This window comes from Kitasatospora sp. NPDC059827 (assembly GCF_042731675.1).
Classification (GTDB): Bacteria; Actinomycetota; Actinomycetes; order Streptomycetales; family Streptomycetaceae; genus Kitasatospora.
The window spans coordinates 1-57,094 of sequence record NZ_JBHWIV010000013.1; the positions used below are offsets into that span (position 1 = coordinate 1).

The 57,094-nt window shown below is 70.0% G+C and carries 51 protein-coding genes; 16 read left to right on the top strand and 35 right to left on the bottom strand.

Going from position 1 to position 57,094, the window contains the following annotated elements; translation table 11 throughout:
• Positions 1-125: 125 nt before the first annotated feature.
• Positions 126-908, bottom strand: coding sequence for a S1 family peptidase (locus ACFV8H_RS10970; protein WP_380398433.1), 783 nt, complete (start codon positions 906-908; stop codon positions 126-128).
• 306 nt (positions 909-1,214) lie between these two features.
• On the opposite strand from ACFV8H_RS10970, the gene ACFV8H_RS10975 reads away from it, so the two are divergent.
• The 3 genes from ACFV8H_RS10975 to ACFV8H_RS10985 all read left to right on the top strand — a co-directional run bounded on the left by ACFV8H_RS10975 (position 1,215) and on the right by ACFV8H_RS10985 (position 5,205).
• Complete coding sequence (locus tag ACFV8H_RS10975) at positions 1,215-2,957, top strand: SpoIIE family protein phosphatase (protein WP_380398435.1); 1,743 nt, start codon at positions 1,215-1,217, stop codon at positions 2,955-2,957.
• 183 nt (positions 2,958-3,140) lie between these two features.
• Entirely contained in the window at positions 3,141-4,412 is a 1,272-nt protein-coding gene (locus ACFV8H_RS10980; RefSeq protein WP_380398437.1) for an ATP-binding protein, read from the top strand.
• A gap of 157 nt (positions 4,413-4,569) precedes the next feature.
• Entirely contained in the window at positions 4,570-5,205 is a 636-nt protein-coding gene (locus ACFV8H_RS10985) for a GyrI-like domain-containing protein (RefSeq protein ID WP_380398439.1), read from the top strand.
• A gap of 4 nt (positions 5,206-5,209) precedes the next feature.
• Here ACFV8H_RS10985 and ACFV8H_RS10990 read toward each other — a convergent pair whose 3' ends face one another.
• The 25 genes from ACFV8H_RS10990 to ACFV8H_RS11110 all read right to left on the bottom strand — a co-directional run bounded on the left by ACFV8H_RS10990 (position 5,210) and on the right by ACFV8H_RS11110 (position 32,069).
• Positions 5,210-6,112 carry an arylamine N-acetyltransferase gene (locus ACFV8H_RS10990; RefSeq protein WP_380398441.1) on the bottom strand — a complete coding sequence of 301 codons (903 nt, stop codon included), beginning with the start codon at positions 6,110-6,112 and terminating at the stop codon, positions 5,210-5,212.
• A gap of 88 nt (positions 6,113-6,200) precedes the next feature.
• On the bottom strand, positions 6,201-6,605 hold the full coding sequence (locus tag ACFV8H_RS10995; protein ID WP_380398443.1) for a pentapeptide repeat-containing protein: 405 nt from the start codon (positions 6,603-6,605) through the stop codon (positions 6,201-6,203).
• Positions 6,606-6,619: 14 nt separating this feature from the next.
• The gene (locus tag ACFV8H_RS11000; RefSeq protein WP_380398445.1) at positions 6,620-7,651 is read right to left on the bottom strand and encodes a DUF4872 domain-containing protein; all 1,032 of its coding nucleotides are present in this window, start codon (positions 7,649-7,651) and stop codon (positions 6,620-6,622) included.
• Positions 7,648-8,406 (bottom strand): DNA alkylation repair protein, encoded by a 759-nt coding sequence (locus ACFV8H_RS11005; RefSeq protein ID WP_380398447.1) that lies wholly within the window; start codon positions 8,404-8,406, stop codon positions 7,648-7,650. The genes ACFV8H_RS11000 and ACFV8H_RS11005 overlap by 4 nt, the downstream gene beginning before the upstream one ends.
• Positions 8,407-9,909 carry a B12-binding domain-containing radical SAM protein gene (locus tag ACFV8H_RS11010; RefSeq protein ID WP_380398449.1) on the bottom strand — a complete coding sequence of 501 codons (1,503 nt, stop codon included), beginning with the start codon at positions 9,907-9,909 and terminating at the stop codon, positions 8,407-8,409.
• A gap of 6 nt (positions 9,910-9,915) precedes the next feature.
• Positions 9,916-10,788 carry a carbon-nitrogen hydrolase family protein gene (locus tag ACFV8H_RS11015; protein ID WP_380398453.1) on the bottom strand — a complete coding sequence of 291 codons (873 nt, stop codon included), beginning with the start codon at positions 10,786-10,788 and terminating at the stop codon, positions 9,916-9,918.
• The gene (locus ACFV8H_RS11020; RefSeq protein WP_380398455.1) at positions 10,788-11,495 is read right to left on the bottom strand and encodes a class I SAM-dependent methyltransferase; all 708 of its coding nucleotides are present in this window, start codon (positions 11,493-11,495) and stop codon (positions 10,788-10,790) included. Before ACFV8H_RS11020 ends, ACFV8H_RS11015 begins: the two co-directional genes overlap by 1 nt.
• A complete protein-coding gene (locus ACFV8H_RS11025) occupies positions 11,482-12,870 on the bottom strand; it encodes a coproporphyrinogen-III oxidase family protein (RefSeq protein ID WP_380398457.1) in 1,389 nt (462 codons plus the stop codon). Before ACFV8H_RS11025 ends, ACFV8H_RS11020 begins: the two co-directional genes overlap by 14 nt.
• A complete protein-coding gene (locus tag ACFV8H_RS11030; protein WP_380398459.1) occupies positions 12,867-13,847 on the bottom strand; it encodes an ABC transporter ATP-binding protein in 981 nt (326 codons plus the stop codon). The genes ACFV8H_RS11025 and ACFV8H_RS11030 overlap by 4 nt, the downstream gene beginning before the upstream one ends.
• Positions 13,840-14,625 carry an ABC transporter permease gene (locus tag ACFV8H_RS11035; RefSeq protein ID WP_380398461.1) on the bottom strand — a complete coding sequence of 262 codons (786 nt, stop codon included), beginning with the start codon at positions 14,623-14,625 and terminating at the stop codon, positions 13,840-13,842. Before ACFV8H_RS11035 ends, ACFV8H_RS11030 begins: the two co-directional genes overlap by 8 nt.
• Positions 14,625-15,476: a carbon-nitrogen hydrolase family protein gene (locus ACFV8H_RS11040; protein WP_380398463.1), complete on the bottom strand. Its 852-nt coding sequence runs from the start codon at positions 15,474-15,476 to the stop codon at positions 14,625-14,627. Before ACFV8H_RS11040 ends, ACFV8H_RS11035 begins: the two co-directional genes overlap by 1 nt.
• A complete protein-coding gene (gene mfnA / locus ACFV8H_RS11045; RefSeq protein ID WP_380398465.1) occupies positions 15,473-16,654 on the bottom strand; it encodes a tyrosine decarboxylase MfnA in 1,182 nt (393 codons plus the stop codon). The genes ACFV8H_RS11040 and mfnA overlap by 4 nt, the downstream gene beginning before the upstream one ends.
• A gap of 1 nt (position 16,655) precedes the next feature.
• On the bottom strand, positions 16,656-17,480 hold the full coding sequence (locus ACFV8H_RS11050; RefSeq protein ID WP_380398467.1) for a carbon-nitrogen hydrolase family protein: 825 nt from the start codon (positions 17,478-17,480) through the stop codon (positions 16,656-16,658).
• Entirely contained in the window at positions 17,477-18,445 is a 969-nt protein-coding gene (locus ACFV8H_RS11055) for a carbon-nitrogen hydrolase family protein (RefSeq protein WP_380398469.1), read from the bottom strand. The genes ACFV8H_RS11050 and ACFV8H_RS11055 overlap by 4 nt, the downstream gene beginning before the upstream one ends.
• Before the next feature lie 67 nt (positions 18,446-18,512).
• On the bottom strand, positions 18,513-19,631 hold the full coding sequence (locus tag ACFV8H_RS11060) for a hypothetical protein (RefSeq protein ID WP_380398471.1): 1,119 nt from the start codon (positions 19,629-19,631) through the stop codon (positions 18,513-18,515).
• Positions 19,632-19,633: 2 nt separating this feature from the next.
• On the bottom strand, positions 19,634-22,630 hold the full coding sequence (locus tag ACFV8H_RS11065; protein ID WP_380398473.1) for a flavin reductase: 2,997 nt from the start codon (positions 22,628-22,630) through the stop codon (positions 19,634-19,636).
• Positions 22,627-24,123, bottom strand: coding sequence for a 4-hydroxyphenylacetate 3-hydroxylase N-terminal domain-containing protein (locus tag ACFV8H_RS11070; protein WP_380398475.1), 1,497 nt, complete (start codon positions 24,121-24,123; stop codon positions 22,627-22,629). The genes ACFV8H_RS11065 and ACFV8H_RS11070 overlap by 4 nt, the downstream gene beginning before the upstream one ends.
• 11 nt (positions 24,124-24,134) lie before the next feature.
• On the bottom strand, positions 24,135-25,592 hold the full coding sequence (locus tag ACFV8H_RS11075; RefSeq protein WP_380398477.1) for a hypothetical protein: 1,458 nt from the start codon (positions 25,590-25,592) through the stop codon (positions 24,135-24,137).
• A gap of 35 nt (positions 25,593-25,627) precedes the next feature.
• Positions 25,628-25,873 (bottom strand): ferredoxin, encoded by a 246-nt coding sequence (locus ACFV8H_RS11080; protein WP_380398479.1) that lies wholly within the window; start codon positions 25,871-25,873, stop codon positions 25,628-25,630.
• Entirely contained in the window at positions 25,870-27,258 is a 1,389-nt protein-coding gene (locus tag ACFV8H_RS11085) for a phenylacetate--CoA ligase family protein (protein WP_380398481.1), read from the bottom strand. The genes ACFV8H_RS11080 and ACFV8H_RS11085 overlap by 4 nt, the downstream gene beginning before the upstream one ends.
• The gene (locus ACFV8H_RS11090; protein ID WP_380398483.1) at positions 27,255-28,241 is read right to left on the bottom strand and encodes a BtrH N-terminal domain-containing protein; all 987 of its coding nucleotides are present in this window, start codon (positions 28,239-28,241) and stop codon (positions 27,255-27,257) included. The genes ACFV8H_RS11085 and ACFV8H_RS11090 overlap by 4 nt, the downstream gene beginning before the upstream one ends.
• Entirely contained in the window at positions 28,241-28,915 is a 675-nt protein-coding gene (locus ACFV8H_RS11095) for a hypothetical protein (protein WP_380398485.1), read from the bottom strand. The genes ACFV8H_RS11090 and ACFV8H_RS11095 overlap by 1 nt, the downstream gene beginning before the upstream one ends.
• Entirely contained in the window at positions 28,912-29,598 is a 687-nt protein-coding gene (locus tag ACFV8H_RS11100; protein ID WP_380398487.1) for a class I SAM-dependent methyltransferase, read from the bottom strand. The genes ACFV8H_RS11095 and ACFV8H_RS11100 overlap by 4 nt, the downstream gene beginning before the upstream one ends.
• 34 nt (positions 29,599-29,632) lie before the next feature.
• On the bottom strand, positions 29,633-30,691 hold the full coding sequence (locus ACFV8H_RS11105) for a BtrH N-terminal domain-containing protein (RefSeq protein ID WP_380398489.1): 1,059 nt from the start codon (positions 30,689-30,691) through the stop codon (positions 29,633-29,635).
• 64 nt (positions 30,692-30,755) lie between these two features.
• The gene (locus tag ACFV8H_RS11110) at positions 30,756-32,069 is read right to left on the bottom strand and encodes a TrpB-like pyridoxal phosphate-dependent enzyme (RefSeq protein ID WP_380398677.1); all 1,314 of its coding nucleotides are present in this window, start codon (positions 32,067-32,069) and stop codon (positions 30,756-30,758) included.
• 421 nt (positions 32,070-32,490) lie between these two features.
• Between ACFV8H_RS11110 and ACFV8H_RS11115 the strand changes: the two genes are divergently transcribed.
• Positions 32,491-34,581: a molybdopterin-dependent oxidoreductase gene (locus ACFV8H_RS11115; RefSeq protein WP_380398491.1), complete on the top strand. Its 2,091-nt coding sequence runs from the start codon at positions 32,491-32,493 to the stop codon at positions 34,579-34,581.
• A 37-nt stretch (positions 34,582-34,618) separates the two neighbouring features.
• On the opposite strand, the gene ACFV8H_RS11120 is transcribed toward ACFV8H_RS11115, so the two are convergent.
• Positions 34,619-34,957, bottom strand: a complete 339-nt coding sequence (locus ACFV8H_RS11120) for a hypothetical protein (RefSeq protein WP_380398493.1) — start codon at positions 34,955-34,957, stop codon at positions 34,619-34,621.
• A gap of 219 nt (positions 34,958-35,176) precedes the next feature.
• Between ACFV8H_RS11120 and ACFV8H_RS11125 the strand changes: the two genes are divergently transcribed.
• Positions 35,177-35,686 (top strand): hypothetical protein, encoded by a 510-nt coding sequence (locus ACFV8H_RS11125; RefSeq protein WP_380398494.1) that lies wholly within the window; start codon positions 35,177-35,179, stop codon positions 35,684-35,686.
• 97 nt (positions 35,687-35,783) lie between these two features.
• Here the strand turns inward: ACFV8H_RS11125 and ACFV8H_RS11130 are convergent, their stop codons facing one another.
• The 3 genes from ACFV8H_RS11130 to ACFV8H_RS11140 form a co-directional block, all read right to left on the bottom strand.
• A complete protein-coding gene (locus ACFV8H_RS11130; protein WP_380398496.1) occupies positions 35,784-37,397 on the bottom strand; it encodes a class I tRNA ligase family protein in 1,614 nt (537 codons plus the stop codon).
• A 49-nt stretch (positions 37,398-37,446) separates the two neighbouring features.
• Entirely contained in the window at positions 37,447-38,715 is a 1,269-nt protein-coding gene (locus ACFV8H_RS11135) for a phophatidylserine decarboxylase associated domain-containing protein (protein WP_380398498.1), read from the bottom strand.
• Between the two features lie 212 nt (positions 38,716-38,927).
• On the bottom strand, positions 38,928-40,361 hold the full coding sequence (locus ACFV8H_RS11140; RefSeq protein ID WP_380398500.1) for an SIS domain-containing protein: 1,434 nt from the start codon (positions 40,359-40,361) through the stop codon (positions 38,928-38,930).
• A 489-nt stretch (positions 40,362-40,850) separates the two neighbouring features.
• On the opposite strand from ACFV8H_RS11140, the gene ACFV8H_RS11145 reads away from it, so the two are divergent.
• Entirely contained in the window at positions 40,851-41,336 is a 486-nt protein-coding gene (locus ACFV8H_RS11145) for a hypothetical protein (RefSeq protein ID WP_380398502.1), read from the top strand.
• Here the strand turns inward: ACFV8H_RS11145 and ACFV8H_RS11150 are convergent.
• The gene (locus ACFV8H_RS11150) at positions 41,329-42,291 is read right to left on the bottom strand and encodes a Scr1 family TA system antitoxin-like transcriptional regulator (protein WP_380398503.1); all 963 of its coding nucleotides are present in this window, start codon (positions 42,289-42,291) and stop codon (positions 41,329-41,331) included. The two genes, ACFV8H_RS11145 and ACFV8H_RS11150, sit on opposite strands and share 8 nt — an antisense overlap.
• Positions 42,292-42,388: 97 nt before the next feature.
• The gene (locus ACFV8H_RS11155; RefSeq protein ID WP_380398505.1) at positions 42,389-42,628 is read right to left on the bottom strand and encodes a DUF397 domain-containing protein; all 240 of its coding nucleotides are present in this window, start codon (positions 42,626-42,628) and stop codon (positions 42,389-42,391) included.
• A 276-nt stretch (positions 42,629-42,904) separates the two neighbouring features.
• Here ACFV8H_RS11155 and ACFV8H_RS11160 point away from each other — a divergent pair, with 276 nt between their 5' ends.
• Entirely contained in the window at positions 42,905-43,477 is a 573-nt protein-coding gene (locus tag ACFV8H_RS11160) for a hypothetical protein (RefSeq protein WP_380398507.1), read from the top strand.
• 83 nt (positions 43,478-43,560) lie between these two features.
• Here the strand turns inward: ACFV8H_RS11160 and ACFV8H_RS11165 are convergent, their stop codons facing one another.
• The gene (locus ACFV8H_RS11165) at positions 43,561-44,175 is read right to left on the bottom strand and encodes a hypothetical protein (protein WP_380398509.1); all 615 of its coding nucleotides are present in this window, start codon (positions 44,173-44,175) and stop codon (positions 43,561-43,563) included.
• A gap of 166 nt (positions 44,176-44,341) precedes the next feature.
• On the bottom strand, positions 44,342-45,577 hold the full coding sequence (locus ACFV8H_RS11170; RefSeq protein ID WP_380398511.1) for a hypothetical protein: 1,236 nt from the start codon (positions 45,575-45,577) through the stop codon (positions 44,342-44,344).
• A gap of 462 nt (positions 45,578-46,039) precedes the next feature.
• On the opposite strand from ACFV8H_RS11170, the gene ACFV8H_RS11175 reads away from it, so the two are divergent.
• The 9 genes from ACFV8H_RS11175 (at position 46,040) to ACFV8H_RS11215 (ending at position 56,276) form a co-directional block, all read left to right on the top strand.
• Positions 46,040-46,384 (top strand): WhiB family transcriptional regulator, encoded by a 345-nt coding sequence (locus tag ACFV8H_RS11175; protein WP_380398513.1) that lies wholly within the window; start codon positions 46,040-46,042, stop codon positions 46,382-46,384.
• Positions 46,385-46,721: 337 nt separating this feature from the next.
• Positions 46,722-47,486, top strand: a complete 765-nt coding sequence (locus ACFV8H_RS11180) for a trypsin-like serine peptidase (protein WP_380398515.1) — start codon at positions 46,722-46,724, stop codon at positions 47,484-47,486.
• A gap of 886 nt (positions 47,487-48,372) precedes the next feature.
• Complete coding sequence (locus tag ACFV8H_RS11185; RefSeq protein WP_380398517.1) at positions 48,373-49,089, top strand: DUF4142 domain-containing protein; 717 nt, start codon at positions 48,373-48,375, stop codon at positions 49,087-49,089.
• Between the two features lie 20 nt (positions 49,090-49,109).
• Entirely contained in the window at positions 49,110-50,132 is a 1,023-nt protein-coding gene (locus ACFV8H_RS11190) for a hypothetical protein (RefSeq protein ID WP_380398519.1), read from the top strand.
• A 186-nt stretch (positions 50,133-50,318) separates the two neighbouring features.
• Positions 50,319-51,041, top strand: coding sequence for a hypothetical protein (locus ACFV8H_RS11195; RefSeq protein ID WP_380398521.1), 723 nt, complete (start codon positions 50,319-50,321; stop codon positions 51,039-51,041).
• Positions 51,038-52,489: an NADH-ubiquinone oxidoreductase-F iron-sulfur binding region domain-containing protein gene (locus ACFV8H_RS11200; RefSeq protein WP_380398523.1), complete on the top strand. Its 1,452-nt coding sequence runs from the start codon at positions 51,038-51,040 to the stop codon at positions 52,487-52,489. Before ACFV8H_RS11195 ends, ACFV8H_RS11200 begins: the two co-directional genes overlap by 4 nt.
• An 83-nt stretch (positions 52,490-52,572) precedes the next feature.
• Positions 52,573-53,664, top strand: a complete 1,092-nt coding sequence (locus tag ACFV8H_RS11205) for a PucR family transcriptional regulator (protein WP_380398525.1) — start codon at positions 52,573-52,575, stop codon at positions 53,662-53,664.
• A 165-nt stretch (positions 53,665-53,829) separates the two neighbouring features.
• Positions 53,830-54,639, top strand: a complete 810-nt coding sequence (locus ACFV8H_RS11210; RefSeq protein ID WP_380398527.1) for a hypothetical protein — start codon at positions 53,830-53,832, stop codon at positions 54,637-54,639.
• Between the two features lie 290 nt (positions 54,640-54,929).
• Entirely contained in the window at positions 54,930-56,276 is a 1,347-nt protein-coding gene (locus tag ACFV8H_RS11215; protein ID WP_380398529.1) for a hypothetical protein, read from the top strand.
• A gap of 78 nt (positions 56,277-56,354) precedes the next feature.
• On the opposite strand, the gene ACFV8H_RS11220 is transcribed toward ACFV8H_RS11215, so the two are convergent.
• Complete coding sequence (locus ACFV8H_RS11220; protein WP_380398530.1) at positions 56,355-56,981, bottom strand: hypothetical protein; 627 nt, start codon at positions 56,979-56,981, stop codon at positions 56,355-56,357.
• Positions 56,982-57,094 lie beyond the last annotated feature (113 nt).

Consider the following 57,094-nt stretch of genomic DNA (forward strand, 5'->3'; position numbering starts at 1 on the left):
CTGGGGGGGTGGGGGCGGGGGCGGGGGGTTTTTTTTTTTACTACCCCGCCCCCCCCCCCGGGGGGGGGGGGTGCCGGCCCGCCGGTCGCGGGGGCGCTGCCGCGCCCCCGCGCAGGGGTCGGGGATCAGCCGGCCATGGTGGTCTGGACGAAGTCCTTGAACGCCGTCACGTTGGTGTAGATCGAGGGGTCGACCGCGCAGGTGGAGGAGGAGCCGCCGGCCCGGCTGGTGGCGCCGAGCAGTCGCCACTCGCCGTTGACCTGGGCGATCGCCGGGCCGCCGGAGTCGCCGTAGCAGGCGCCCTGGTTGCTGCCGTCCGGGCCCTGGGGGTTGTTGACGCAGAGCTCGGAGGAGGGGTCGAAGCCCTCGGCGCAGCCGCTCGGGAGCAGGCTGGTGTCCAGCTCCTTGAGCTGGTCCGGGCCGCCGTCGGCGCCGGGCTGCGGGTTCTCCTGGCCCCAGCCGAGCAGCTTGATCGCGGTGCCGGACGGCGCGCCGTCGGCGATGGCGATCGGGGTGGCCTGGACGGGGGCGCTGAGCTGGAGCAGGGCGATGTCGTTGTTGGTGCTGTAGTTCGGGTGGGAGACGACCTTGGCGAGCGAGGCCACCTCGCCGCCCGAGGTCCGGTCGTTGGAGCCGACCCGGACGGTGAACTGGTCGGCCGTGCCGCCGGCCACGCAGTGGGCCGCGGTGACCGCCCAGGTGGGCGAGATCAGCGAGGCGCCGCAGATGTGCTGGCCGTTCTGCTGGAGCGAGACGATGAAGGTGTAGCCCTGGGAGGCGGCGGCGCCGCCGATGATGGGCCGGCTGGGCAGGGGGGTGGCGGAGGCGCCGGCCGCCGGTGCGGCGAGTACGAGGGCGGCGGCCGCGGCAGCGGTGGCGAGGATCCCGGGCAGGGGGAAGTGCCTCATGACGTGTCCTTGTCCGGCGGCGTGGGGGCCGCCTGTGGGGGATGACGTGAACCTGTCGAACTGCCCGCAAGGCTGGCCCCTGACGGCCCGTCGGGAACATCCGCCACTCGGCGGGGAGAGGAGCGACGATCGGAGGCTTGCGTAAACACGCAAATATGCGCGAGGATCGCGCACCCGAGACCGCTCCGAACCGGGCGGCCCCGCGGCCGCTCCGAACCGGGGCGGCCCCCGGCCGCGCCGTGCGACCGGCCGCGCGCCGTGCCAGGCTGGTGGGGACGGCCGGACTGCACAGGACAGGCGGAGGCCATGGCCGAACCGCAACTCCCGGGCCGCGGGGGAGGCCCGTACGGCCGTGGGGGCGCCCCGCACGGCGGGGCCGGAGCCGAGCGCCTGCCCGCCGACCTCTCCTGGCTGAACGAGGCGGGACGGCGGATCGGCACCACCCTCGACCTGCGGCGCACCGCGCAGGAGCTGGCCGACTCCACCGTGCCGAGGTTCGCCGACGGCGCGGCGGTCGACCTCCTCGAAACGGTGCTGCGGGGCGAGGAGACCGAGCGCTGGCAGGGGCCGGAGCCGCCCGCGCTGCGCGCGATGGCGATCGCCTGGATACCGAGCGTGCGGGTGATCGAGGCCGACCCGGTCGGCAGCCCCAGCGTGCTCGGGCCCAGTTACTCCAGGGACGCCCTGGTCACCGGCGAACCGGTCCTGGTCACCAGGACCACCCCGGACGACTACCTGCGGATCGCCTCCACCCCGAGCGGCGCCGCCCAGCTGGCCGCCGCCGGTGTGCACAGCTACCTGGTCGTCCCCATGGTCGCCCGCGGCGTGCTGCTGGGGATCGCCGACTTCGTCCGGTCCGGCGACCGGCCCGGCTTCGACCGGGCGGACCTCGCGCTCGCGACCGAACTGCTCGGCCGGGCCGCCCTGTCCATCGACAACGCCCGCCTCTACCAACGGGAACGGGACACCGTCGTCACCCTGCAACGCAGCCTGCTGCCGCGCGAGTCCCCGCCGACCCCGGGGCTGGACGTGCACTGCGACTACCTGCCGGCGCTGGACAGCCGGGTGGCGGGCGGCGACTGGTTCGACGTCGTGGCGCTGCCGGGCGGCCGCACCGCCCTGGTGGTCGGTGACGTCCTCGGCGGCGGCCTGCCCGCGGCCGCCACGATGGGCCGCCTGCGCGGCGCCGCCCGCATCCTGCTGGCCCTGGACACCGTCCCCGAGCGGGTGCTCGCCCGGCTCGACCTGGCGGCCCGCGACCTCGACGAGGAACAGGTCGCCAGCTGCCTCTGCGCCGTCTACGACCCGGCCGACGGCAGCTGCGCGCTCGCCTCGGCCGGGCACGTGCCACCGGTCCTGGTCGGCCCGGACGGCCCCGCGCACTTCGTCGACCTGCCGGTCGGCGGCCCGATCGGCGCCGGGGCGATCCCCTACGACGGCACCAGGATCGTCCTGCCCGGCGGGGCCCGGCTGCTGCTGTACACCGACGGGCTGGCCAAGACGCGCCGCGGGGACCTCGCGGCCGACCTGGAGCGGCTGCGCCGGGAGGCCGGCCCGGTGCTCCGGAGCCGCCCCGGGCCCGAGGCGGCGCACCTGGCGCCGGCCGGCCGGTACGACGACGCGGTCCTGGTCGCCGCCGACGCGCTCGACGGCGCGGCGGCCGCCGAGGTGCGGGTGTGGGACCTCCCGGCGGACGCCTCGGCGGCGGGCGCCGCCCGCCGCCTGGTCCGCGACCAGCTGGCCCGGTGGGAGCTGACCGACCTGGTGGACGCGGCGGAGCTGGTGGTCAGCGAGATGGCCGGCAACGCCCTGCGCCACGGGCGCGCGGTCGGGCCGCTGCGACTGCTCCGGCACGACCGCCTGGTGATCGAGGTCTCCGACCGGGGCCCCGACCTCCCGCAGATCCAGCACGCCTCGCTGAGCGACGAGGGCGGGCGCGGACTGCAACTGATCAACGTCCTGTGCCGCCGCTGGGGAGCCTGCCGGACCGCCTTCGGGAAGGCGGTGTGGGCGGAGCTCGACCTGCCCAGGACCACCCGGCTCGCGTAGCGGCCGCGCAACCCGCTGCCGCGTACGGTTCGTCCACGGCGCGTTGTCCCGATCGGCGCACGACGGGCCGCGCCCGGCCCGCCTACCTTCTCCGGAACCGTACGAACCGCCCGTACGAACCGCCCGTACGGGCCGTGCCGTACGACGGCGACCGGCGAGCGGCGACCCGAGGGAGCGATGCGCGTGAACTGGCTGATCCACGACTACCGGGAGGAGGACCTGGCCGCCGTCGTCCACCTGATCGACAGCACCGCCGGGCTGGGGCAGGAGTCCGTGTTCCCGCTCGCCGAGTGCATCGCCGCGCTGACCGCACGCCAGCCCGCCGTGGTCGCGGTGCACGGCGGCACGCCGATCGGGGCCGCGCTGGCCCAGGTGGCCGGGACGGGGGAGCGGGCCTGGGTGATGCGGGTGGCGATCGCCCCGGCCTGGCGCGGGCGGGGCCTGGCCAGCGCGCTGCTGCGGGAGTTGGAGCGGCGGCTGGTCGAGCTGCGGGTGCGGCGGATCGCCTACGTGCTGCCGGAGGAGGAGCTGCTCGGCGAGGGACTGCACAAGGCGGGCTACCAACGGCGGCCCGCCGCCGCGTACTTCGAGAAGACCGAGCCCGCCGCCGGGCCCGCGGCCGGCACCCTGGACGAGCTCGGCGGGCGGCTGCTGAGCGGGGACCTGTGGGACCAGGTGGCCGGGATGACCGCCGAGAAGGAGCTGATCGAGCGGCGGATCGTGCTGCCGCTCGCGGAACCCGAGCGCGCCGCCCGGCACGGGGTGCGGCCGCCGCGCGCGATCACCCTGTTCGGGCCGCCCGGCACCGGCAAGACCACCTTCGCCCGGGCCATCGCCTCCCGCCTGGGCTGGCCGTTCGTCGAGCTGCTGCCCTCCCGCCTCGCCGACGAGGGCAACCTGGCCGCCGCGCTGCGCAGCGCGTTCGCGCGGATCGGCGAACTGGAGCGGGTGCTGGTCTTCATCGACGAGGTGGAGGAGATCGCCCCCGTGCGCGGCGGGGCCGGCCAGCCGGGCGCCGTGCACGGGGTGACCAACGAACTGCTCAAGCTGATCCCGGGGTTCCGCGAACGCGACGGCCGGCTGCTGGTCTGCGCGACCAACTCGGTGCGCTCGCTCGACCCGGCGTTCCTGCGCACCGGCCGGTTCGACTACGTCATCCCGATCGGACCGCCGGACCCGGACGCCCGCGCCGCCATCTGGTCCCGCTACGCCCTCGGCACCGACCGCGCCGACGTGGACGTGCCCGCCCTGGTGGCCGCGAGCGAGCGCTTCTCGCCCGCCGACATCGAACACGCCGCGCGGCTGGCGGCGCAGAGCGCCTTCGAACGGGACGACGCCGTCCCCGGGGCGACCACCGCGGACCACCTCGCCGCGATCGGCGCGAGCCGCCCGACGGTGACGTCCGCCATGGTCGAGGCCTTCCGTGCCGACATCGGCTCGCACGCCCGGCTGTGAGCCGGGGCCCGTGACGGCGGGGACCGGTCCCCGCTGCCCCCGGCGGCCGGGTTCGCCCGATGGGGGGAACCCTGGGAACCGGGCGCGGGGCCCGCCGTCACGGCTCCTAGGATGGCTCCCGACCGGACCAAGCCGACCGACCGGGAGCAGCGCCGCGATGGACAACTACGACGTCAAGAAGGAACGGCCGGGCCTCTATTCGGCCGGTCGCCGGAAGTTCGAGGTCATCGACGTCCCGCGGATGAGGTTCCTGATGGCGGACGGGCACGGCAACCCGAACACCTCGCCGGAGTACGCGGAGGTGGTCACCGCGCTCTACACCACCTCCTACGCCGTACGGGCCGTCGCCAAGCAGGAGTTGGGGCGCATCCACACCGTCGGGCCGCTGGAGGGCCTGTGGTCCTCCAAGGACCTGGAGGTCTTCCGGACCCGCGAGAAGGACGCCTGGGACTGGACGCTGATGATCGTCCAGCCGGACTGGATCACCCCGCGGATCGTCGACGCGGCGCTGGAGCGGGTGCACCGGACGAAGGACCTCAGTGCCGTGAAGCTGGTGCGGTTCGAGGAGTTCACCGAGGGGCCCAGCGTCCAGGTCCTGCACGTCGGACCGTACGACGAGGAGGGGCCGACGATCGCCCGGATGCACGACGAGTTCGTGCCGGCCCAGGGGCTGACCCTCCGGGGGCGCCACCACGAGATCTACCTCTCCGACGCCCGCCGGGCGCACCCGAGCCGGCTGCGCACCATCCTCCGCCAGCCGGTGGCCCCGGCCGGGGCCACCGCCGCGCAGTGAGCCCTCACGGGCCGCCCATCAGGCTGGACCGGACGTCGCCGACCCGCGCGGCGAGCCCGCGCAGTTCCTCCGCCGTCAGGGCCAGTCCGAACTCCTCGGTCAGCACGGCCGCGAACTGCCCGTCGTCGAGGTGCTGCCGGCGCTCGGCGGTGCCGTCCGGCCTGACCCGGGAGAAGTCGCGGTTGAGCAGGCGCCGCATCTCGCCGCTGAAACGTTGCATCACGATCAGCTGGCCGGTGAAGGGCGAGTCCGGGTGGGTGGACGTGTAGTAGTTGGCCGCGTCGACGTCGGCGGCCCGCTGCGCCCGGTTCGAGAACGAGTACAGGGTGTTCCCGGTCGAGGTGCCCGGTGTGTTCCCGGCCGGGGTGCCGGGCACCGCCCGCTCCATCAGCTGCCGGCCCTCCTCGTGGGCGGCGACGGCGAAGGACCAGCCCTCGCCCTGGGTGCTCCAGCCGTCCTCGGTGAGCGGCAGGGGCTCCAGCAGGCCCGCGCCGAAGCCGACGTCGGCCAGCCAGTCGCCGTCCACGCCGGAGGCGAGCAGGGTGAGGTGGGTGCACGGCCAGGGGCGGCCGGGGCGTTCCCGGGGGCGCGCCAGCAGCCGGTCGACCCGGTACCCGAGCCGGTTGAGCACCGCGCCGAACAGCAGCCCGTGCTCGTGGCAGTACCCGCCGCGGGCGGCGGCCACCAGCTTGCGCTGGATCTCGGCGGTGCTCATCGGGACCTCGCGCCCCAGCACGATGTCGATGTTCTCGAAGGGGATCGACTCGACGTGGGCGCGGTGCAGCCGCCGGAGGGTCTCCCGGTTGGGCTTGGCGTCGCCCAGGTCCGGTCGGCCGATCCGTTTCAGGTAGGCGTCCAGGTCGAGCTGGTCCATGCCCCATTCGTCGGTGGACGAAGTCGCCGTCACTGCTGTCTCCTCCTGCTCGCGTGCTGACGGTGGCGGTCCGGCCCCGGCCCAGGCCCCGGCCCGGGCCGCAGTCCCAGGGGCCGGGGCCTCAGAGGTCCTGCGGCCAGATCGTGAGGAAGTCCGAGATGACGCCCCGGCGCCGGAAGCCCGGGTCGAGCACGGCGCCGGTGAGGTCGGCCCCGCTGAGGTCGGCCCCGTCGAGGTCCGCCCCGACCAGCCGGCTGTTCGCCAGGTCCGCCTGGATGAGGTAGGCCTCGACCAGGTCGGCGTCCTGGAGGTTGGCGCCGCGCAGGTCGGCGGACATCAGGTACGACTCGGTCAGCACCGCGCCGCTGAGGTCGGCGTCCACCAGGTCCGCGCCCCGCAGGTCCGCCCCGTGCAGCCGGGCGGCCCGCAGGTCGGGGCGGAACGGGCCCTCCGCCCGGCGTCGGCGGGCGTACTCGTTCCACCGGTCGGGGCCCTGGGCCAGGATCGTCTCGTCCGCGCTCGGCATGGCTTCCTCCCGCCCTACACGCCGCCGAGCGCGCGCAGCGCCCGCTTCTCGAGGTCCATCGCGGTGCCGACGGTGTCCACCACGGCGTCCACCAGCTGCTGCCGGTCCCCGCCCGGGGCGGCGGCGCCGTCCAGCAGCGCGCGCCCCAGGGTCTGCCAGTGCCGGCCGCTCGCCCGGAAGAGCTCGGCGGGTCCGGTGTAGCGGGCGTCGCCGGAGGCCTCGGCGACGGCCGCCAGGAAGCGCCCGATCATCGGCCGGAAGAGCCCGCCCCCGGTGCCGAAGGTCTCGATCTGGCGGCCCAGGTGCAGCAGTTGGCGGGAGAGCGCGTCGGTGCGCACCACCCGGCCCGCGGCGTCCACGTCGTCGACCTCGCCGAGCTTGGTCCGCGGCCAGGTCGGGGCGGTCGACTGCAGCTGCTTCATCCCGGCCAGGCCCAGGCTCCGGCTGCCGGGCTTGAGGACGTCGCGGCAGAGGTTGCGCACCGCCACCGGTCCGACCAGGCCGAGCTGGGGAGCGGTCCGCCGGGCGCCGAACACGTACGCCTTGCGGTCGGGGTTGAGCGGCGGCGAGTCGCGGCTGGAGCGGGCCGCCTCCAGGTCCGCCGCCGTGACGAGGACGGTGCTGTCGAGCGCCGGGTCGGAGACCTCGAAGCGGTCGTCGTCGAGGGCGCGGACCACGTTGACGAAGTACCCGCCGAAGGAGGAGCGGCCCTCCAGCCCCCAGTACGGCAGCCGGCCGAGGTCCACCCGGACCATGACGGCGGGGGCCGACTCCAGCAGCTGGGCCAGCCCCTTGCCGGACGCGGGCGCGTGCGCGGCGACCTCGACGCCCATCAGCCGGGCGGCCCGCAGCGGCATGATCGCCTGCTTGCCCACCACGATGTCCGGGGCGCCGCCGCGCGCGGGGAAGAAGGAGAACCCGAAGCCGCCGTCCAGGCCGAACACCACGTCCTCGTCGACCTCGTGGCCGGCGGCCGCCAGGATGTTGCACTGGCACGCCGATTCGCAGTGGATCCCGCGCCGGTGCACGTAACCGCCGGTACTCAAGCCTCCGCCTTCCCACCGAGGGCCATCAGGGCTCCCCGGGTCTCCTTGTCCAGGCCCTCCAGGGCGTACCGGAAGGTGTCCCGCTTCATGACCGGCCGCCACTGCCGCAGGTAGGCCTCCACCTCGGCCGGGTGGACCTGCGCGGTGACCTTGAGCAGCCACCCGGACCCCTTCTGCACGTACGGGTCCTTGTCGTGCATCAACCGGGTGCAGTTGTCGAGGACGTGGGCGACCGGCAGTTCGTAGGTGACCTTGCCGACCTTGCGCCGTACGAACTTCACCACCGCCACGTTCGCCGCCCGGCGCGCCCAGGGGGACTCCGATCCGACCCAGCGCGTCGTCCGGGGGAGTCGGTCGAGGTGGCCCAGGAAGTACGGGTAGAGCAGTTTCAGGCACAGGTCGTCGCACTGCGCCCAGTTGGACACGTACCGTTCGAGCCAGCCCTCGCAGCGGTCGAGGAAGTCGTCGCCCAGCCCGGTCCGGGCGACCTTGTGCAGCAGCGCGAAGCCGAGCAGCACCTCCTCGTGGTGGTCGGCGCGCGCCAGCACCTCCTCCGCCAACCGGAGCCTGGCGGCCGCGGGGACGTCCCCGTGCTCCCGGAAGAAGTCGCCGGCGAGCGCCACCACCGCGGCGTTGCCGACGCCGAGGGCGCGGATCTCGTGGGGGAAGTAGCGTTGCATCCCCACCGCGAAGTCCGCGTCGCCCCGGGCCGCGAGGGACGCCAGCAGCTCGCCGGCGACCGCTTCCGTGTTCACCTAGACCACTCCCAGGTTGAGCATGACCGGCTTCCCGGTCGGCCGTTTCGGTGCCTTCTCCAACCGGGGCTTGGCGCTCATCACGTAGTCGTACTCGCGCTGCATGTCGGCCACGGTCCGCTTGGAGTGGACCGCGCGGTCCGACAGGCTCTGGCCGCGCAGCCCCCACCACAAGTACCAGTTCCGGTGGCCGAGGTAGGCGTTCCGGACGAAGTCGAGGGTGTCGCGGTCCTCGACGATCGCCGGTTCCACGTAGTACGCGGGGACGAAGGTGCCCTGCCCCTCGGTGAGGATCCCGGCCTTCACCGCCTGCTGCTGGAGCTTGGTGCCGCTCAGGATGCGGATGCCGAGGTTGGCGTAGATCTGGGCCGGGTTCAGGAACCGCTCGGTGAAGCCGATCGACTCCCGCAGCGCGGCCGGGGTCTCGCCCGGGCCGCCGAGGAAGACGCAGTGGGTGTGCTCGATCGGACTGGCGGTGAAGAGCCGGTCCACCTCCAGCACCTTGGCCATGTCGAAGCCCTTCTGGAGGTCCGCCAGCGCCTCGTCGGTCAGCGCGTCGGTGCCCAGGTCGACCCGGATGCAGCCGGCCGCGGCGAGCAGGTCGACGAACTCCGGCGTGACCGCGTTGGGGGTCAGCTGGCAGTACCAGGCGACGTCCAGCTTGGCGCGGATCATCTCCGCGCAGACCTCCGAGGCGTACTCGATCGGGAAGTTGAAGGTCGCGTCCACGATCTCGAACTCACGGACGGCCGGGTTCTCCGCCATCGCCCGCTGGATCTCGCCGACCACCTCGGCGGGCTCCTTGAACCGGTTCCCCTTGCCCTCCGTCTTGCGGATGATGCAGTACGAGCAGTAGAGCTTGCAGCCCCGCTTGGTCTGCAGCGTCTCGATGGCCGGCTGGTGGTCCCGGGTGAGGTCCGAGGCGGCCGAGACCCCCTCCTCGAAGTACCGGGGGTCGTAGACCGACCGGTCGGGTTCGAGCGCCCCGAGGTCGAACGCGGAGTCCGCCGGGTTCTGCACGAAGTGCCCGTTGCCGTCCAGGTGGCACAGCCCGGAGATCTCCTCCAGCTTCCGCCCGCCGCCCTGGAGGTACTCCATCAGCTGGACGATCCCGGCCTCGCCCTCGCCCGCGATCCCGTAGTCCGGCTGGGCGTACTCGAAGAACGCCAGCGGTTCGACCGAGAAGCCCGAGCCGCCGAGCACGACCTTGGCCGAGGTGTACTTGCGCACGCACTGGACGATCTTCTCCGTCATCGGGCCGAAGAAGATCGGGTCGACGAAGGTCAGGTTGTCCAGGTTGCGGACGGCGACGCCGACGACGTCGTACCGCTGGGAGGTCAGCCGCTCCCGGACAGCCTTCAACTCCCGGGACTCCCACAGCAGGTCGAGCACGTCGACCTGGTGGCCGGCCCGCTTGAGCGCGGCGCTGATGTACGCCATGCCGATCGGCAGCGCCGGTCTCGGCACCCGGATCTTGTTGGTGGAGATGAGCAGTACCCGCATCGCCGGTCACTCCCCCCCGCCGCTGGCGGGCCGGGCCCGGTCGTCGAGGGCGGCCCAGTAGGTGGACGGCCGGAGGTCGTGCCGCAGGGTGGCCTTCACCCGGTACCGGCGCATCCGCTCCAGGTCGACCCGGACCACGCCGACGCCCTCGCCCTCCTCGATCAGCACCATCCGCTCGTCGCCGTCGACGAAGTCGAACCGCTCCGCCTCCAGGAAGAGCGGGTCGGCCAGGACCTGGCTGCGCCCCATGTAGCCGAAGCCCGCGTACAGGTTGGTGCCGACCCCGGAGGCGAAGGCGAGCACGCACTCGGTGTCCACCGCGCGGACCGGCAGCCGCAGGTTGGCCACGTAGGCGAACATCTCGGGCACCAGGGCGGAGCAGACCAGGACGTCGACCCCGCGGCGCAGGTACTCGCGGGCGGCCTCCGGGAAGTTGATGTCGTAGCCCTGGAGGAGGCCGATCCGCCCGAACCCGACGTCGAACACCGGGTACTCCGAACCGCCGGCCAGGTAGCGGCTCTCCAGTTCGTGGCAGTGCACCCGCCGGTAGCGGCCGAGGAGTTCGCCCTGCGGGCCGGTGAGCACGGAGGTGCTGTAGTACTTCCCGTCCCCGCCGCGCTCCAGCAGGCCGGCCACCAGGTGGATGCCGTGCTCCCGGGACAGCTCGCACAGCCGGTCGGTCTCCGGCCCGGGGATCGGCACCGACACGTCCGCGACTTCGAGGATGTTGCCGGAGGTCAGGTAGGCCTCCGGCAGGCAGACGAGGTCCGCGCCCTGCTCGACCGCCTGGGCGACGAAGCGCTCCGCGCGCCGCTGGTTGGCGGCGTTGCGGCCGAGCTTGGACTCCATCTGCACGACGGCGATGGTGACGGCCGCCATCACGGGGCCACCGGGTCGAGCGGCCGGGAGGAGATCACCAGGCCGAGGTCCTCCTCGACCACCTGCCAGCCGTCCAGGCCGGACTGCCGGAGCAGCTCCGCGACCTCGTCGCGGGTGTAGCCAGACTGGAGCGAGCGCATGAACTGCTCGCCGCCCTCCTTCACGAACTGCAGGATGAAGGTGATGTGCCCCTCCTCCGCGTGCCGGTTGATGTCCTCGATGATCACCACGCCGTCGGGCTTGCAGATCCGGGCGCACTCCCTGAGCGTCTCGACCGGCCGGGACCAGCGGTGCAGCGAGGAGAAGGAGAACACGATGTCCGCCGAGGCGTCCGGGAAGGGCAGCCGGCTCAGCCGGCCCATCTCGAACTCGACGTCGCCGGCCGCGTTCGCCCACACGGCCAGGGTCAGGTTGTCCTCGGCGACCTCGACCAGGTTCTGGATCTCCTCGACCCCGGACACCGCCAGCTCCGGGAGCCGGCCGGCCACGTGCAGCGACAGCAGCCCGGTGTTGAAGCCCACCTCGACGAGGTCGGTCATGCCCTCGCGGACGTGCGCCGTGATCCGGTCCGTCGGCCGCTTGTACGCCATCAGCGCGGACCGGCGCATGCCGAGGTCGTAGGCCCTCGTCCCGTCGAGGTCGGCGTACGGCGCGGTCTGCGGGACCCGCACGCTGAGGTCCAGCAGCGGCGTCTCAGTGGTGCTCACAGGCGTCACCCTTCTGCGGGGAACCGGACACGACGGTCAGCGGGAGCGTTCTCATCTGCGGGTTGATGAAGCCCGTGATGTCCGCCCCGAGGTGCTGCGGGTAGCGCCGGAACTCCGGCGAGTAGAAGGCCTTGGAGATGTTGTCCAGGTAGTACCAGCCCTTCGGGCCGGTGACCTCGATGCCGTCCTCCCGGACGGTCACCAGGCCCTTCCCCGCGAGGTCGGCGATCTCCTCGCGGAACATCTCCAGGAAGTCGACCCCGTGCAGCCGGCGGAACCGCTCCCGGTCGACCCGCCCGGCCTTGACCCCGAGCACCATGGACCGCCGGATCGACTCCGACCTGGTGATGTGCTTGCCCATGGAGATCGGCAGTCGGCCCTCCATGACGGTCTGCACGTAGCGGCCGATGTCGGGCTCGTTGAAGTACCAGTGCTCGCGCAGGTGTCCGGTGGCGGTCGGGCCGAGCGGGATGATCGGCACGTCCTCGCTCCACGAGGTCTCGCCGTACTTCGGCTGGAACCCGGGCTTGGCGAAGCAGTCGCCGTAGTAGCCGAGGAAGCCGGCCGCGGTGAGCTTCTCGGCGGCGAACAGGAACATCTCGTCGACCAGCGCGCGTTCGGGCACCGGCGGGAGCTTGCGGCGCTTGGTGGAGATCTGCGCGAACTCCATGTAGGTGTAGAAGGAGACGCAGGTCACGCCGAGCTCGATGGCGACGTCGAGGCTGTACTCCCAGCTCTCCATCGTCTGCCCGTTGATGCCGTGCATCAGGTCGATGTTGATGTTCTCGTAGCCGCAGTCGCGCAGCAGCCGGATGCTGTTCTTGAGCATCTCCGGGTCGCTGGGCCGGCCCAGGCTCTTCAACTCCTCCTCGACGAAGGTCTGGACACCGAGGCTGATCCGCCGCACCCCGCGGTCCAGCAGCACCCGCGCCTTGCGCTCGCTGATGTCGACCGGCGTGGTCTCGATCGAGAAGTCCGCGTCGGGGGCCGTGTTGAGGCTGCCGAACAGGTGGCCCAGCAGCTCGTCCAGCTGGGGCGCGGTGAGCGAGGTCGGGGTGCCGCCGCCGATGTACCCCAGGGTGATCACGTGGTCCTGGACGTACGGGCGCTGCGCGTAGAGCGTGATCTCCGCCTTGAGCGCGTCCAGGAAGGTCCGGGTCAGGTCCCGGTCGGTCTGGAACTTGATGTACGGGCAGGAGAAGCACAGCCGGTTGCAGAACGGGATGTGGACGTACACGCCCATCTGCTCCCGGGCGAACACCTCCTCCTCGGTGACCGCGACGTGCTTCGTCGGGTACTGCCGCACCCACTCGTTGTCCCGTTCCGGGTACTCCTTCCAGAACGGCATGCTGGTCGTCGTCGTGGAGATGCTCATGTCTGTGTCCCGTTCCCTTCAACCTGCTCGACGATGGATCGGACGACCTCCGCCAGCGTGGGCGAGCCGTACGACGCGGAGCGGAGCGCCAGCCCGTCGGCGTGGGCGCGGGCGACGAGTTCGCCGAGGGCGTCGGGCCGCGCCCCGCCGGACAGGTCGACCGTCACCCCGCCGTCGACCGGCCGCACCGCCCCGGCCGGGCCGTCCGCGGCCGCCGACTTCGCCGCCCACACCCGCAGTTGCTCGACGTCGGAGTCCGCGAAGGCGTGCAGCGTCAGGCTCGACCGCCCGCCCGACAGGATGACCTCGGCGAGCGAGGCCTCCTTCACCTGCTGCCCCTGGTGGAGCATCACCACCGAGTCCGCCAGGGCGACCAGCTCCTCCCGGTGGTGGCTGGCGAACAGCACCCCGGTGCCCTCCGCCTTGAGGCCCCGGAGCAGCTCCAGGACCGTCTCCTGGGCCGTCGGGTCGAGCCCGGTGGTCGGCTCGTCCAGGATCAGCAGGTCGGGCCGGTGCGCGACGGCGCTGATGATGTGCAGCTTGCGCTGGCTCCCGCCGGACAGCCGGCGCACGTACTGGTCGACGTACTGCCCCAGCCCGGCCAGGCCGACCAACTCCCGGTAGCGGCCCGGGTCCGCCCGCCGGAGCCGCAACTGGTGCCTGAGGTAGGTCTCCACGGTGACGCCGTCCGGCAGCTCCTTGGCCTGCTGGACGTAGCCGAGGTGCCGACTGGCCCGCCCCCAACTGCGCGGCGGCGTACCGCAGATGCGCACCTGACCGGCGGTCGGCTGGAGCAGCCCGGCCAGCAGCCGGATCAGCGTGGTCTTGCCGGCCCCGTTCGTCCCGATCACGGCGACGCCCTCCCCGGCGGCCACCGAGAAGTCCACGCCGCGCAGCGCGAAGGCGGAACTCACCCGGCACTCCAGCCCGGAGACCGCCAGCACCGGCACCCCGGCGTCCGTTCGCGACTCAGCCACGTCCGATCCTCCTGCGGAAGGCGTAGGCGGCCAGCGCGCAGCCCCCGACCGCGTACACCGCGGTCAGCGCCAGCGTCAGGCCCGAGGGTGACGGCCCCTGCCCGAGGGCGGCCCGGAAGACGTCGACGTGCACCGAGAGCGGCAGCCGCTCCATCACCTTCCCGAGCCAACCGAGGTTGCCGAGCGGGAAGAAGATCCCGGCGAAGTACATCAGCGGGATCACGATGATGTTCACCACCGCCGGGAAGGAGATCTCCGTGGTGTACGTCGCCACCAGGATCCCCAGCGCGGCGAAGGCCAGGCAGCCGGCCAGGAAGTCGAACACCAGCAGCCCCGGCGAGTCGATGCTCGCGTCGAACACCGCGACCCCGAGCACCAGCACCAGCGCGAACTGGAACAGGCACTTCACCACGACACCGATGAGCCGGGCCAGCAGGAACCCCGAGTAGGACAGCGGGGAGAGGATCAGGTCCTCGATCGTCCGCCGGTTGCGGTCGATGATGATCGTGTAGCCGACGGTGTAGGTGCAGCTGAACATGATGCCGGCCGCGAGGATCCCGGGGAAGACGAACCCGAAGTAGTTGGCGGCCCCCACCGAGGGGCTCCCCATCTGTTTGGTGGCCGCGCCGAAGGCCAGCACCATGGACACCGAGGTCAGAAAGGTCGACACCGCGAACAGGCGGTTGTCGAAGAACTGCCGCAGGTCGATCACCACCAGCCCGAGGACGTCGGTGAACCAGTTCGGCCGCCGCGGCCGGGCCGCCTGCACCCCCGCCATCAGGACCGCCCCCCGTACCCGGTGGTCCAGGTGGACCGCAGGTCGTCGTGGAACGGCAGCCGCTCGCGGACCTTGCGCTGCGTCCGCAACGGGATGTCCGCCTCGATGACGGCCTCCCTGGCGCCCCGCTCCACCTCGGCCAGCACGTCCGCGTCCGGGGGCTGCGCGGCGTCCTGCACCAGCCCGTTGACGATCATGCTGCGCCCCAGGTAGGGCATCATCGCGAAGCGGTTCTCGCCCGCACCGCTGGCCAGCACCAGGGCGCACTCGGCGTCGGCGGCGCGAGCCCGGCAGATCGACCGCACCTGGTGCGAGAACGGCGCGAACAGGGTGGCCACGCAGACGATGACGTCGACCTCCTGGAGCAGGTACTGCCGGCTCGCCTCCGGGAACCGGAGGTCGTAGCCGACCAGCAGCCCGATCCGGCCGACCGGGGTGTCGACGACCTCGCCGGGCGCCCCCGGGGTGATGTGGTCGGCCTCCCCGGCCCACACGCACGGCCGCCGGTACCAGCTCAGCACCTCGCCCGAGGGGCCCACCAGCACGGCCGCGTCGTAGACCTCCCGGCCCTCGGCCAGCAGCACCCCGGCGGCGATGTGGATGCCCAGGCCGCGCGCCTGGTCCACCAGGAACTCCACCACCGGCCCGTCGGCCGGCGTGGCGTCCCGGCGCAGCGTCGGGAAGTTCAGGCCGGTCGCGAAGTTCGCCGGCAGGCAGGCGAGTTCGGCCTTGCGCTGGGCCGCGGTGGACAGCAGTCCGGCGGCGCACTTGAGGTTCTCGTCCGGCTCGCCGGGGGTGATCCGCATCTGGAGCGCGGCGACCCGGGTGTTGCGCGTGCGCAGGAAGCTCACGGGTACGCCACCTCCGCCGCCACGTCCCGCCGGGCCCGTTCGAGCACGGGCAGGAACGCGTCCACCATCTCCGTCGTCACGTGCCGGGCGACCACCAGCCGCAGGGTCTCCACGAAGCGGGTCGAGGTCGAGGCGATCCACCCGAGCTCTTCGAGCCGCTCCGAGATCCGCGCGGCGTGCGGCATCCGCACCACCACGATGTTGAGCTGCGGTTCGACGAACAGCTCGTGGCCGGCCTCCCGGAGCCGGGCCACCAGGTGGTCGGTCACCTCGTAGTTGTGCCGGGTGACCGCCAGGAAGCCCGAGCGGCCCAGGTGTTCCAGCACGGCGTAGGTGGCGACGGCCGCGCTGCCGGGCCTGGTCCCCAGCAGGGTGTGGTGGGTCGGGGTGTCCTTGAAGAAGGAGTCGAAGGCGAACCGCTGCGCTCCCTCGGGCTCCCGGAACAGGATCACCCCCGCCGGGACGGGCGCCAGCCCGTACTTGTGGGGGTCGATGGTGATCGAGTCCACGCCGTCCACCGAGAAGTCGAACCGGGGCAGCTCCCGGCCGAGTTCGCGGGCGAAGGGGATGATGAACCCCCCGGTCGCCGCGTCCACGTGCAGGTGCGGGCCCCGGCCGGCCAGCCGGGACGCGATCGCCTCGACGTCGTCGACCACCCCGAACTCGCTGCTGCCCGCGGTCGCCACCACGGCGACGGTGTGCTCGGTGACCTGCCGCAGCACCTCCTCGGCGGGCAGCCGCAGCGAGTCGTCGACGGGCACCACGACCGGCGTCAGGCCGAGGATCGCGAAGATCTTGGCGAAGGAGAAGTGCACCGTGCTGCTGACGATCACCTCCGGCCGGTCGGTGAGCCGCCCGTCCGCCCGGGCGGACTCGCGGGCGGCGGCCATCGAGAGCAGGTTGGCCTCCGTCCCGCCCGACACCAGCGTCCCCGAACCGGTGGGCCCCCCGAGGAACGACAGCAGGATCCGCACCACCTCCCGCTCGATCCGCTTCGTCCCGCGGAAGATCCGGACGTCCCCGAGGTTGGTGCGGGCGGCGGCGGCCGCCATCTCCACGGCCAGGGGGTGGGGTTCGGTACAGATCGAGTTCAGCACCCGGTTCCAGGGGACGTCGTCCTCCAGCTCCGCTGCGATCCGGCGCCTCACCTCGGAGGCCGGCAGGCCGACGTCCTCCATGTCAGCTCACCCGCTCACGGTGGTCCGCGCCGCCGCCCGGGGCGGGGCCGTCCGTCAGCGCCGCGTACAGCTGCGGGCGGCGCGCCCAGAGCCCGAACCAGAGCGTCTGCTGGAAGCGGAGGTCGGGCTCGCGCAGGTAGCGGATGTGCTCGACCTCGCACCCGGCCTCCAGCAGGCACTCCTCGGCCCCCGCCCGGGCCAGGAACCGCTCGGGCATCGCGATCGCGCTGGAGCCGACCGAGCGGGCGCCCAGCGCGCTCGCGAAGGCGACCGCCACGGTGTTGAGGGTGGCGATGCCCCAGACCGCCGCCGCCTGGGCGGCCCGGTTGCGGCCGTCCAGCGAACCGGCCACCAGGAGCAGCTCCGCGCCGTTCAGGCACTGGATCCGCGGCGGCTCCACCAGCCAGAAGTCCGGCCCCAGCAGCACCCCGACCCGGCCGGACTCGGTGTCCACGACCGGGAAGTCGTCGCCGGTGCCGGTGCTGCCGTCGGCGAGGACCGCCCGCCGCAGCTCCACCCGGACCGAGCCGTCCGGGTCGAGCAGCCGGGCCACCTGCTCCAGGCCGCCGTCGGCCGCGGGCTCCGCCCACGAGCCGGTGAGCACGTGGGCGCGGCGGGTCCGGGCCAGCTCCGCCAGGCGTTCGAGGGCCTGGTCCCGCAGCCGGGGCGGGAGTGCGCGGACGCCGTCGCCGACGGCGAAGGCGTTCTCCGGGAGCACGACGAACGACGCCTCCGGCGTCACCCGGCGCTCCAGGTCGGCGAGCACGGCCTCGACCGTCGCCGCCTCGTCCGCCCGGCGCGCGTGTTGCGCGACGATGATGGTCACGAACCAGTCCTCTCGCCCGAATCCGTCGGACCGGCGCCCCGGTCCCGGCCGTCCGCCCCGCCGGTCGGGGCGATGGCCGTCCGCAGTTCGGCGGCCAGGTCCCGCCGGGCGCCCACGTAGTCGCCCAGCAGCGCCCCGTACGCCCGCGGCCGCCGCATCCCGATCCAGCGCCGGCCGTCGCCGGGCGGGGAGCCCGCGTCGCCGGGGTCGGTGCCGTCCGGGTCGAGGTCGACCACCAGCACCTCCGGCTCGTCCGTCCCGGCCTGGGCGATGACGCCCTCCGGCCCGGTGACCAGGCTGGTGCCGGCGAAGCGGACCTCCACCAGGCGGTCGCCGCGCTTGCCCCGGACCACCCCCACCGAGCTGGCGTAGACGATGTTCACGTCGTTGAGGTAGGCCGCCGAGCTCAGCGCGTTCACCATCAGCGACTGGTTCTGCAGCAGCGTCCCGCCCGGCACGAAGATCGTCCGCGCGCCCGCCACGGCGAGCAGCCGGATGACCTCCGGGATCCAGAAGTCCGAGCAGACGGCCACCCCGACCAGCCCGAACTCGGTGGTCATCACGCCCAGCGACTCGGCCTGGCGGCAGACGACCATCTCGTTGCCGAAGGCGTGCGCCTTGATCGCGCTGTCCGCGACGACGCCCTGCCGGTCGATGAACAGCGAGGTGTTCCGGTACATGCCGTCCCGGAGGTCCTCGACGATCGAGCCCAGCAGCACGTTGGTGCGCAGCCCGCGGGCGAGCTCCCGGAAGCCGTCCACGATCCGGCCGGGGATCGGGGTGTCGGTGCGCCCCCTCAGGTGGTCCTGCCCCGGCATGTACCACGGGGGGCCGAGGAAGAACTCCGGGAAGCAGACGACGTCGACGTCACCGCCGGCGCAGACCTCCTCCACCGCCCGGAACGCGTTCTGCAGACCTTCCGCGGGATCCTCGACCCAGAGGGTCTGTACCACCGCTACCTTCATGTGCGTCGCCTCCTCAAGGGCGCCATCGGTACCTCGGGCTCGCGCCGGTCCCACCACCGGAGGCGGGTCATGACGTCACGGCCTCCCAGTCCTTCGCCTCGACGATCCGGACGTCGACGTCGATGCCGAGGCCGCGACGGACCTCGGCCTCCACCGCCTGCCGCAGCACCTCGTCGGCGGCGGCCGCGGCGCCGTCCGCGACCGCGCAGGTCACCGTGAACCCGCCGGGCCGGGGCTCGGCCGCGAAGTACGGGGCGAACTCCGCGAAGCCGAAGACGATCCGCTCCACGTCGACCGCCGAGACCGGGCCGGACGCCGAGCCGACCAGTTCGGCCACCCGGCCGAGCGGGGCCAGCACCGGGCTCCGGGCACCGCAGCCGCAGCCGCCGTCGGCCGGGCCCAGTTCCACGAACTGCCCGGTCGGCTCGCCCGCGCGGTCGGGGCTGTCGGGGGCGTCCGCCGCCCCGAAGGCCAGCAGCAGTTCACCGCGGAACGCCGCCGGGCCGTCGGCTCCGGGGGTCCGGACCGCCGCCCGCAGCCGGTGGTCGCACACGTGCAGCGCGCCGGCCGCGCAGGGGACGGCGACCGTGGGCGTCCAGGCGGTCCCGTAGAGCTCGGACGCGTCGGCGCCCCACAGGGCCGCCACCCGCTCGCGGCGCTCGGCCGAGCTGGCCTCGCCGGTGGTGACGACCAGGCGGACCGCGGAGTCCGCCGGCCGTTGGCCGCGCGCGACGGCCAGCGCGGCCAGCCTGGCCGCCACGGTCGCCGAGCAGACCAGCACCGTCGCCCCGTACTGCCCCATCAGGTCGAGGACCCGCGGCAGCGGGCAGATGGTGTCGCTCGTGCCGACCCCGATCACGGCCGCGCCGACCAGCTCGATCGCGCGCTCGACCTCGGCGCCGACGAAGGACAGCTCGTACGGGACGGCGACGATGACCACGTCGTCCTCGGTCAGCAGGCCGTCGAGGCAGCGGGCCAGGTCGATCTGGTTGCGGACCCACTCGTCCCGGGTCAGGAAGGCCGGGTGGGTGTGCCCGGCGGCGTCGGACCACTCGCCGTAGCGGGCACGGGCCGAACCGTGCCAGGCGTCGGCCCCGGCGCGCGGGCCGGGTCGGTGCGCTCCTCCGTCGCCCGGCCCGAGCAGGCCGAGGAAGTGCTCGTAGATCCCGGAAGCGGTCGTCGCCACGGTCACACCCCCGTGCCCTGGTCGTCCGGCGTCCGCCACCCGTAGTCCTGGAGCGCGCCGCCGGGGCCGTCCGTGCGCAGCAGCGGCGCGCACCCGGCCGCGGGGTTGACGTCGACGCCGAGGCACTTGGCCAGCACGAGGTCGTGGTCGCCCATCCGGTAGGTGCCCTCCAATCGGCATTCGAGGACGGCGTAGGCGCCCGCGAGGTGCGGGCTGCCGCTGGGGGTCGGGGCCCACGGCAGCGCGGTGAAGCGGAGGTCCGGCCTGGTCCGGGAGAACCTGGTGCCCAGCTCGCGCTGGTCGTCGGCGAGCACGTTGAGGCAGAACGGCCGCCCGTCGGCGAGCGCGGACCAGCTCGAACTCCCGGACGCCACCACGAAGCCGAGCAGGGCGAGTTCGCCGGAGACGACGGTCAGCGAGCCGATCGCGAGTCCGTACGGGGTCGGGCCGTCCTGCTCGGGGTGGGGCCGGGTGCCGGCGACGACCGCGACGGACCGCGGCAGCAGCTCGGCGAGGCCGGCGAGGTCCCGGGGGCCGCCGGGCTCCACCGGGACGGGCGCGGTCGGCTCGGAACGCCCGCGCAGGTGGCGGCCGGTGACGCTGTCCGGGTGTTCGGCGAGCGCCTCCGGGGGCCCGCAGTGGATCACCTGCCCGCCCTCGGCGCCGGAGCCCGGCCCGAGGTCGACCACCCAGTCGGAGATCGCCAGGACGCGCAGGTTGTGCTCGATCGCGATGACGGTGTTGCCGGTGGAGATGAGCCGGTCGAACAGGGCCAGTAGGTGCCGGATGTCCGCGGGGTGCAGGCCGCGGGTCGGTTCGTCGAAGATGAACAGGGTGCCGCTGCGGCGCTGCTTGAGCAGCTCGCCGGCGAGGTTCAGCCGCTGGGCCTCGCCGCCGGAGAGCACGGTCGTCGAGCACCCCAGCTGGAGGTAGCCGAGCCCGAACTCGGCGAGGACGGTGAGGGCCCGGACGATCTTGGCGTGGGCCTGGGGGTCGAACCAGCCGACGGCGTCCTCGACGGTCATGGCGAGGACGTCGTGGATGGTGGCGCCGTTGAGCCGGACGGCGAGGACGTGCTCCTGGAACTTCCGGCCGTCGCACTCGGGGCAGACCACGGACTCGCTCTTGAAGAGGGTCAGGTCGATCTCGGCGAGCCCCAGGCCCTTGCAGGCCTCGCACCGGCCGCCGGCCACGTTGGTGCTGAACTCCGCCCGCCCGAGGCCGAGTTCGACCGCGTCCGGGCTGGCGGCGAAGGCGTCCCGGAGGTGGTCGCCGATGCCGATGTAGGTGGCGAGGGTGCTCCGGCTGGAGCGTCCGATGGCCCGCTGCTCGACATGGATGACGTCGGTCAGGGCGCCGGCCCCGGTGACCACGGCGCCGTCCGCGCCCCGGGCGACGGCCCGGGCGACGCTGTCGTGCAGGCCCGCCACCAGCGAGCTCTTCCCGGCCCCGGAGACCCCGGAGACGCAGGTCAGCGCGGTGAGCGGCAGTCGGACGGCCTGGTTGCGGACGTTGTTGCGGGAGATGTCGCGCACCTCCAGCCACGGGGTGTCGGCGGTGTCGACCCGGCGCCGGGTGGGCGGGTCGGACAGCAGGGCGGCGGCCGTCGGCGAGCCCTCGGTGCGGAGCACCTCCGCGAAGGGGCCCTCGACCACGACCTGCCCGCCCCGGGAACCGGCGCCCGGGCCGAGTTCGACGATCCAGTCCGCGGCCCGGATCACCGATTCGTCGTGCTCGATGACGATGACGGTGTTCCCGAGGTCCCGCAGCCGGCGCAGCGAGGCGATGATCCGGCCGGTCTCGCTCTCGTGCAGTCCGGCGGTCGGCTCGTCCAGGACGTACATGACGCCGGTGAGGTCGCTGGCGAGGTGCTGGGCGAGCAGCAGCCGCTGGAGCTCGCCGCCGGAGAGGGTGGGCACCGGCCGCCGCAGCTGGAGGTGGCCCAGGCCGACCTCCTCGATGTTCTCGCTCTGCCGGATGATCGACGCGGCCAGTTCGCGGACCTGCGGCGGCAGGGCGCCGGAGGACAGCGCCTCGCGCAACCGGACGACGGAGTCGCCGAGTTCGTCGCTCTGGAAGGCGTGGAAGGTGTGGCCGGCCACGGTCGCCCGGAGCGACTCGGGCCGCAGCCGCCCGCCGCCGCAGTCGGGACAGGTCTCCTTCGCCAGGTAGTTGGAGAAGGCGCCCCGCCGGGCGGCGGTCGAGGCGTTCTTGTAGGCGCGCTCGGCGAAGCCGAGGATGCCCTCGAAGCGGACGTCGTTGGTGACCTTGCGGATCTTGATGGTGTAGACGGTGTCCGAGCCGTGCAGCACCCGCTCGACCTGTTCCGGCTTGAGCTCGGCGAAGGGTGTGTCGAGGTCCAGGCCGATGTCCGCGGCCATCGTCTCGAAGGCCTTGCGCACGTTGGGGATCGCGAAGGTCCCCGGGTCGGCGCCGTCCCAGATCTCGGTGAGCGTCTTCGAGGGGTCGGGGACGATCCGCTCCAGCGAGAACCCGATCAGCTCGCCGACCCCGTCGCAGCGCAGGCACTTGCCCTCGCGCCGGTTGGCGCTGAAGTGCTTAGCGGAGTGCGGTTCGGCGAAGCAGCCGCAGGTCTCGCAGCGCAGGTCCGGGCCGGTCGGGCCGAAGCAGACCGGGCAGACGGGCCTGGAGCCGGCGCCGAACAGCAGCCGGTACAGCCCGTCCAGGCCGGTCAGCGTCCCGACCGTCGAGCGCGGGTTGGAGTGGCCGCCGTCGCGTTGGCGCAGCGCCACCGGTGGCTGGGTCCCGGCGATCCGGTCGAACTGGTAGTCACCGTCCCCCAGGTCCAGGGACTTGCTCGACAGGGCGCCCAGGTAGAGCGACTTCGAGTGTTCGAAGAGGGTGTCCATGATGAGCGAGGACTTGCCCGACCCCGAGACGCCGGCGGCGACGATGAGCTTCCCCTTGGGGAGGCGGACGTCGACCGACTTGAGGTTGTGGGTCGTGACCCCCTCAAGGACGATGCTGTCAGGACTCACTGCCGCCCCCGTTCGATCAGGTCGCGGACCTGGCCCTCGCAGGCCGCGAGGTCCGGGTAGGTGGAGTGGAGCACCGCGCGGACCCGGGCCGGGTCGCCGCGGTTCCAGGACTCGTAGAGCTCCTGGCGGGTCCCGAAGCGGTCGATGACCAGGTCGGCGGCGAGCCGGAAGATCCGGGACTTCTCGTCCGGGCCGATGTCCCGCCCGCCCATGTACGCGTCCAGCGCCCCGCGCAGTTCGGGGGCCGCCAGATCGCCCTCGAAGGGCTGCATGATCAGTCCCGAGGCGCCGATCTGCCGCACGATCGCCGACGCCCGGGTGGAGAAGTCCCCCGCGACGGCGTCGAGCGCGGCCGTGGAGCCGGGGGCGAGCAGGCCGGAGGAGGTGACCGCGCTCTCGGCGTCCACGGCGGCCAGCCCCAGCCGCACCAGTTCGACGTAGGAGGTCAACTCGCCCAGCATGGCGCCCACTTCGCGGAAGCGGTCGACGCCGATCGAGCGCGCCAGCAGCGAGGCGGTGCCGAGCAGGGTCCGCAGCCTCTGGTGGAACCGGAGTTGGCCGGTGTACAGCGACCACCGGTTGAGCTCGTGGAACCCGCGGGCCGCCACGCCGGCGTCGTCGAGCAGGAACACCCGCGACCGGGGGACGAAGACGTCGTCGAACACCAGCATGGCGTCCTGCTCGTCCAGCCGGGCGGCGAGGCCGCCGGAGCCCTCGGCGTACGACCGGCGGCACAGGATCCGCAGCCCCGGGGTGGCCAGCGGGATGCCGAACCAGCAGACGTAACTCGGGTCCTCGCGCAGGTAGTTGGCGGGGGAGAGGTAGATCAGCACCTCGTGGGCGTACGGGGCCAGCGTGGCGATCTGCTTGGCGCCGCGCACCACGATGCCGTCCGCGTCGCGCTTGACCACCCGCAGCCCGATCTCCGGGCGCTCCATCGGGGTGGACGAGCGGTCGATCTGCGGGTCCCCCAGGCCGTGGGTGAGCGCGATGTCGTTCTCCCGGCACCAGTGGTAGTAGCGCTCCGCGTTGCGGCCGAACTCCGGATGCACCTGGGCGAGTTGGGAACGGAAGTGGTAGAGGCCCACCACCACGTTCGCCATGAAGTCCGGCAGCCGGGACAACTGCCCGTGGGAGGCCTCGGCCCACCGGCGCGAGTTGCGCCACTTCCGGTCGAGTTCCTCCCGGGTCCTCGGCGCCAGGTAGGACAGGCTGACCGGCCGCCCCGAGAGCTCCGACCGCCAGAGCATCTCCGCGGAGTGCTCCGGCGCGTGCTGGAGGTCGTACAGCGCGGCGAGCGAGTCCAGCATCGGCCGGAACCTCGGATCCCCGACCACGTCGACCCGCCGGCCGTCGGACCAGACCTCGCGACCGTCGTCGATGCTGCGGATGAAGTCCTGCCCCCGCCAGGCCCCGCCGGGGGACCCGGGCAGGAGCTCGACCCCTGGGGTGGACGCGGCCCCGTCGGCTGCCGCGGACTGAGTAGTCGTCACTTCCCTCTCTCCTACGGCTTGCGCTCGGCCGCGCCGGAATGGAACGGCTTGTAGCTCTGCTCCTGGACGTCCGGGAAGTACTCCCGGGTGGCCTCGCCCACCAGCCGCATCAGCTCGGCGTCGACCGAGGCCGGGCCGGCCACCAGCCGGTTGAGCGGGGAGTCCGGGACGGCGTTCGACAGCCGCACACCGCGCGCCGCGTGGATCGCCACCAGCGACCGCTGGGCGTTCGCCGCGTCCCGCATCTTGTAGACCGCCTGCGGCCCGTCCGGGATCCCGATCATGGACTTGGTGCCGCCGCTGCCCAGGCAGTTCCGCGGCATGTGCAGGTGCTCGTGCCGCCACTGCTGGTGGACGAAGTGCAGCCGGAAGGCGTGGTCGATCACGGAGTGCCGCAGCCACAGCTCCGGGTCCTTGTGCCGGCCCTCGTCGACCGACCGGACGGCGTCGCTCAGCGAGCCCTGGTGGAAGGAGAGCAGCCAGCTCTCCAGGTCCCCCCAGAAGCACTTGAACAGGTCCCGGAACATGTGCTGCTTGATCGCCAGCGAGTGGGTTCCGCTGGCCGGACCGAGGTTCTCCCGGAAGCCGTGGTACTCGCCGGTGGCCAGCAGTTCGGCCATCACCCGCTGCGCCTCGACGACCGGCACCAGCAGCGCCCGGCAGGCCGCGAGGTGCTCCACGGCGCGGCTCAGGTCGGCGGCGCGCAGCGCCCGGACGGCGGCCTCCAGGTGGTCGTTGGCCTCGGCGCAGAGCAGCTCCGGGATCTGGTGGAGGGCGACGAACTCGCCGTGCAGGGTGGCGCCGTGGAGTTCGGTGGCGGCCACCGCCTCCGCGAGCAGGGCGGCCCGGGTGAACTCGTCCAGGGTCTGCCCGACGGGCTTGCGCACCCGCACGCCGGAGAGGTCGCTCTCCCACTTCGTCGCGTCGTGGCTGCCGGTGCGCAGGTCGTGCAGGAAGGAGTACAGCGGGTCGTCGATGCTCCTGGTGGCGATGGTCGAGCGCACCGCCTTCTGGTCGCGCTCCAGCAGGGCCGTCCGCACGGCCTGCTCCAGGCCCCGCACCGCCTCGACGTACGTCCGGTACCCGGCGGACTCGGCGAGGCCGATCTCGGACGTCCCGGCGAGGTCGCCCTGCCCGAAGACGCTGCGGGCGTCGAACAGCGCGGTGCCGAGGTGGCGCAGCAGCCGGTGGAAGCCGATGCTCCAGCGGCTGTACCGGGCGGTGTCGCCGAGTTCGCCCGCCAGCGTGCCGGCCCGGGTGCGCTCGGCGAGCCGGCTCAGGTTGCGCAGGGACACCTCGGCGGCCTGGAAGACGGCGCGCACCAGCGACTCGTACGAGGCGGGCGCCACCCCGCCGCCGGCCCTGGCCCGGGCCAGCAGGTCGATGCGGTGGAGCTGGTCGTAGCTCTCGGCCACCGGGCCGAGCGCGGTCGTCCTCGGACCGCCGGTGGCGGGTTCAGCCTCTGCCACGGGGGAGCCCTGCGGATCCGGCCTTGACATTCACATCATCCCCCGGTGGTCGTCGCCACGTATCGAATGGAGTCGGTCGGACAGGAGTCCACGGCGTCCAGCACGCAGTCGAGTTCGCGGTCCGTCTCCGGCTGTTTGCTGACGTAGTGCACGTCGTTGTCGAGGTCGCCCTCGAAGTTCTCGGGCGCGAGGTCCTGGCAGAGCCGGCAGTCGATGCAGGTCTCGTCGATGGTGAACCTCCCGTCCAGCGGCAGCCCGGTCGGCAGCGGCAGCTCGGTCACGTCCCGCCGCCCCCCTCGCCCCCCGGCCTGCCGTGCGGCGCGGTGAAGTTCCGCATGGTCGGCTTCGCCGAGGTCCGCAGCGCCTGCTCGAAGCGGGCGACGTCCAGGGCGCGGAAGCGGGTCGGGGCGCCCAGCCGCTCCCGGGCGCGGTCGGCGATCAGGGCGCGGGTGGCGTCGTCGCCGGAGGACGGCGGCAGGGCGATCTCCAGTGCGTCGCCGTCGACGTCGAAGGCGAAGTAGTAGGGGGCGGTGGTCATCGCCCCGAGGACGATGTCCTCGACCTCCAGCTGGGAGGTCCAGCGGGTGCCGACCCGGATCCGGTCGCCCATCCGGCCCCGGTGCCGCAGCCGCCGCAGCGGGGAGCCGCAGGCGCAGGGCGCCGCCTCGATCAGGCAGGTGTCGCCGGTCCGGTAGCGCAGCAGCGGCATGGCCCGGCTCGCCAGGGTGGTCACCGCGAGCTCGCCGACGGAGCCGTCCGGCAGGGGTGCGCCCGACGCCGGGTCGACGACCTCGAAGTAGCTCCGGGTCTCCACCAGGTGCAGGTCGCCGAGCGCGCAGAACATCGCCAGGGTGTTGGTCTCGGTCATGCCGAACATCGAGTAGGCGGTCGCGCCCCAGAGGTCGTGCAGCCGCTGCTTCTTGGCCGGGGACGACCCCTCGCCCGCCATCAGGATCCGGCTGACGGCGAGGTCCCGGCGGGGGTCCAGGCCGGCCCGCCGGGCGGTCTCGCCCAGGAACAGCGCCCTCGTCCCGGAGCACACCAGGGTGGTGGCGCCCGCGTTGCGCAGCGCCCGGACCATCCGTTCGGGCGGGCAGCCGGGGGAGGCCGCGCCGAGCGGGACGATCGTGCAGCCCAGGATCTCGAACGCCCGGTCCAGGTCCTGGCCCACGCCGGCCAGCTCGTACGGGACGGCGACGGCCACCACGTCCCGTGCGTCGACCACCGCGGCGAGCAGGCCCGCGACGGTCAGGTTGTTCTCCAGCCAGTCCTCGACGGTGAAGAACGCGCCGATCGAGCGGCCGTCGCCCGTCCCGGAGCTCTCGTCGAAGCGGATGACCTCCCGCTTCGGCACGGCCAGCAGCCCGAGCGGGTACCCGGCCTTGAGGTGCTCGCGGGTGGTGAAGGGCAGGCGCCGGAACGCCCCGGGCCGGCCCGCCGCGGCGGCCTCGGCGACCTCGCCGGGCACGTGGGCGGCGTAGAAGGGCGAGTTGGCGCACGCGTGCCGCACGGCGCGGGCGAGGGCCTGCCGGGCCCAGTCGTCGAGCCCCGGCCGGTCGAGCGCGCTCACCTCGGCGACCCGCCGGGCGATGGCGATGCGGGCGGCGACCCGGTCGCGCAGCCGGCCCGTCGACGCGTGCCCGGCGGTGGTGGTGGCGGTCGTCATCGGGACGCCTCCTCCAGGGCGGTCATGGCCGCGCGCTCCTGCCCGGCGAGTTCGCCGACGATCGCGGCCGCCTCCGCCAGCGAGCCCCGGAGGGAGGTGTCGTCGGCCTTCCGCAGCAGGGTGGCGACCTCCGTCCAGCGGTCGGCCGTCCGGCGGTAGTCGGCCGCGGCGAGGCGGTAGGCCTCGATGCCGGTCAGGCCGTGCGCCTCGTCCAGGAAGCGGGCCCAGAGCGCCCGGAAGAAGCCGCCGCCGGTGCCGCCGTCCTCCATGCTGACGCCGATCCGGCGCACCGCCGCGACCGGGTCGTCCAGCTCCTCGGACCACCTGCGCATCAGCGAGCCGGTCTTGGCGATCCCCTTGAAGCCGAGGTTGGTGATCGGCGGGGCGAGGAAGTCCCGGGCGGTGGCGAGGACCGCGCCGCGGCAGCCCTCCGGCAGCCCGGCCGGGTCGAAGTCGCCCGCGCCGAGGCGGAAGGCCAGGTTGCGGGAGCTCATCGGCCCCTTGGCGGCGCGGGCCTCGCGCAGGCTCTGCCGGGAGGTCCGCCGGACGCCGAGCGGCGCCGTCTCCGCGAGCAGGAAGGCGTCCCCGTCGTAGCCGACGCAGGTCACGTAGTGCGCGGCGAAGTGGTGGCTCTCCTCGGCGTAGTCGAGGTGGAAGCGGTCGAGCTTCAACCCCACCACCTCGCCCGCGTCGAGGGCGGCCAGCAGGCCGGCCTCCGCGCGCTCCCGGGAGGTGGTCTCCTGCTCGTGGAGTTCGAGGCCCAGCGCCCGGACGGCGTTGCGGATCAGGTGGTCGGGCTTGACCCGGCCGCCGAGGAAGGGCCCGGGCATCTGCTTCGAGTGCCAGTAGAGGAAGGAGAGGCCCTGCCCCAGGCCGAAGACCAGCGGCTCGCTGAGCTCGATGCCCTTGGTGCGGAGCATGTTGACCAGGGCCGTCGACTCGCAGTGGTCGCCCGAGTAGGGGGCGGGAGCGGTGGTCCCCATCAGGCGGTTCTCCCCTCGCGCGGGGCCTGGTGGACGATCTCCAGCACCGTTCCGTCGGCGTTGTTGCGCAGGTGGCCGTAGGTGTGGCCGAGTTCGTCGGCCTCGGTGAAGGCGATCACTTCGAGGTGCGCCGCGTCCCGCGCCAGGGTGTCGAGGGTCCGCCGGACGTCGGCCTCGGCGCGGACCTCGACGGCGAGGTGGGACATCAGCAGTCGGCGCTCCTCGGTGCTGCGCTCCCGCCAGCTGCCGTAGTGCTTGCAGGCGAAGGTCTCGATGGCGCGGCCGTCGGGCAGCACGACGGAGTTCCACCAGCCCTGGGTGCCGTACTGGCGCGGCGAGATGTACGAGGGGCCGGTCTCGACCTCGGCGATCCGCCCGGCCTCGCGGAGTCCGACCAGGTGGGCGTGCCAGTCCAGGACGGCGTCGTCGCGCTCGTAGTCGCCGAGGTAGATCCCGATGTGGTTGACCCGGGCGAGTCCGTCGGCCAGCCCGGTGACCAGGCGGTCCGTCCCGGGGCCGCACCAGCCGCGCAGGTGCGCGGCGCAGTCGACGTCCTGCCAGCTGCCGGAGGCGTCGAGGACGGCCTCCCAGACCGCGTCGAAGTCCGTGGGCCCGGGAAAGCGTCCGTCGTAGGTGGTGGAGAGTCTCGGCGTGCTCCCTGCGAGTGCGTTCACGACGCTTCCTTCCTGCCGGTGATGACCAGCCCCAACAGCACTTCCTTCACCTCGGCCACGAGGCCGGACTGCCGGAGCAGTTGCTCGACCTCGCTCCTGACGTACGAGGAGTTGATCGAGGAACGGAACCCGGGCCGCATGTCCGCCGCGATGTTGGCCTTCATGAACTGGAAGGTGACGCGGTCGACGTCCCGGCGCAGGTCGGTGACGCAGTAGTGGCCGCCGGGCCGCAGCACCCGGTGGAGTTCGGACAGCGCGCGGACCGGGTCCGCCCACTCGTGGAGGGAGGCGGAACTGAACACGTGGTCGAAGGAGTCGTCTTGGTAGGGCAGGGTCAGGACGTCCGCGCAGTCGTAGGTGCAGCGCTCCGCGAGGCCGTAACCGGCGGCGTTGGCACGCGCCCGCCGGAGCATCGCCTCGGAGATGTCGACGCCGGTGAGTTTACCCGGACTTTCCGTTTGTTTCATCCATTCCAGCCCCAAGTATCCTGGGCCGCAACCGAGTTCGAGCACCGACCCGGAGCGGATGCCGGCCCCGAGGACGTCGTCCACCTTCTCCTGGAGCCAGCCGTGGTCCCGGATGTGACGCTGCATCTCGTCGTACTTCACCGCGATCTCGTCGCCCTGCAGACCGTCCTCGGTCTCGTGGACGCGATCGGCGGCCCTGCCCCGCGCACCAGCCATGGTCGACCCGCTTTCTGCGCTCTCCCGGGGCCGTTCAGCCCGCGATGTCGGTGGTGACGTCGAGCAGCCGGCCGAAGGCGGCCTGCTCGGCGTCGGCGATCGCGGCCAGCCGGGCCCCGACCGTGTCCAGTCGCTGCTGCCGTTGCCGCGGTCCGTCTGCCGCGCCGTTGCTGTTGCTGTTGCCGGCGTCGCCGTAGCCGAGCAGCAGCTCGATCACCTCGTCCCAGTCCTGCCGGAGCTGCTCGAAGGCCCCGATCACCGGGTCGAGCCGGACCTCCCCGGAGCGGCTCCGCACCTCGCGGAGGAAGTCCAGGTAGAGGCCCCGGAAGTTGGTGCCACCGGTCCCGGCGTAGCGCCAGAACCGCCCGGTGGCGGGCACCAGCTCGACGTCGGACGCCAGCGCCTCCCGCCAGCCGGGGATCTCCGCCGCCGCCCGGCGCAGCCCGGCGATCCCGAACCGGGGCCCCCGGTCGTCGAGCACCGTCCGCGCGGCCGAGCGCATCGCGCCCCACGCCCGGTCGAGCAGCAGCGGCTCCGGGTCGGCGGTCAGCCGCTCCGGCAGCGGGCCGAGGTGGAGCTGCCGGTTCGGCGAGGGCATGAACCCCTCCGTCGAGCCGCGCGCCAGCCGGAGCGACTCGACGCTCAACTCCCGTGCCCCGCCCTGCTGTTCGGTGTCGACGACATAGGCCGTGGTGTCGTCGAGGCCGTACAGCGCGATGCAGTGGGCGGCGAAGTGGCTCTTGGAGGTGAAGTAGTCGAGGTAGTAGATGTCCACCGTCACGCCGACCACGGACCCGGCGCGCAGCAGCTCGGCGGCCCGCTGCTCGGCGGCGGCCTGGTCCGCCTCCTGCGACTCCCGGAGCTCCACGCCGAGGGCGGCGCAGGCGTTCCGCGCCAGCTCCCCGGCGCCGGTGCGCCCGGTGAGCATCGGTGTGAGCCCCGGCGCCGGCGGTTCCCAGTACTGGAAGTCGATGCCCTGCCCGAGCCCGAACAGCATCGGCTCCGAGACGTCGGCGCCGGCGTGGCGCAGCATGGCCCCCAGCGTCGTCGTCTCGCAGTGCACGCCGGGCCGCGCCTGTAGTGCCAACCGCATTGCCCCCCCTAGCAACGAGTTCCAGTGGTGCGGGGCGCGCCCGTGCGCCGCCCCGGTTCGGCTGTTACGCCGGTCGGCCGACGTCGTGGTAGCTCTGCAGGTCCAGCAGGCCCGAGCCGCTGGCGAGCACCACCACGACCGGCCGCTGCCGCCGCGCGTCGGCCTCGGCCACCACGCCGAGGGCGGCGGCGAGCGCGTGGTTGGACTCGGGCGCCAGCAGGATGCCCTCGGTCTGCAGCAGCAGCCGTCCGGCGGCGAAGGACTCGGGGTCGCCGAAGGCGACGGCGTCCAGGACGCCCTCGTGCCGCAGCAGGCTGACGATCGCGGAGCTGTGGTGGTTGCGCAGGCCCGCGGCGTGGACGGCCGGGGGGATGTAGTCCATCCCCATCGAGTAGCCCATCACCTCGGGTGTGAAGCCGGCCACGTCGGAGCGGCCGTAGCGGTAGACCCCGGCGGTGAGCCGCGGCGCCGCGGTGGACTCCGCCGCGAGGAAGCGCAGGTCGGCGCCGTCCGTACGGGCCCGCAGGTACGGCCCGATCAGGCCGCAGAGGTTGCTGCCGCCGCCCGCGCAGGCGACCAGGTGGTCGCCCCGCCCGGGGGCGCCGAGGTCCTCGCCGAGTTCCTCCAGCTGTGCCCGCACCTCCAGCCCGAGCAGGGTCTGGTGCAGGTAGACGTGCGGGGTGCCGCTGCCGGAGAGGTAGGCGGCCGACTCCTTCCCGAGCGCGTACTGGATGGCGTCGCTGATCGCGGTGCCGAGGCTGCCCGGGTGGTCGGGGACGCGGGCGAGCAGCTCGCGTCCGACCGGGGTGAACGGCGAGGGGGAGGGGTGGACCTTCGCGCCGAGCAGCTCCATGTAGTGCCGGCGGTAGGGCTTCTGCTCCAGGGAGCAGCGCACCATGAAGACCTCGGCGTCGAGGCCGAACATGCTGGCCGCGAGCGCCACGCTCATGCCCCACTGGCCGGCCCCGGTCTCGGTGACCAGGGTCCGGCGCCCCTCCTCGGCGGCGTAGTACGCCTGCGCGATGGCGGAGTTGAGCTTGAAGCTGCCGGTCGGCAGTACGTCCTCGCGCTTGAGGTAGATCCGCGCTCCGGTGCCCAGCCGCTGCTCCAGGCGCCGGGCCCGGTGCAGCGGGGTGGGCCGGCCGACGTGCCGCAGCCAGTCCTGCACCGGCTGCGGGATCGGGACCCACGGTGCGGCCGGCCGGTCGTGCTCCAGGATCGCCTTCGGGCGCACCTTCGCGGCAATCTCGGCAGGGCTCGGATTGCCCTCGTTGCGGACTTCCGGCAGGTGTCCGGGAAGATCGCCGAGAAAGTTGTACCAACGTTTGGGAAGAGTCGAATCAGACCGATTGTCCGACGTGGGAACGGCGCCCGGCAAGAAGTCGACCCGGGAATTCTTCGGGGATAAGGATGCCATGACGCCCTCCAAAAAGGACTTCGCATGGTGCCTACTGGCGGCATCCTAGGGCCAGCTTTGAACGGGGCGCAAGATTCCTGTTTCAAGGATCATGCAGGACTTCGAAAACGTGGGCAAAAAGGGCGTGCGGCCCGTGGAACATCCGGTGGAAAAGCCGCATAACGCCCGGAAGCAGGGTGGTCGACGACGGTGAACTCCACTGCCAAGTCGGCTTCCGAACAGTACAGTTGACGTTGATTCAGCCCGACCCGACTTGACAGGTCACCGTCGAAAACACCGTCGGCGGTCCACGGGTGCACGACCATTCCAAGATCGTGAATTCCAAGATCTCGCGATAGCGGGCGCCGTCGCTTCTCCCTAATTCGACGTGGGGGCCGACCGAATGACCAACGAAGCCGTCCGATCCATCTGCCGCAGCTGCCACGGCGGGTGCGGGGTTCTGCTAATTCCCGGGAACCGTGACGAGTTCACCGTGGCCGGGGACCCGGAGAATCCGAACAACCGCGGATTCCTCTGCGCGAAGGGCCGGGCGGCGCCCGCGCTCGCCCGCCACCCCGACCGGTTGACCCGCCCGCTGCGGCGGGTCGGCAGCCGTGGCAGCGGCGAGTTCGAGGAGATCGACTGGGAGGAGGCGCTCGACACCATCGCCACCAGGCTCCGCGCCGACCTCGCCGGCGCCGGGCCGCGCAGCATCGTGCTCGCCCAGGGCACCGACCGCAACTACCAGGAATGGCTGTTCCGCTTCGGGAACGCGCTGGGCACCCCGAACGTCATCGGACCGGCCCACGTGTGCTTCTACCCGCGCGTCATGGCCGGGATCCTCTCGATGGGCGCGTTCAGCTTCGTCGACTACGAGGGCGGTCCGGAGCTCGTCGTGCTGTGGGGGAGCAACAAGCCCGCGACGCACGGGGACGGCGTCATCGGCACCCGGCTGCTCGACGCCGTCAGCCGGGGGACCAGACTGATCGTCGTCGATCCGGTGCGCACCCCCGTCGCCCGGCGCGCCGAACTCCACCTGCAACTGCGGCCCGGAACGGACACCGCCCTGGCCCTGGCACTCCTCCACGAGGTCTTCGAACAGGGCCTGGAGGACGGTGAGTTCGTCTCCCGGTACGCCACCGGCGCCGAGGAACTGCGCGCCCACGTCCGGGAGTGGACACCGGAACGGGCGGCCGGGATCACCGGCGTCCCGGCCGACCTCATCCGCCGGGCCGCGACGGCGTACGGCGCCGCGGCGAGCGCGGGCATCGAACTGGGCACCGGGGCGCAGCAGAGCCGGGACTCCTTCGGCACCGCGCGGCTGCTCGTCCAGCTCTCCGGACTGTGCGGCAACGTCGACGTCCCCGGCGGCGACGTGCTGTGGGAACCCCCGGGGATCGTCGGCAGGCGCGCGATGCCCGGCTACGACCTGCTCCCGGACGGCGCCGGCGGCGACCGGCTCGTCGCCGGGCACTCGATCCTGGGCATGTCCGGCTGGGCGCACCCCGGGGCGGTCTTCGACGCCTGCCTCACCGGCGAGCCGTACCGGGTGAACAGCCTGCTCATCTTCGGGTCGAACCTGCTGGTCAGCTACGCGGACTCGGCGAAGGTGGAGGCGGCCCTGCGCGCCGTCCCCTTCATCGTGGCCGCCGACCTCTTCCTGACGCCGACGGTGCGCTACGCGGACATCGTGCTGCCGGTGCCCAGTTGGACGGAGCGGGACCAGATCGTCGAGCACGCCAACTACGTGGCCAGCCGCAACCGGGTCGTCGACCCCCTCGGCGAGAGCAGACCCGACGAGGCCATCCTCAACGAACTCGCCCACCGGCTGGGCCTGGAGGGGTTCTGGGACAGCGCCCAGGACGCCCTGGACGCACGGCTCGCGCCGATCGGAATGGACTGGAAGGCCCTCCAGGCCCAGCAGTACCGGGCCACCGGCCTGCGCTACCGCAAGTACGAACAGGAGGGGTTCAGGACGCGCTCCGGCAAGTTCACCTTCCACCACCCCGGCCTGCGGATGATGGGCTACGACCCGCTGCCCCGGTGGACCGACCGCGAGCAGCCGGACGAGGACCACCCGCTGATCCTCACCTCGCGCCACTCGACCTTCTACTTCAACTCGGAGTTCCGCCAGGTCGGCCAGCTCCGCGAGAAGGAGCCCCACCCCCGGGTCGAGCTGTCCCCGCGCGCCGCCGCCGACCGGGGCCTCGCCGACGGCGCCTGGGCCGCCGTCACCCGGCACGACCGGGCGGCCTACTTCCGGGTCAAGGTCACCGACCGGCTGCGCGACGACAGCGTCTGCGTCTCCGCCTCCTGGTGGTACCCCGAGCTCGACGGCCCGGACTCCTGGCGCCTCTCCAACGTCAACCTCCTCACCACCGACGCCGGTTCGAACGCCGAGATGGGCTCCTCCGACCTGCGCGGCTGCACCTGCCAGGTGCGGCCGCTCACCCCGGAGGAGCACGGGAGGCTGGCGGGCCTGCTCGGCATCTGAGCGTGCCGGGCGCCGCCGTCGGGGGGCGTCGTCTGGTCTAACGACCCGACAGCAGGCTCTCCAGGAACTGGCCGTGCGCGGGGACCGGGAGGCTCCGGGTCTCCGCGGGCTCGGTGGCCTCAGTGGCGTCCGGGGCCGCTACGGTCTTGGGTTCCGGGCTGACGGTCCGTGCCTGGAGGACCCGGGTCGGCTGCTCCGCCCGGCCGGAGACCATCACGCCGACGGCGTCCGCGATGCGGGTCATCGACTGGGGCTGCCCGGCGGTCACCGCCGGCGCCCGGCCGGCCGCCGCGGCCTCACCCCGCAGCCGGTCGACCTCCGCCTCCAGTGTGGCCACCCGCGCCCGCAGGTCGTCCAGCTCGCTCTTCTTCCCCATGCCCCAGGCCCTTCCCGGCCGCTCCCGGCCCTCTGACGTGCCGTTCCACCCTATCCGGGCCGCTCCCGCGCGCCCACGGGGCGGCACGGTGGCCGGGGCGGCGGCCGGACGGGGCCTGCGGCACCGGGGGTCCCGCGTTGATCGCTTGTCTACCGGTGCTGCCTAGCGTCCTTCCCGTATCCGGCCCGATCCCGGGCCGCCGTCGAAGGGAGAACACTCGTGCTCCGCAGAACTCGTGCACTGCTGACCGGTTCGGCCGTCGCCCTGGCGCTCACCATCAGCTCGACGGGCTTCACCGCCCACGCCTCCGGGGACCAGAGCGGCATCGACGCCTGCGCCCGGGAGGCGAAGGCGGCGGGCTTCGCGAAGGACAGGTCCGGTGAGGGCCGCAACGACGACGCGATCTACGCCGTCGCGATCGCCATGGCCGAGTCCGGCTGCAACCGCCTGGCCGTCCACACCAACCTGCCCACCGACCCCGACCCGGGCACCAAGGACCTCGGGGCCTGGCAGATCAACGAGCGCTGGTACCCCGAGGTGCACTACCACGACCCCGAGATCGTCACCGCCGAGAACTGGCAGGACATGGGCTGGTCGGCCCGCAAGGCCTACCGGATCGACAACGACGGCACCGGCCGGGGCTGGGCCTCCTGGGCGGCCTGGAACCTCGGCACCTACCAGCAGTACCTGGGCCAGGCCCGCGACGCGGTCAACCGCGCCTGGCAGTGACGGTCCACCGTCGGTGACGCCCCACCGGTCCCCGGCCCGAGGTCCACGAACCTCCGGCCGGGGGCCGGTGCGACGGTAGGCGTCATGAGTCGGTCACTCACATCGTGGGTGGGAGACAGGAGCGAAGCTCTTCGATCTTGACTCGGTTGAACCCGGGTGGGTTCCGGCTGGGGCGAGGCAACGTCGGTACAAGGAAAGTCGCCAGCCTGGGTTCGCCTGCGCAGCCCAGCTCCTGCCAGATTTGTGAGGCGAGGTTCGGCATGACGGGGAATGCGAGAAGTGCCACGCCCTTCAACCACCAGTAGGCGCCGTCTGCGTCCGAAGAAGCCATGGCAGCCGCCTCGGTGCACCATCGGTCGAACTCGGAAACTGCTTTGGTCGTAGAAATACGTGCGGAGTCGAGGGCTGCTGACTGTTCGGCGAACCTCAGCTCCAAGAACTCCGCGAGGAGGGATCCAGGAGAGCCTGGAAGCCTATCGGGGAGACGGTTCCAGGCCTTCTCGATGAGACTTCCAAGACGGTCGGCGAGCTCTGTATGGGCTGTCGTGAGAAAGTCTGCCACTTCGAAGCTGGCAGGCGCATCAGACAGGTCCTTCTTTGCAAGGTGGTAGCGCACAGCATCGACATCGATCGACGGTGCTGCTGCTATTTCACCCGCCCAGATCGCATGGCGAGTGCTGGTGGAGAACTTTTCCCCTGCGAGTTGATAGAAGTGATTGATCAAGCATCGCTGATAAGGCTTCATGTCACCGTGGAGGAAGCTCAGACCGACGATGCCAACTAGTGTTGCAATCACGTTGTCTATGCCCAACGTGGTGATCGTTGTGACTCCTGAGTTCGGATCGAAGGCGTTCACTCCGGTCCCGCTCAGCGTGCCGTGGACGGCGCCGGCAAGTCGGGCGAACATGAATATCCCGGCATTTGAGTAAAGTCGTTGGGGCGGTCCCGGGCGCCGGCCGGGCAAGGGAGCGCCCCACTCCTGCGGGGTACTCAGGCGGAGAAGCGCGCCCTTTTTCTCCAGGAAATTCATGGCGGTCTTTTGATGAGACTGATGAATCCCCATGCGAGAAAAGCAATCCGCAGCGCGGGCAGGTTCCGGCAATCGCAGGAAGAGGCTGGAGACCTCATGCCAGGTGAGCTTGCCTTCATCTATCAGTGGTCGAGGGTCGACGAGCAGTTCTGGCGAAACGAGCCTACTGCAGTTCCCACAGAAGTATGTACTCATTTCGGTTCCGCAAGCGGGGCAGCGGCCCGACAGCCAAGCGTCCACGACCCATCGGCCTGACGACTCGCAGTACGGGACACGCTCTGATCGGGCCAGTACGGCGCCTCGCTGCATCAGACGCCCGACAGACGATGCGACTTCGTTCTCAAAGAGGGAACGCCATTCGTCGTGGTGCGGACTGATGTAAGCGTCGACATCGATGCTAAAGGAGGCCAGATCACGCTGCATGCGCTCCCCATAACGGTCGGCGATCTCGGCGGGATCGGATCCTTCGGCGTGGGCGCGAACGTCGACCGCCGACTCGTACACGTCACTTCCAGTGATCACCAGTGGCAGGTCGCCGCGGGCTCGGAGGTGGCGCGAGATCATGTCGGACCACAGAAAAGGTCCTCCTATGTGCCCCAGATGCAGCGGGCCGTTCGGTGTGGCTTCTGGTGGAACCAGTAGATAGCTCTTCGGAGTCCGAAATTTATCTGCAAGCAACATGGGCGAAACGCGCCTTTCGCTGAATGGCTGGCTTCGGAGATGGTGAGGTCTACTGGGTCCAGGCGATTTGGGAGTTGACGGTGATCGGCGCGCCGCCGTCTGGCTGTTCGATGGGATTGTTCTGCGGAACGGTGAAATGACTTATCAGTCCCGGCTCAAATATCAAGCAAAGGCTTGATCCGCCGTATCCGAAATACCCTATCTCGTCACCCTTCTTCACTTCGCACCCGGGGGTGACGCTGATAGTGACCGAGGAGATGTCGCCCATGCCGATCGGCATGACACAGACCATCTTATTCTTGGGGGTCGCCTCGATGAAGACCAGGCCGCGCGTATTGATCGACGCCTGATACGCCTGTGAGTGGGTTCCGGTATAAGGGTTCTCATTTGCGCTCTCGGAGTGGCTGAATAGTAGCCCAGGCGCGACCTCGGCATGCCTGACTATCCCGTCCACCGGCGAATGCCAGCGATGGTAGTCGCCTCCGGACAGATGGGACTGAAACACGTCGCCGCCGATGAAGCGACTTACATGTTCATCCCCGCACTCGGGGCCGTGAAGCATGTCACCGAGCGAATAGGGTTGCCCCTTGAGCCAGAAATCGGCACTCCTGCTCACATTGCGTTCGTACTTGAAAACTCGTCCGTCGTTCGCAGAAGTGATGACCCTGGTATTCACTGGAGCAGTGATCGGGCGAAACTCCGGCCGAATCCTGCGGTGAAAGAATTCGTTGTAGGAGCCGAAGCCCCAGTGGAGGGCGTTGGGGATGACGTGGTACTGGTGAAGGTTGAGCTCCCGACGCGCCGGTGCCGAGAGCCACCCGTTGTCACCTTCGTGCAGGACGGAGCAGCTCTCCGGGCTGTCGAGAAAGAGGCACCACTCACGCTGGATGCGTCGGACAGCTTCGTTGAACTCGCGATTCCGAAACGCACTCTCACCAGCAGGCGTGATCAGCATCTGACCGAACAGCGTCGCCATCGGGAAGAGGACCCTTTTGGCGGGATCCTGATTGTACTCCGGGGCAGAGGAGACAATCAGGTTCAGGCACTGGAGCAGGGCCTCCGTGTCGGTGACCTCCTTGTAGGGATCCGGAACTTGGTCGATCATCTCTGAAACGTACATGCGAACTATCCCGTCACGGGAAATGAGGTCGCGCAATCCGCTGACCGCTGGGGATAGTTTTCCCTTGATGAGGCCGGCCCGCCCAGCGAGTTCTTTCCGCCACCGGTGGCCGGCGCTCAGATCTTGAGGCAGGTAGCCGCCGCGCCGGAGTTCGTTGTGGCGGTGGTTCAAATCATCGGGACCGCCGAGAAGACTCATCGGTGCTCCTTGAGTGGGTGTGTTCGATGGGTTTCATGTTGCGGCGCGGAGGTCCCTCCGGCAGTCCGGTAACCGATGGCCGGTAGTTCCTCTGGCGGCTGGGGGACGTGAACTCGGCTGGCGACACCTGGGTGGTGAGCATCGACGATCGCCGGGGTTGCTCGCTTCGCGCCCGCCCGCCCCTCGGTGGAGGGACGGGCGGGCGACGAGTTTCATTCCATAGCATGGATCTTCTGCTCACGGTCAATGGTTTCGCTGTGATAGTAACCGTTTCCCGAGGTCTCCGAGATGAGATCTCGCGATGCCGTACTGTAATAGCGGCCAAGCTTCAAAGAAATTAGCTGAATTAGGTTCAAGGCCCAGAAGAACTGGGTCAGAAAGTCCTGCCCGGGAAGTTCGATGTTCTCTACCGCGACGTTGCGATTCTTATCGCAGTCAGCAGCCAGTGTTTGGATGAGATTGTCCATCTTATCCTTTGTGTACTGGTCCTCCGAGTCGTCGGAGAAAAGCAGGATGCAGTGCCGCCTAGCTGGTTCCGAGAGAGTGGCCACCTCGCTGTGGCAGAACTCATGAAAAAGGTTCCGAGTGGTCGGTGCCATCGCCATTTCATTGAAGTGCATCTTTCCGAGCTTGAACAGGCTTTCGTGCCACTTGGGTGATCCCAGAAGGATGATGTTGGCGTCCTGGGTGTCCCGGGCGATGCGATCGACGTCGTCCCATCGGCCCATGAGTTCACTATCCGTGAGCTGATTGAATACGGCCTGCAGGTCCTGCGTGCCGTCTGAGGGCAGGAAGCCGAGGTGGTGAAACATGTGGAGCAGAATGGCGAAGTACTGCGGTACGTGGAAGAGTGGGTACTCGCGGTCGGCTTCGGCGAGTCGCCAGTGTGCGATGGAGATGCCGCGGTTCTTGCCGGCTTCTGCGAGTTGGGACCCTGAGGTGAGGATGAGAGTCTGGTCCTCCCGCCCCGTGAGCTCGTCGAGTGCGAGTAGTGGTTCATCCGAATTTCCACTGTAGGAGCTCACTACGAAAAGTGTATTGTCGCCTTCCAATGCGCTCGGGGGCAGGAGGAACTTCACTTCGTAGTCGTTGAGGACGAAGACGTCGATTGGTGATCCGATTTCATTGAAGTATCCTCGCAGGACGTCCGAAACGATGGCCGAACAGCCCATGCCGACAAACACTATGCGCCGAAACGATCCCTCGGTGATCCTCTCGGTCAGTGCCGGTGTCAAATCCTCGATCGAATACTCGGTGGGCTTGAGGAGTCCGGCGAAGAACTCGCTCTTCATGAACTCCTCGTACCGGGCGAGTCGCTGATCCATTTCCACTCCCTTGGGAAACATTTGCTCAGATGTTTTGTTGTCGAGGGTTTCGCTGAGCCCTCCGTGCGTTCTCAGTTGTATCCGCAGGTTCATCCGGCCTGGTAGCGAGCAAGCAAAACTTCGATCTTTTCGCCAAGGCGGATCGCTGGCTTTGTGTTCTGGTGACAACGCTCGCGGACGAGTGCAGCCGGCCACGCCGCGGCGGCGGGCATCCAACGGTGCCTGGGTGGGTGGTCGCGCTCCCGCATGGCGTTCAGGCGGGCTGCGGCTCAGTTGTCGTGCTCGCCCTTCGCGCCGATTCCAGCTGGCGGCCTCCGCCATGGCTCGGACGGGGCTTGCTTGATGAGGTCGTGTCGGATCGTCCCGCTCGGAGCTCGCGCTGTGGATGCACTGTGGACCGCGGAGAGTGGAGCTTCGACCGAAATCTCTCCACCTGTGACCGCCCGCGCTCGTGTCCCTGACCGTTTCCGAAATGGATTTGCAGTAGCGCAGTTGAGGTGCCGAGCTCCTTCGTCGAGCGGTTAGCGTGAGCCGCGGCTGCTCAACGACTGGGCACACCGGTCGGGCACATCAGAACTTGGCAGCTCTCAGAGGCCTCGAACGACGAAAGGTCTGGCTCGTTCATGCATGAAATCGATTACTGCGTCACGGCGTTGACGTCAGCCCAGTTCATCCCAGAGCGCTTCTGTCGACGGATGCACGGAAGTCGAGCCCGATGCCGCCGGCGCTGTTGACCGCAAGGATGAGGGCGCCTCTTGGTCATCCAACTGGCCCTGATTCACGGGCTGTTCGTGAGGGATCTCCGTGAGAGTGGAACCTGACTCGACGGTGCTGCATCAGCTGTACGGAAGCAGCTTCACCGCCTTCGTCCTCATGCAGAAGGAAGGCTATGACCTGTACGCGCTCGCACGCCTGGGCGACCCTGACCTGGGCTACAGTGCCGTCCGCTGCGCGCTCCAACACGCGGCAGAGGACTGGGGAAGGCTACTCCGCGAGCAGAGCCCCGCTGCGTGCGTATGGCAAATGGTCCGGGATTGTGTGACTGAGGCTCGGGTTCACGTGTCAGCCCCGGCCGCGGACAATCTCCACCAGCGACTGCCGGCGGCCCAGGCCGATGTGGAACTGCTGCACCGTCTGGGTCTGTCGGTGGAGCAGGCGGCGGACCTGATGGGCCGGGCAGCCTCCGAGACGGTGGCCGACCTGCTGATGGCCAGACGGACCTTGAGGAATCCCGCCGGGGCTGGGGACGCGACCACGGCGGCCGACGTAGTCGGGCTGCCCGAGGCGCTCAGATGAGGGCCTCGAAGTGGCGGAGGGCCTTGAGGAGGAGCACCCGGGCGCCTGTCTGTTCGACGCCCAGCCGCATCAGGTGCCGCAGCTCCTCCTCGTACCGCTCCATCTCGGCGAGCCTGCGGGGCTCGCCCGGAAACGATGCCACGTCGGGGGCGTCGGTGTAGTAGTCGGCGCCGGTGAGGGTCTCGTTGTAGATCAGTTCCCTCAGCGGGCTCGACCCGAAATCGAGCTTGGTCATCGAGGAGACCGAGCTGGCGACGAGGTGCTTCCTCGTGATGATCCGAATGTCGAAGTTCTCGCGGTAGGTCAGGCTGATGAGGTGATTGATCTGTTCGGCCATGACCTGAGGGGACCCGATCTCACGGTAGAGGCTGTCCTCTTCCAGGAAGAACGCAGCGCCGGCGGGGTTCGCGAAGAATAGCTCCTGTCGACGGCGTCGCAGCGCGGCGCGTCGCTCCAACTCGTCGTTCAGGCAAGGCTTCCGGTGTGCCGCGAACAGGGCCCGGTAGTAGCTGGGGGTCTGCGCGAGACCAGGAACGATCTTGGCTTCGTAGGTGATGAGGAATGCGGCAGCGCTCTCCAGGGCGATCAGTCGCTGGACGTCCGCCGCGACCAGGTCGCGGTAGGCGTGCAGCCAGTGCGACTTGGCAGCCTGGGCGTGCATCACCAGCTCCTCGACCGCGGACTGTACCTCGGGGGCGGCCTGGAAGGCGTTGAGGAATTTGGCGGCGTCCCCTGGCTTGGGGGCCTGCCACCCGTTCTCCAGGCGGCTGAGCTTGGCTGCCGACCAGCCGACTCGACGAGCGGCGGCGGCAAGAGTGAGATCACCCCGCAGGGCCCTCAGCTGGACACCTGCCAGCATCGCGGCGGCGATCGGGTTCCGGGCCGGATCGGCACCCGGCCGCGAAAGGGCGAGCCCGTTGTCGCTGCGCATGTCATCGTGCGAGATGAAAGGCATGCAGCCCCTCCTGTGGGAGACTTTCCGCCTGAGTCTCCCACAGGAGGGGCCGCGTACCTCCGTATGTCTTCTACGGAGCTGTCGCTGGACAGGTGATTCAGGTTTCGATCATGTGATCGAAATCCCCGTTCTGCATACCCTCACGGAGAGCCTTGATCTCGCCCGGCGTGTAGATGAGCACTGGCCCCTCCGGGTATCGGCTGTTGCGCACCGCCACGTCCCCCTCGGCCAGCTTGGCGAACTCCACGCACTGCCCTTCTATATTGCTGGCTTTGGACTTCACCCAGGTCACGCCGTGGATGGAGCTCGCCGGCATGCCATTCCAGAACTCGCTCAAATGAATCCCGCCTCCTCTTTGTTGAATGATGCGTTGGCCAGGGGTCGTCCTGCGTGGCTGCCCTCTGGGTGCTCAGTGACTCTCGCACGCCGGCTCAGAACCGCGAAGCTCGTTAGCGTAGTAGGCATGGTCGTCTGCCATTCTTTGGCAAGATAGGGAAATATGCTGGAGCCTGTGTGGTCCGGATATTAGCGTACTCCTGTCGGGTCCGCGGGTATCTCAGGATTTCTGCGACCCCTGCGGTCGATCCGATCGAACCTGTGACCTGGAGGAGAAATGGCTCGCATCAACGGGGATTCACCGTCTCGGGAGAACCCGGTGGCGTACTTCGATATCAATACCTATCGATGGGTTGCTGAACTGTCCAATCGAGACTTCATGCGTCTCCGGGACCGTGTTCTCGGTATGCCGGGATTTGACTCCCGCACCCGATCTCTCAAGGCGAGTTTCCACAGCAATGGCGTGACCGGAATTCCAGGCCTGCTCCAGAGCGACGCTGTATGGAAAGCCGCAGCCCAGCACGACTTCCGCTACACGATAGGACCGAACGTCATGGATGGGGCGGCTGCGGATCGGGATCGGGAGGAAGCCGATACGCAGTTCCACCGGGAAATATCGGAGATCAGGCGCTTGAACACCGGACAGCAATGGCTGGACCAGTATCTCGAGCCTGTCGACCGGACGCTTGCGAGGACCCATGCGGACGCGAAGTGGGCCATCCTCCGATTGCTCGGCAAGACGAGCTACTACCGGAGCCCAGTGAACCCTGCGGTTTCTTTCGGGGAATCCGCCCGAAAGGAAGGGTGGTTGTCCGGGCCAGCCGAAGGAATTGATGCCTACTGGGGCTGAATCCCGGTCGCGGGGGACCGCCGGGTCCTCCTGTTCATCGCGGTCCGGACCGCGATGAACAGGAGGACCAACGCCGGCCGGAGTCAGCCGCGGTTCGCAATCCGCGAGTCGCCTGAGTTCAGGCTGATTCCGATCGACATCCACGGGATGCCCTCGGACGTACCGTCCACAGCACCCGCCCTCCCGAGCCCGGCGTGGTAGAGGCCGTCGCGGGCCGCGAGCCAGTAGTCGTCCGGCTCGGAGCTGACGTCGGAGACCAGTGCTCCGTCGCCCGACACGATCAGCAGACTCACCATGCCGGTCTCGCTCTGGCCGGCGGCCGGAGTACTGAGAGGTGACAGGTCCCATTCCGCTCGGACGGTAACCGATTCGCCCGCCGCGATTCGGGTGGCGTTCTTCTGAACGGCCTCCACGGCGGCGATGACCGGTCCTGCGGCAGTCCGCCCGGCGTTCGAGGTGCTCTCCAGCAAGGGGCCTGCCCCTTTCAGGAACCGCGCCAGGTCGGCGAACGTGGCGAGGCTGTCGGGCAGATCGGCCGTTTCGGCTATGGACTTGACCTCACCAACCCTGACCGACAGAAGTGGTACCTCGGCGTACAGCTCCTCGAGCTCGCGCTCGGGATGGGGCGCCATCAGCACGTAGATGGCCTGGCCGAGGCCGTTGATCACGTGGACTTCCTGGCTCAACTCGATGGTCATGACGAATTCTCCATCCTCGTGTCGGCCCCTGAGCGCCGCGCTACAGCACTCGTGCTTTCCGCCCCTTCGGGCGCCGGGCTCGTAGTGCCTCCACGGTCGTCGTACGGTGACAGTCCGCCCAGCGGATTTTGCGATAGCGCACGTTTTCCAGAGGAGAGGCTGCCATTCAGGCGGACGATCGCGTCCCGCTGTTCGGTCGGACGGGTCGCCCCAAAGGTGCACCGAGCAGGCGGTTCTCGACGGCGGGGATGGCCTGCGGCTGCCCAGCCTTGTACAGAAGGTCGACGAGTTCGGTTCCCAGCTGATGGCACTGGGGCCAGCTCATGTCCAGTCGGAACCAGTTGGCCTGGGCGTTGCGAAGCGCCAGCTGGAGCGGCTCGGAGTCCGGCTGGCACCACACCGCGCGGTTCTTAGCTGTGCTGATCCATAAATGTGTGGCATGGGCGAGGTTCCCGCTGCGCGTCTCGAGGGTGGCTTGGGCCTCCATGACGTCGCCCATGTGGATGGAGTGTGAACCGTGGTCCCGGAGGACCTGGTGTTCCCACGTGGCGGCGATTCGGCCTGCCTCCACGAGGTTCCCGTTGTGCATGGCTCGTACCAGTGCTGACCGGAGGTCAGTCTCCGGGGCCGGCGCAGCGGACCCGGGAGCCGGCCCGGCTGCCGGACGGTCGTCCGGGTCTGTGGATGTGCGAGGGGCTGTCGTGCGCCGCGGCGGGCGGGTGTCGCAAAAGATCACGGACCCCTCGTCCAGCGCCGCCTCCGCGACTGCTTCATCGTGGGCCTGGGCCACGGACTTCGCCTGTCGCGCGCTCATGAGCCGGGTGAGCGCCTTGGTGTAAGCCGGGACGGTCCACGAGCTCCGCCCCCTGGGTTGGGTGACTGAGCCCCACCGTATGACGTGAGCCGGCAGCTGTAGGTCGGTGGGCTGGAGACTGCCGCACGATGGATCGGCGATCAGGTCGACGATGACCCGTGTGGTGCCGGGTGCTCGGCGCGCGAGCTCCAGGTCGAGCCATTGCCACGGCAATGCGGTGGAGCGCATGCGCCTTTCCGTGGTTTTTGACAGGAGAAGGTGTATCTGCCGGTGCTTGCGCTCCCGCACGATCTGCCCACACAGGTAGATCAGTAGTGGCCCCGTTGTCACGGCTGCGGTGTGGATGCGTGCGAGGACCGATTGGGGTTCACCTGGGTTGATGATCTGGACAACGTCGATAGCCCCTGGGCAGTCGGGAAGCAGCGCAGCGGGCGGGACTGCCGCCATCGCCGCGACGCCCAGTTCGGAGTCGAAGTGGTGGTTCCTGAGGTTCGCAGCAGTGGCCAGGAGCAGGAGGTGGCCACGGACTTCTTCGTGCATGATCGTTACCGATGCCTCTCTCGGGCTTTCGCTCTGATGCACCGTCATGTTCGTTCGTGTGTGACGACGAGGTCGCGGATCAGAGGCCGTGGCGCATCCATTCGGTGATCAACAGGATTTCGCGCCAACTCCGTTGGGATCGTAGTACGTCTGACCGCAGCTCGGCTGTGCCTCGTCGTTGCCTCCGCGGGCAGCCGACGGGCCACTCGGGCCTGCTGAGGCATCCCCGGCCTCGTTGCGGGGCATGGGTGGTCGATGCTGTGGCGGGGATTCCCGTGCTGGTCGGTTGTCGTTTTCCGCACACGCCTGGGGATCCCTTCGTAGGGATTGGCTAATCCGATCGGCTGGCCACTGGTTCTGATTTACCGTCAATTCAGTCGAAGATTGGCCCGGTTGAAATGCGGACCCGCATCGAGGCTCCGGCCCGCTGGGTGCGGGCAGTCTGCGGCTCCAACCGCTGTCACCCCGACGTCCGGTCCGTCTTTGCCGCCCGACGAGACGAGGAAGCGCATGACCGACATCGTGGCGGACCGGCTCCACGGTCCGCCCTGCACCGGAGTTCCTCTCCAGATCTTCTTCCCCTCCCAGGAAAGCGAGAACGCCTTGCGCCCTACGCCCGACGAACGGCGTGCGCTGTCCTGTTGCGCGAGATGCCGACCGCACGTTCGGGCCGTCTGCCTGGAACGGCAGATGGCTCACGGGATCACCGGCCAGAACGGCATCGCCGGTGGGACGACCTCGGCCCAGCGCCGTGAACTGATCCGTCTGCGGACACAGGACTCGGTGCAGGTCGGGCGCCTGGTGCGGGCGATCGAGCGGCAACTGGGGTACTTGCCCGGCCTGGTCCATGGCTAGTCGGACCGCAGGTCGGCACGCCCGCTCGTCATGCCTGGCGATGGCGCTCGCTGCCGCTCTGCTGACAGCGTCCTGCACTTATTTCGGCGGTGCCTTCTCGTCGGGTGACGGGTCGGATCTCGCGACATCGCCCGGCTGGGACGAGGCTCAGTGGGGCCGCTGGGCTTCGCGCAACGGACTGGACCAGGATCTGTCCCCAGGTTCTTGGAGCCAGGAGGACATGCGGCGTGCCAGGGACTCCGGCCAGGCGGCCGGAGTGCCCGTGGGAGGGGCGAGTGATCCCGTTCCGGCGCCGGTCGAGGCCCGGACGTCGCCTCCTCGGGACGCGACGTCAGCGGTGTTCGGCAAGATCTTCATGCACGGTTCGACCGGTGAACTCGCCTGCTCCGGCACGGTGGTGAAGGATCCGACGCGGCCCGGCCGGAGCAACCTCGTGTGGACGGCGGCCCATTGTTTGCACGAGGGAAAGGGCGGGCAACTGATGACGGCTGTCGTCTTTCTTCCTGGCTTCGACGGTGATGCGACGTCGGTGGCATCGTCGCACCGTTTCGGCGTGTGGAGTGGGGTGCGCTCCATCGTGTCGCCGCAGTGGATCAATGAGGGCGGACACCTTGGCGGCCCGGTCAGTCAGTTCGACTTCGGCATCCTGCAAGTAGCCCCGAACAGCGGTGGACAGTCGCTGGAGGAGGTGGTCGGCGGAGCCGTCCCGGTCCGGTTCGGCCTTCCCCGGGAGCAGATCGGCCGGGTGACGGTCTTCGGTTACCCTGCGGCGGCGCCGTTCGACGGCAACAGGCTGACCGTCTGCGACTCCGTGCTGCCGCCGACGAGACTCTCGTTCGACGTCTCCCGGCCGAGCATGCTCGCGACCGGTTGCACTATGACGGGTGGCTCCAGCGGCGGCGGCTGGATCATCGACAACGGGAGCCCGAACCGTGGCCTCGTCAGCAACTCCTCGATCGGTCCGAACCCCGCTCAGTGGTTGGCCGGCCCGGCGCTGCAGGACGAAGCTCTCGAGCTGTTCCGGTACTTCACCCTCTCTCGTACGGCTCCGCCACTCACGGCCTCAGCATTGTCACCACAGTCACCCCATCGTCGGCCTTGAGACTGACCACGGTCTCCGGCACAACAGCGAGATCGGAAACGACATGGCACGAAGCACCACACACGACCGATCCTGTGCACTGCGCGGATCCCCCGTCTTCCGCGCTGGTTTCAGCGGAGCCTGCTATCGGGACCTCGTCCAGCTGCACTACACGGAGTTCGCGAAGCTGTGGACGAGCGTGCTCCGGGCACCGCCCCGGACAACCGAGGTGCGCCGTCTCCAACGGAGCTTCCGCTGGTGGCAGTGCCCTGTCCACGACTGTTTCCCAAGGGTCCTCACGTCTCTTGCCTCCGGTGGTGTTCGCCTGCCCCTGGCTCAGTACGGCTTCCGGGTCTCGTTCGCCCGGACTGTCCGCCCGGAGAGCTCCTCGGCGGCCTACGAGGAGCACCGTCGAGCGCTGGCGCAGTTCCGGGTCAATCTCCACGAGATCGGGGCCTGGCCCGATCCACGCATCGTGGCCCATCGCTACGCACTCGCCGTACACCCGTTCTGCTACCGCCCCCGGACGCAACCCGAGCGAGCCTACGACGGTATCGACGAGGTTCTGTCCGTCCTGTCCGCCGCCCGTGGACCGGTGCCGGCTGGCCGCGGCCCACGGGCAGAGCAGGTCAGCTCCGGGACACGCTGGAGGCATCAGCCGGGAGCTTGGCCACCGCCCCGGCATCCGATTGGATGAGGACCGGGGGCCTCGCGGGCGGTTGGGGACATCCGAACCAGCCCCACAACGTCTTTTCGCTCTGTTCCCACCGGTTCCTGTCACGCCCTCCGGGGCCACGTGAGGTGTCGATTCGCGTGGATGCACCGGACGAGACGCAGTGGGCCAGTTCACGAATCCGTCCACATGAGAACAGCGCCACTGCTGTCGATGTTGAAAGGACTTACACGCATGGCGTTTTTACGGAGAGGTTCCCGGCCTTCTTCCGGAACGCCCTTCCGAGGAACGAACCTGGTCGGCAATCTTGAAGTGTCCAGAGGGGTCGTCACCGTCGGTCTCGTCCTCGGTCTGGCCGGCACCATCGCCGCACTCGTCATCCCTGTTCAGCTCTTCGGTGAGGCTCGACGAAACGACCAATTGTCCTCGCAGGTCACAGCGATGAACGGTCAGACGACACCCGTGGGGTTCGTCGACGACGGGGAGGGTGTGCAGATCAAGGACTCCGGACCGTTGACCGCCGTGGACCGGGACTTCGTCCGCCGCGTCATGCTGGCGGGTCTGTGGGAGGTGCCCGCTGGTACGAAGGCCAAGTCCGCAGGGACCACTGATGCGGTGAAGACCGCCGGAGAGCACATGGTGGCGGGCCATCAGGCACTCAATCTTTCTGTACAGACCACCGCACAGATCCTCGGGATCGACAAGATGCCGAAGGAAGCCAATCCCGACCAGAAGAACTGGTTGGCTCAGATCATGAGTGCGCCGCCCGAAAAATTCGACCGCACCTTTGTCCAGTTGGCGCGGAGCGCTCACGGCATGATCTTCGACGTCCTGGCCTTCACGCGGACCGGCACGAAGAACAGTCGAATCCGCGCCTTGGCGGACCAGGCCGACGAGATCGTTCGTGACCACATGAAGGTGCTGGAGAACACCGGTCTCTGGAATAGCTAGAAGAGGCATCATACATGACAATGCACCCGAAGAAGAATGCACTGTTCACCCGCGGCATCAGGTCGATCGCCTCCGGGGTGGCGATGATGGTGGTCCTGGTCGCTGCGGGCTGCGCAGGTGAACACTCCGGATCGGCCCCGGTCGCGACCCGGCAGTCGCCCGGCGCCGACACCGTGCCGAAGGACGGCACCCCCGGTGGATCGACCTCGCCGGCACCGGGAGGAGCGGATTCCCTCCTGGTCAAGGAGGACCCGGTCATCGGCCGGTTCTTGACCGACGGCCTCGGCAACTCGCTGTACGTGTACGACCTTGACAGCGCCAACCCCCCCAAGTCGGCCTGCACGTCCGACTGTGCGCAGACATGGCTCCCGGCCCTTGCCAGCGCCACCATGAAGCAGCCCGCCGGAGTCACCGGCAAAGTGGGCACACTGACGCGCGATGACACCACGATCCAGTTGACCATCGCCGGACACCCGGTGTACCGATACACGAAGGACGTCATGCCCGGTGACACCAAAGGGAAGGATGCGACCGGCTGGTCCCTCGTCGGGCCGGACGGGGCGAAGGCCGCCGCGCCCACGACGGACAAGAAATCGAAGACACCCTCGTCACGCCCGACGGACAGCAGTGCGAACAAGGGTACGGAGAAGCCTGCCGGTCGCCAACGCCTCACGGTCGTTGTCCTGCCCACAGTCGGGGAGGTGCTGGCTCTCGACGGCCGTGTCCTCTACGTCAACGGCGACGGTCTCCAGGTCGGAGGTGGCAGGCACTGTCGTGACTCCTGCATGGCCGGGTGGCAGCAGGCCAGGAGTATTGAGAGCTCGTCGCTGCGTCTGGTGGTCGCCGGGACGATCGACGTGAGCTCGGTGGGCGAGATCCTCGTTGAGGACAAGACGCACCAGCTCACCATCGGCGGGCACCGGGTCTACACCTACAACGGCGACTACACTGCGGCTGACGTCAATGGCCTTGGTATGAAGGGATGTTGGTGGCCCATCTCTTCGAAGGGTCTCGTCACCGGATCGACTCCGGCCGGTAAATGAGGCGTCCCTGGATACCCAGCAGGGTTCCTGTCGCTTATCCGACGGAATTCCCTTTCCACCGTTCCCACTTGGAGGACTCTCGTGCGCAGCCGAACTGAGGCGGCAAAGGCAGATGGGCCACAGTCGTCACCTCGTCTCCAGAGGGAGTCGTTCCGACGTAGGCCGGCCGGTCGACTGGTGTCGGCGGTGGTGGTCGCAGCGGCATCGGTTGTGGCCTACCAGGTCGTCACTCGTTCCTCCACCGCAGCTCGTCAGTTCCTCGACTTCGGTGCCGGCGTCCTCGCCCTGGTCTGTCTGACCTCAGCTGTCATGTGGGGGCTTACCGCAGCCGACCGACTTCTGCTCTACTCGAACCACCGACTTGCGGCGCAGAGCGTACACCGAATCCTCGCCGTTGCCGGCCTGGTGTTCCTCTTCCTGCACATCTGGATCAAGGTGACGGAAGGGCATGCCAGTGCACTCGCGGCCGTCGTGCCGTTCGTCGACGCTGACCAGCCCGTCCTGATCGGGTTGGGTACCTTGGCCGGGCTCGGGTTCCTCGGCGTCGCGGTCACCGGGGCCCTGCGCACCAAGTTCACCTCCCGGCGCGGGGCGCTGGTTTGGCGTGGCCTCCACATGCTCTCCTACCTGGCCTGGGGCGCGTCACTTGTCCACGGCCTCAAGTCCGGCCGGGCCGGTAAGGACTGGGTCACGGTCGCCTACGCGGCGTGCCTGGTCGTCGTGGCCCTCACCCTCATCCTGAAGGTTCGGTCCGCCGACCGCCTTCCGTCGACCACATCGCCGGGTCCGGCGGCCGGCGGCCCGTCTCGAGTGCCGCCGCAGCAGTCAACTGAGCAGTCGGCGAGGCAGGAGGAAGCCTCGCCCGGTCCGGCCGACCCGAACGCAGCGTACTGGGGCACCGGGACATGAGCGGTGTCCGACCGATCGTCGGCTCCTTCGGCCCCGCCAGGCTCCTCGCCGGAACCGAGTTCGGCCGACTCGACCGCGCCCGGCACAGCGCCGTCCACGGCCGGCTGCCTGCCCTGGCGCTCGACGAGCTGATCACCCTGACTCGGCAGATCGACCTCCGTGGGCGGGGAGGGGCCGGCTTCCCGTTCGCACGCAAGGTGGAGGCGGTGCGGGAGGCCGTCCGAACCACGAGCACCGTCCCGGCAGTCGTCGTCAACGGTACGGAAGGAGAGCCGAGTTGCCTCAAGGACACCGCTCTGCTGCTCAACACCCCTCATCTCGTCCTCGACGGCGCGGAGGTCGCGGCTGTCGCTCTCCGCGCCGACAGGGTCGTCGTCGGGGTGACCCGCGATGACGTTCTGGAGTCGGTCCGGCAGGCGCTCGACGAACGTCCCCCGACCGCGGTCGAGATCACGGTCGAGCAGTTGCCGGAACGATTCGTCACGGGTGAGGGGTCAGCGCTGACGAACGGCCTCAACGGCGGTCCGGCCCTCCCGTCCGGACGCAAGGTCCGCACCAGCGATCGGGGACTGGGCGATCGGCCGACCTTGCTGTCCAATACCGAGACCTTCGCGCAACTGGCTGCCGCTGCCCGGCTGGGCAGCGAGGAGTTCGCGTCCATCGGTACCCGGGAGGAGCCCGGTACCGTCCTGCTCACCGTGGCGGGCGAGGCCGTCGTCGAATCCCCGATCGGCGTGCCACTCACCTACATCCTGCAGATGTGCGGCATGACCGTCGGCCAAGGCCTGCTCGTGGGCGGCTACCACGGCATGTGGCTCAGCCCCGACGTCAGCGCGGTTGCCCTCGTGTCACGCGAGTCCCTGCGCTCCCACGGCGCGACACTGGGGGCGGGAGCGGTCCTGCCCTTGCCGGTAGAGACCTGTCCGCTCGGCGAAACCGCCCTCGTGGCGCGGTACATGGCGGGGGAGTCGGCGCAGCAGTGCGGGCCCTGCGTGTGGGGCCTGGCCCGGCTGGCCGACGAGCTCCAGGCGTTGACCGTCGTCGGCGGTGACGCCGCTCACAAGGCCGTGTTGTCACACGTCCGAGGCGTCCTGGGCCGCGGCGCGTGCAGCCACCCTGACGGCACGTCCCGTTTCGTCGCCTCTGCGCTCAAGGCGTTCCCCGAGGACGTGAATCGGCACGTCCACGGCGGCGGCTGCGGAAGACCGGTCCTGGGCGTCCTTCCCCTGGACGGTGCCGGCGTCGACACCTCGAAGGAACGGCTCCAGGTCGACTGGACGCTGTGCCGTGCCCACGGCCTCTGCGCCGATGTCCTCCCGGATGTCATCCGGCTCGGCCCGGACGGATACCCACTGTCCGCGGACATGCCGGTCACCCGCGAACAGCACGTGAACGCGGTACGGGCGGTGCGCCGATGTCCCGCCCTGGCCCTCAAGGTCGTCGGCTAGCGGCAGCAGCCAGATCTCGGTCGGGACGGTACGTAGCCGGCCGAGGCGTCTCATACCTCTGTCCAGACAAGGAAGTAAGCGTCATGGAGGAAGTGCTCCCGCCCTCGCACAACCATGTCCGCCGCTCGCTCCAGCGCGCGGTGGAGGGCTTCTTGACGAACCTGCTGGAGATCATGGAGCATCGTAGCGGCCGCGGCGGCCCCGCCGTCCTCGGGCCCGGCTACCGGGACGCGGTCGCCAAGGCCTTCACCTCCTCATCGCTCGCCACCTGGGCGGGTTGCGATTGGGCCGGTCCAACCCCTGACGCTCCTCAGCAGCCCGGTGAGCCGGCTCTCCGACTCGCCCAGGCCGACGCCCCGGCCATCACGGACCGCAGGCAGGCATTCCGTCTCCTCTTCGACGCGCTCACCGGGCGGATCACCGTGTCGGCCGAAACCCTCCGCTCCCTGACCTCCTCGGCGGACTGGCCGGACCTTCCCCGGTGTGTTCAGTTGGTCGCCGTTGCCGACGAGGGGGGCGCGCCGCGCGTTCTGCCGCGAAGGTCGATCCTGGTGAACGCTGGACAAGGGGAGCTCAACGTCCTCGTCCCTGATCCCGAGGGCCGCCGTCCCACGACGATCCAGAAGGCCCTGGAGGGGAGGATGGCGGTGATCGGTCCCGTCGTCGACCTGGCCGAGGCAGGTACCTCACTCCGCTGGGCCCGACGACTCTTCGCGATCCGACGTGAGCAACAGCCCCTTGGGGGCAGCATCACCTACGTCGAAGACCAGGTCGCCGCACTGTTGTTGCTCCAGGACGAAGCCCTTGCCGCCTTCGCCCACGACAAGCTCCTCAAACCGATGTCGAACCTCACCTACTACCAGCGCGAGCAGCTCAGTGAGACGCTCGCCGTCTGGGTCGCCTGCGGCGGACCCACTGCGACGGCCAAGGCCCTCGGCGTTCACCCGCAGACGGTCCGCTATCGGATCCGCAAGCTGGAGAAGCTCTTCGGGAGTGCTCTGTACGATCCTCGCGTCCGGTTCGAACTGCAAGTCGCCGCCCGGATCCACCTGTTGGCCCCGGGGCTCCGACGCAGCCATCAGCCCGCTCACGATGCCCCCGGCCCGGATACCGGGCGGCCGCGTTCACCCCTCGTCCGTGAGGGGCAGTCCACCGCGTTCCCCATTCGTCCGTAGCGGCATCGACCATCACGTCCAGCTTGGAGCGAGCACCGTATGGATTCCCGAGCCGACACGGACCTCCTCGGTCGGAATCCGGCCCCGGAAGTCCTTCGCCGCCTCCCGACCGCACCTTCCTCCGACGCGGGGACCGGCGCGGGCGGAGGCCCGCGCATACCCGACGTGCTCTACTGGATCCACCGGATCGACCTCTTCCACCGCCGGTGCGCCCGCGCACGCGCTGAACACAAGGCGCCGCCCCAGGCGGCCCTCGCTGCCGACGCCTGCGCCCAAAGCACGGGGCACGCCGTCGCAGTCCTCACCCGCGCCGTACGAGAGGCTCTCGTGCGCGCCGGCAGTCAGCCGCATCCGCGGTTCCAGACCGGTGAGATCGACTGGGAGTACTGGATCCACGCCACCTGCAGCCTTCGCGCGGAATCGGCGATCTGCGCCACGCTTGCCGCCGCTGCCGGTGACGAGTACCACACGCTGGCCGAGGCAGCTCGCACCCTCTACGAGGACATGGCGAGGGTTGACGTGTTCAATTGGTGGCTGGTCACAGTGGACCCGCTCTACCGGGCCTGGCTCGACGGTCCGCTGTGCGGGGCCAGTTCGCCGCCGCAACTCCTCCGGGACCGCCAAGCCCTGTACGAGGCCTACCCGGCGCTGGCCGATGGGTGGGATCTCCAGGCTGGGCTGTCCGCCGGCGACTGCTATCCCCTGGGCAGCCTTGAACGGTACGTCCCGGATTCCCGCGGAGACTGGTGGGCCATCATCATCGCTGCCCCCGATTTCATGGACGATCCCCGGGACTGGCCGGAGCCGACCGCTGCGGTAGTGGCGAGCAGGGTGCCCACGGGGACGACCGATGCTTCGAGCTGTTACGTCCTGGCCAATGCGGTCCACGCCCGCCGGGCCTTGACCACCATCGCTCGCGGACGGGAGAACGACCGCCTGGAGGACCTTGCGACCCTGCTGTACGACAAGCCCTGAATTCGGCCTCTGTCGAGCCGCCTGGCGGGGACCCACGCCCGGAGGGCCCGGGCGAACGGCCGCATGCAGAGCATCCATGGACGTCGACAGCACTCGGGCCCTCAATGCGGCTGACCGGCAGGTGCTCTCGGAACCGGCGTATGAAGCAAGACCGCACGGGGTGCCTGCTGCGTTGCCTCTCCGAGTTGAAACCCTCGAACGGTACGTGTCAGATTTATTCACTGTTCAACAGTCACGAACCTCCGACCGCTGAAGGCGAGCCCTGGCGGACAGATCTGATGGGCAGACACATGGCAAGACACCCCCTGGTAGCGCTGAGGGCCTCGACCGGACTATCGCAGAGCGCGTATGCGCAGCTGATCGCCCGTACCGCTACGGCGCTCGGGCTCGGACAGATGGCCGCGCGCAGGGAGAAGGTGTCCCGCTGGGAATCCGGCCGGATCGTCCCGGAGTTCGGTGCCCAGCTCGCGATTGCCCGCATACACCACGTGGACCAGGACGTCGTACTGCGCTTGGGTTGGCCGCAATGGCTCCTGGCGGCCAACGGCAATCGCGAGATCCTTGAACAGCCGTGGAGTCAGCAGGGTGCCATATCCGTCGCCCGGCACACAGCGGCGACGGGAGAGCCCGGCCCAGGCCTGATCGCCACAGGACCATCCCTCATCGCCCAGATCCGCGGTGCCATCTCTGCCCTCGGAAGTGGCTCTCGCCCACTCGAGCGGGCCGGCCCTCGCATCGCCCCCGAAGTAGTCGCATGGGCCGAACACCGTATCCGAGCGCTCGAACACCTCGAGGCCGGCAGCCCCCTCACCCCAGAGCTGCTCCACTACTCCGCCCGCGCAGAGCACCAGCTGATCAGCGATCTCCTGACCCGCTGTGGATACGACCGAGCCACCGGGCCCAGGCTGCTCCGGCTCGCCGCCCGCACCGCTGCCCTGTGCACCTGGACCAGCGCAGCACTGGGAGAGGAGCTCAAGGCCGAGCGCTATGCGCTGGCAGCGATCCGCGCCGCTTCAGCCGCCGGGGCACCCCGGCTCACTGCCGCTTGCCTTGCCCTGCTCGCCAGTGGGCACATGCGCTGCGGCCATTCCCAGGAGTCGCTCTCCACGCTACAGGCGGTCGATGCGATCTTCCCCCGCCCCACCGCCCGCCTGGCCGTCATTCTCCGTTCCACCCAGGCCATCGCCTTCGCCGGGTGTGCCGAGCCCACCACCGCACTGGGATTCCTGCAAGACGCAGAACACGCCTTTCTCGCAGTCGATGCGCAGTGGGACGAAGAAGCGGACCCGTACGCCGGCAACATAGACGAGGAGTTCCTGACCCTGGCCGGCGGTGGTACCTGGCTGCGCCTGGGGAAACCGGCGCGAGCGCTTCCCTGCTTCGGCGGTTTCCTCGAACGTAGTGCACTTCCGGATCGGCCTCCGACGCCCTACGATTCCGTCCAACTGTGTGCAGTCGTGGAGATCCAGGCAGCTGCCGGACTGATCGAGGAAGCCGCGGCCACCGTCCGCAGAGCTGTCGACCGCGTGGGCGGCCTGCCTCCAGGGCTGGCCGCCCAGTTCAGACGACACCTGGCCCCCCATGCGAAGAATCCGTTTGTGGGAGAGGCGCTCGACTACTTGTCGGAATGGGCTTGAACCTTTCCGATGCGCTCCGGCCCGTGGGTCCGGTTTCGAAGCCCCTCATGGACCGGGTGGTCTGAGGACCGGTCGTGCTCAGTCCTGGTCGGCGTCGAGATGGTTCCCGATCTCGACGCCTTCGGGGGCAAGGCGGATCGTGGTCGATGTCCACGGGATGGTCGCGAACGCGGAGTCGATGGCGGAGACAGTGCCATGTGCCACTCGGTGTATCCCGTCGGGCGTTACGATCCACGATTCGTCCGGCCCGGAGTCGAAGTCGGTGATCAGCTTCCCGTCTGCGGACATCACAAGCATGGAAACGGTCTCGGCACCCAGCAGTGCGGCGATTCCGCTGGCACTGAGGTACGAGAGCAGCCCCTCCTCCCGCAGGTTCGCGGCTTTACCGGTTGCGATCTTCACGGAGTGATGCTGAACGGCCTCGACGACAGTGCGGACGGCGGCCGCCGGCCGAGCGCCCACGCTCCAGGTGCCCGACCCCAGCGCGCTCGCCACCTTGAGGAACTGCACCAGGTCGGCGAACGTGGCTATGCTCTCCGGCAGTTCCATGGCAGTCGCGACGGCCTTGATCTCGGTCACGCCGGCCGCGAGCAGCACCACATCGGTGGCCAGGTCGGCGAGCGCCCAGCCAGGACGGGGCACGGCCATCACGTAGATGTCCTGACCGACTTCATTGGTCACGTGGATCTTCTTCTCAAGCACCATGACTTGATCTCCATTCTCGTACCGGGCGTCGGTCCGCTCCACGCGTGAGTGCACGCCTGGTGGTCATGCGTTGCGAATGCCGGACCTGTCGTTCCCCAAGGCTGCCGTCGCGG

What these genes read in the sequence shown, in the direction of transcription:
- ACFV8H_RS10970 (WP_380398433.1), bottom strand. Translation starts at nt 908, where the DNA reads ATGAGGCACTTCCCCCTGCCCGGGATCCTCGCCACCGCTGCCGCGGCC.
- ACFV8H_RS10975 (WP_380398435.1), top strand. Translation starts at nt 1,215, where the DNA reads ATGGCCGAACCGCAACTCCCGGGCCGCGGGGGAGGCCCGTACGGCCGT.
- ACFV8H_RS10985 (WP_380398439.1), top strand. Translation starts at nt 4,570, where the DNA reads ATGGACAACTACGACGTCAAGAAGGAACGGCCGGGCCTCTATTCGGCC.
- ACFV8H_RS10995 (WP_380398443.1), bottom strand. Translation starts at nt 6,605, where the DNA reads ATGCCGAGCGCGGACGAGACGATCCTGGCCCAGGGCCCCGACCGGTGG.
- ACFV8H_RS11010 (WP_380398449.1), bottom strand. Translation starts at nt 9,909, where the DNA reads ATGCGGGTACTGCTCATCTCCACCAACAAGATCCGGGTGCCGAGACCG.
- ACFV8H_RS11015 (WP_380398453.1), bottom strand. Translation starts at nt 10,788, where the DNA reads ATGGCGGCCGTCACCATCGCCGTCGTGCAGATGGAGTCCAAGCTCGGC.
- ACFV8H_RS11025 (WP_380398457.1), bottom strand. Translation starts at nt 12,870, where the DNA reads ATGAGCATCTCCACGACGACGACCAGCATGCCGTTCTGGAAGGAGTAC.
- ACFV8H_RS11035 (WP_380398461.1), bottom strand. Translation starts at nt 14,625, where the DNA reads ATGGCGGGGGTGCAGGCGGCCCGGCCGCGGCGGCCGAACTGGTTCACC.
- mfnA (WP_380398465.1), bottom strand. Translation starts at nt 16,654, where the DNA reads ATGGAGGACGTCGGCCTGCCGGCCTCCGAGGTGAGGCGCCGGATCGCA.
- ACFV8H_RS11055 (WP_380398469.1), bottom strand. Translation starts at nt 18,445, where the DNA reads ATGAAGGTAGCGGTGGTACAGACCCTCTGGGTCGAGGATCCCGCGGAA.
- ACFV8H_RS11085 (WP_380398481.1), bottom strand. Translation starts at nt 27,258, where the DNA reads ATGACGACCGCCACCACCACCGCCGGGCACGCGTCGACGGGCCGGCTG.
- ACFV8H_RS11090 (WP_380398483.1), bottom strand. Translation starts at nt 28,241, where the DNA reads ATGGGGACCACCGCTCCCGCCCCCTACTCGGGCGACCACTGCGAGTCG.
- ACFV8H_RS11100 (WP_380398487.1), bottom strand. Translation starts at nt 29,598, where the DNA reads ATGGCTGGTGCGCGGGGCAGGGCCGCCGATCGCGTCCACGAGACCGAG.
- ACFV8H_RS11105 (WP_380398489.1), bottom strand. Translation starts at nt 30,691, where the DNA reads ATGCGGTTGGCACTACAGGCGCGGCCCGGCGTGCACTGCGAGACGACG.
- ACFV8H_RS11115 (WP_380398491.1), top strand. Translation starts at nt 32,491, where the DNA reads ATGACCAACGAAGCCGTCCGATCCATCTGCCGCAGCTGCCACGGCGGG.
- ACFV8H_RS11120 (WP_380398493.1), bottom strand. Translation starts at nt 34,957, where the DNA reads ATGGGGAAGAAGAGCGAGCTGGACGACCTGCGGGCGCGGGTGGCCACA.
- ACFV8H_RS11130 (WP_380398496.1), bottom strand. Translation starts at nt 37,397, where the DNA reads ATGTTGCTTGCAGATAAATTTCGGACTCCGAAGAGCTATCTACTGGTT.
- ACFV8H_RS11135 (WP_380398498.1), bottom strand. Translation starts at nt 38,715, where the DNA reads ATGAGTCTTCTCGGCGGTCCCGATGATTTGAACCACCGCCACAACGAA.
- ACFV8H_RS11140 (WP_380398500.1), bottom strand. Translation starts at nt 40,361, where the DNA reads ATGGCGGAGGCCGCCAGCTGGAATCGGCGCGAAGGGCGAGCACGACAA.
- ACFV8H_RS11150 (WP_380398503.1), bottom strand. Translation starts at nt 42,291, where the DNA reads ATGCCTTTCATCTCGCACGATGACATGCGCAGCGACAACGGGCTCGCC.
- ACFV8H_RS11160 (WP_380398507.1), top strand. Translation starts at nt 42,905, where the DNA reads ATGGCTCGCATCAACGGGGATTCACCGTCTCGGGAGAACCCGGTGGCG.
- ACFV8H_RS11165 (WP_380398509.1), bottom strand. Translation starts at nt 44,175, where the DNA reads ATGACCATCGAGTTGAGCCAGGAAGTCCACGTGATCAACGGCCTCGGC.
- ACFV8H_RS11170 (WP_380398511.1), bottom strand. Translation starts at nt 45,577, where the DNA reads ATGACGGTGCATCAGAGCGAAAGCCCGAGAGAGGCATCGGTAACGATC.
- ACFV8H_RS11175 (WP_380398513.1), top strand. Translation starts at nt 46,040, where the DNA reads ATGACCGACATCGTGGCGGACCGGCTCCACGGTCCGCCCTGCACCGGA.
- ACFV8H_RS11185 (WP_380398517.1), top strand. Translation starts at nt 48,373, where the DNA reads ATGGCGTTTTTACGGAGAGGTTCCCGGCCTTCTTCCGGAACGCCCTTC.
- ACFV8H_RS11190 (WP_380398519.1), top strand. Translation starts at nt 49,110, where the DNA reads ATGCACCCGAAGAAGAATGCACTGTTCACCCGCGGCATCAGGTCGATC.
- ACFV8H_RS11200 (WP_380398523.1), top strand. Translation starts at nt 51,038, where the DNA reads ATGAGCGGTGTCCGACCGATCGTCGGCTCCTTCGGCCCCGCCAGGCTC.
- ACFV8H_RS11205 (WP_380398525.1), top strand. Translation starts at nt 52,573, where the DNA reads ATGGAGGAAGTGCTCCCGCCCTCGCACAACCATGTCCGCCGCTCGCTC.
- ACFV8H_RS11215 (WP_380398529.1), top strand. Translation starts at nt 54,930, where the DNA reads ATGGCAAGACACCCCCTGGTAGCGCTGAGGGCCTCGACCGGACTATCG.
- ACFV8H_RS11220 (WP_380398530.1), bottom strand. Translation starts at nt 56,981, where the DNA reads ATGGTGCTTGAGAAGAAGATCCACGTGACCAATGAAGTCGGTCAGGAC.